Genomic DNA, 57,671 nt, shown 5'->3' with positions numbered 1-57,671 from the left:
TGGTGTTGTAAGATGTGGACCTTCTGTCCAAACATTGGTAACAGGGTCGTAGACCTCTGTAGAACTCAATCCTCCATTAGATGGATCCCCAACCTTCCCACCAAACCCACCTGAGGCGAAAAGTCTTCCGTCAGGAAGTTTTACAACGTCAAACTCCTGCCTACGGTAAACCATATCAGGACCTTGAACAAATTGTTTGGAAATCGGATTGTAGTATTCAACATGGCTCAAAGTTCCATTGCCGTTAATCAAAACATCTTTTTTGGCTCGCCCACCAAATACAAAACGCCGCCCATCGTTTAATTCAATACCAACACAAGATCTTCTCGCCACATTAAGATTTGGTCCACTGCGAAATGCAAAAACATTTATGGGAACCATAACTGTGTCTTGTGAATTGGATGCTTTGTCTTTTACATTTGATAAAGAAACAGTTAGTATACCACCATTTGAATTTGGATTCCCAGCAAATAACAATCGAATATTACGGGAAGAAACAATGATATCCGAAACAACCAAACTGTTTTTAGCAGTTCCAGACAAAGTAACCTGGGAAAGTTTTCCATCCCATACAATGTCTTCGTTTGAAACGATATCTAAAAATCCAGACTGCAATTCTGATATATCAATTCCATTCCCTGTCCTTACTTCCAAAACTGGCGGATGAGAATCTATTTCAAAATCAAAGTTCTCGGGATTTACTAAAAGTGATTCGTTTAAATAATAATCTTTTAAGTTGATATTAAATTTCCCACTCGTAATAGAAGGTTTCATACGAACTTCGTATAAAAATCGACTCCTTGGAATTACTTGTGATATAGGGCTTATCCCGGCTCCGGAAACGGGTAATTGTAATCCATCCTCTTTGCTCGTAAAATCATGATTAGTTGATACGTAAATAATACCGCCAGGTTGCACTCGATTGGTGGAAAATTCCATGGTGACAACAGGATCCAAATTCAAAAGCAACAACCCTAAACTTGTTGGCGATTTTGGATCATATAAATTGTTACCCGGTGTTATTTTACACGAGATCAAACAAAAAAGTAGAATGGCAAACTTAATCTTTTCCATATAATTCTACCCTTCTATCGTTTAAGACTGAATCACCAAATATGATGACCCCTCTTGCCGTTTGTACAGCAGTATGTTCCGAACGAGCGTTCATCATCGTATCTACGACAAAATTTCTCTTTTCGGTATGATCATATAATTCTAAAATTCCAGATTTATAATAAGTATCAACCCCGCCAGTGTAAAGAACTTGAGAACCAGAATAGGGAATGATGGAACTCCCATTTTTGGTTCTAGTCGTAAAACCATGAGTTTTTGTTGTCCAACTGGTTTCATTCCAAGATTCAATACTACGAGAACCAACAACACTGGCTCCTCCAATTACCCCACCTAATACCAAACGATCCCCACCAGGGACAGGGATACTTGTTACATTAGATCTTGATGTGGGCATTACGTTCCCAATTATATCCATTACTTGTGAATCTAAATCCAAACGTCTGATCGAATTTGTATAAACCGCAAAAGGATCGATTCGATCCTTCCCTCCAAAAAATAAAATATCATTCTTCTTACCATCATACTCTGCAAAATGAAACACTGTGTTCATCGGGAGGTTAGCAGTGGAGTTTAAAATTGTTGATGTTCCTACTTGCACAGAAACAAGTTCGTGTTCATTTGTAATTGCAGTATGATCATTCCCAACCTGGAACTGACCACCTGACAGAAGCAAGTCGCCGTTTGGCAAACAAACCATCGTATGACCATATCGTCTTTTTTGTAAAACAACTGGAAGTTCTACTACCGTTTGGTCATTACTCTGGATTCGATAGATACGATTGCTAATTTGAGAATTGGCAGTCACAGAACCGGATACGGTTTTTCCACCAGATAGATACACCACTCCATTCGGATTCGTACACACTGCCATCCCCATTAAACTTTGGCTCAAAGGGGGAAGGACCGTAGAGATCCCCGTCTCTGGATTTAAAATTTCTACAGTAGCGACAGTGATTCCGGAGATAGCAACTCCTCCGGCGAGTAAAATCCTTCCATCCAATAAAAGAGCAGAGGTAATATGGCCTTTTGCTTCCGAGATAGAACCGATATAACGAGGATAAGGAAACTTAAACTCGAATTGTTTACCAGAAAATGAATAATTTCCAAATGTTTCCGGCCTTTGGATGAATAAAGAAATAGGTTCTCTCCATTCAGACCTAGAAGAAACCGAAAACAAAACACGGATTTTTGATTCACTGAGTGGGAATACATCTCTTAAAACCAAATCGTCTTTATAATTTTCTGAAATACTAAAATTGGTTTTTGTAAAATAAGAAGCGACTGGTTCACTGATATCCAAATCTAAAATTTCAGTTTTTATAAACGATGGATAATCATTCGTTTGGTATCTAGATGTAATTTGAATTTCGTTTTGAAATGCTAGTGTTGTTAATACAGCAACAGATCCACCAGTCAAAGTTTTGGGATCGAAGATATTCTTCGTTTGGTCTTGGATCGTACATTGAAAGAATAATAAAGTTATGAATAAACTAAAATTGCATCGCATAACCTAATTTCCCAATTCTATCCGTACCCATGTAACCTTGGTTTTCCCAGTGAAACTCGAGCCAAACACCCGACTTTTCCTTAGGATTGGGTCCTAATAGATAAAAATCAAACACATTTGCCGACCAAAGTACAAGAAGTGCGGTTAGAGCTTGTGATAGATTGGCTCTGGAAGTTTCCATACGTTGTCTATGAGGTTCAATCAAATAATAATTAAGAGCTACTGTTTCGGCAACACGAGAATTGGGAGGGATCCCGATTGCAGATTCATAGGTTGCTTTATCATGCATATAGGTGTTGTACTGAAAACCAGCGTATAAAACACCTAAGGCAAAAATAGACATAATCACCTTACCCTTTTCTTCTTGGCCCCGTGCATATTGTCCCCAACCAGGAAAAAGAAAGGAACGGAATGCATACGTTGGATTGTAAGGATTAAACAGAGGAGCATCGGCAAGAGAGGTCTCAGGATTGACCGCGTAAGTGAGAACGGTATCTTCGGATTTCTCCGCATATTCTTTTGTATAAGGTTTTTGTAATTTTTGATTTGTTTTGGACCAATCTCGAAGAGCAGAAACTACATAATTGGACAACTCTGAATAAGAGACCTCTCCATTGTAATTGGAATCTGCCCGACCTTCCAACCCATAAATCAAAAACTTAGTAAAGACTCCGTAACCAGACTTTGGATCTTCATAACTAGAGTACCCAACTTTAGTGGAGTAAAATACAGAAACTATTTCAGAATCTCGGAAACCAGAACCTTCTAAATACTTTCTACCCTCTTCTCCTTTTCCATCTTCTGGATTCCGACAAGCATCAATAAAGAACAGAACACGTTTCAATTTATATTTTCTTGTCATTTCGAGGAGTTGTTCTACGGCAATCCCAGTTTCGAATGGTTTTTGAGGGTTTGCATCTTCCGGAAGTAAATACACTCGATCATTATAATCCACCACACCATGCCCGGAAAAATAAAAAACGAACAAGTCTTCTGGACTAGTCTCTTCTAACAAAGCTTCCAAATGGGATAAAATATTATATTTTGTTGGAGTTGAACTTACAGAACCCTCTTGAACCAAAGTTTGGATCCTGTTGTAAGATCCGTAACTAAACAAAATCTTTGTCATCCCAAGGGCGTCACTTTTGGCTGTTTTTAGATCCCCAAGAGATAACTCTTTATATTCGCTAACCCCCACTACAAATCCAAACCGTTTTGGAGTGGGGTCTGCTCCTAAATAAACTGGCATAGTCAAAAATAAGAATATTAGGATTTTAGATTTCATTGAGAGGTTATTTTAAGAGGCTAAATCTGCTGCTTGTTTTTCCAAACTTAAAGTATTCTCACCTACTTTTCTAGCATTAATAACAACTTCTCTGTTAATTTCATCCATTTTTTGCACAACGGCAACCATCTGATTTTTATCTTGATTTAGCAGTTTTGATTCCTGGTCCAATTCCCGAGATATAGATTCAATTAAATCTAAAGACTCAAGTACTTCATTGTTAATACTTTTTTGAGAATTGATTTTGTTTGTGGCCGTTTTAATGACCGCACTCAGAAGTTCGTACTTTGACTGAAGAGCTTCTGTTTGTTTGAGAGAGGTGGACGCAAGCTCCGTCCCTTCCTGAATGAATCGATTCGAAGTTGTAATGATTTTTTTAATCTTAGTGGCGTTTTCATTCGAATTTTCAGCTAATTTTGCAACTTCTTGCGCTACAACAGCAAATCCCCTTCCATGTTCCCCAGCCCTTGCGGCTTCAATGGAAGCATTAAGTGCAAGTAAATTCGTACGGTCAGCAATCTCCGCCATAATATCATTCACTTCACTCACTTCTTTTTGAGACTCATTGACTGATCGAAGTCTTTCTTCTAGATTTTTAACTGTTTCAGAAAGGACATTACTTCTATCTTGAAAATCATCCATATTCGCATTTAATTCTTCTACAGAAGATCCAATTTCTGTAATGCTAAGTTTTAACGTGTCTGATTTATGATTCAACAAACTGATTTGGTTGTGTTGTTTTCCTATATTATTCACAGAAGTTTGGATACTTTCGGAAAATGAGGAAACAAACTCGGTTAATTCATGGATGGATTTGTCTTGGGATTCAATTTGTAAATTAAAATCCGTTGTGATGGCACGGATGGTTTTTAAAGTATTAATCAGTTCGGAACCAACCCTGACTAAATTATTATTTAAGTTGTCTGCTGTTAACTTTTCGTTCTCTGCAATTTTTTGTCTTTCTTCCGATTCATTTTTGATTTCGTTTAATAAATTGAGAACTGCAGAAGTAAGATATCCAAAACAAATCAAAAATAAAACTTTGAATACTTCATTCGAAATACCAACTGTATTCTTTTGACTTTGGAATCCCTCTACCTCTTTAAACTCAACTCCCTGTCCATAACCAATGACAGAAATCATCACCAAACAAAACGCAGAATAATAGGTACTCATGAGTAATGTTCGTTTGGAAAATAAAAATGCCGAATACACTACATAAAAATAATACAACACATAGAGTGTGGGTGACTTAATTAAGTCTGCAGCAACCCCACTGCCACCCATAAGACCAGAGGCAGTAACAGCAAAAAGAACCGTGATGTCCATAAGGATCAGAACCTTAGGAAAAAATGCACCCAACTTTTCCTTTTTGAATAAATAAGCCTGAAGACCCCCATATAAAAACATACAGGTTATCCCCACTAGATAACTCATGGTTTGTAATGTAGTGGAAGTTTTATAAGATCCGAGGGTTGCGATGATATAAAATCCCGCGAGCAGAAACCTGACTCGGTTTACATAGACCGGCCCAAGTTCCACCCAGCTTTTCTTAGTTTTTATTGGTTCTAAACTAGTGATCTTCGACATAGGATGATGATCGGTTAGTGAAAGCGAATGGGAAGTGATTTTCTTTTTTTACACTCTGAAAACAAAACTCGGTTGACAAATTATAGCTTAATATTAAACTATTCAATATGGAAACATTAAAACCCAACAGCAATTCCGTAGGAAAGAAATTCCACCCCGCATCCGAACGTGGGCATGTCAATTTCGGATGGTTGGACAGCCACCATTCCTTTAGTTTTGGTCATTGGTACCATCCCGAAAAAACCAACTTCGGTGCCCTCCGTGTGCTGAACGATGATATCGTAGAACCAAGTATGGGTTTCGGCACCCATCCTCACCAAAATATGGAAATAATTTCTATCCCACTTTTCGGTGAGTTGGCCCATAAAGATAGTACAGGTACGAATGGTATCATTCGCACGGGTGACGTACAAATTATGTCTGCGGGTTCGGGAATCCAACACTCGGAATTCAATCATAGCAGCGAAAAGAAGGTAAATTTTTTGCAAGTGTGGATCCTTCCGAAAGTAGGAGGAATCGAACCAAGATATGCACAAAAAACCTTTTCGGAAGCTGGTCGAGTGAACCGGTTTCAAACTGTTGTTTCCCCCATTGATGAAGAAGCCGTTTGGATCAACCAAGATGCTTATTTTTCTTTGGCAACCTTAGAACCAGGAAAAGAACTTTCTTATTCTGTCCATGCACAAGGCCAAGGAATCTTTACTTTCCTAATCAATGGAAAACTGAAAGTAGAAGACACTACCCTCGAACGTAGAGATGCCGTTGGGTATTGGGGCAAGGACGAATATAAGTTTCATGCAGAAGTCAAATCAGAGTTACTCGTGATTGAAGTTCCGATGAAATAAAAAAACGAGAATTTAAAAAAAGGGGAAACAATTTGTTTCTCCTTTTGAATTTACATCTAAAACGTATGACCAATATCAATATAAAACAATTGGTCCTCTCGGGAATAAGCATAGTCCAGTAGAATGACTGTAGCTTGGTCCCAAATCAGCCGCAATCCCAAACCACGCGCATGTTTGTAACCGATTGCGTTTACATCCCGAAGTTTGTCCCAAACTCGACCCACATCATAAAATGGAACAATACTCAATTGGAAAAATTGATCCCAAAGTGAAAAACTTCCCACACGGTATCGTAACTCAATATTATAAAATCCAATCACAGGTCCAAAAAACCGTTCTTGTCTATACCCACGAAGGGTGTTCTGTCCTCCGAGAGCACCAAACGGACCATCAATGGAAAAAAGATAACGATATTCAAAAAACGGGACTTCCCCTTCAATTTTAGTCAGTGCCACACGTTGGGCGATGACAAACTCTTCGAAAAGTTTTGGGAACGGTTGGTAAAAATTTTTAGCCTGTGCAAAATGTCTTATATAATTAAAATCTGATCCAATGGTTCTTTCTGCTTTATTGATATTGTATTCAATCAGCCAACCTCGATCGGGATCTGGTTCATAATCCCTTGTATCGTAAGCAATTCCTGCACGGACATAGTTTAGGTTTCCACCATTCACACCGATGATTTTTCCGGAACTGGCATCCTCCGTAAGTTTAGAACTACCTTCAGTAGCCGGAACTCTTACATTAGAGATGGGTTCTCTGCCTTCTACAGAAGTTCCATCATACCGCCTAACAGTATTTTTTGAAAACTCAACCCCAGCCCAAACCCTGAATACCTGGAAAATTGTTTTATCCGCAGCAAACTGGCTATAGGTAGTATCAAATTGGTAGTCATTATAATGTTGGTTAGAACTAAGTTCTTGCCCGGGCCCTCTGTTCCTTACGTAAGAATTTGTTTTTTCAAATTCTGAATAAGTAGCATTACGAGTGATACGGCTTCCATCCATATTTCTATCTTTAAAATAAAGAGGTTCTAAACTTTCTGTTCCCACACCAAAATACTGATTAAAAAAACTCGCATCATGGCCCACATAAGCTCTCAAACGGTAAGCGGTATCGGCAAAATAAGGGGCATCCCAAGCTAAATAATTATTTTGGGTCCCACGATTGGTTCTGTAAATTCCAACAGAAAACAAATGTTCGTAAGGAGTGTACTTAAAAGAAGAGTCTGATTTGGTTCCGTTATAAAAAATATTAGCGAGTATCCCAAGCCCCGATCCATTCACAGCATCGTTTCCAAACAAAGGAAGACCGGTTGCATACCAACCTTCTTTTTTTTTGGACAGTTCGTTCTCGTCTAATTTTTTAAATTCACCAATCCATTCTGGTACATCAGAACTTCTTTCTTCGGCATTAAGCGGAATGGAAATCCATGTTGATATCACTACCAACATAAAAATCGAATTCCGAATAAACATGAAGGTTATTTTACTTCGCGGACTTGAATGGTTTCAACTCGATCTTCACCAGCAATGATATCAGAAAGAATGACTACCTTTTCACCCATTTGGAGATAACCATTATTCACAAGAGTTTGGATCGCAAGTTTGATTGTTTTTTCTGGATCAGAAGAAAAATCCACTCGGTATGGAATGACCCCTCTTGTCAGCCAAAGCTTCCGTCTAACGGACGTCATATTGGTGAACGCATGTACAATCGGATATTTCGGGTGAAACGATGCCAAATTATTGGCAGTAATTCCCCGGCGGGTGATTGCAATGATAGCATGTGCTTGCATGGAATCGGCTAAATTGGCAGCAGAACGAGCCATCTCTTCTTTTTGGTCTTTCGGTTTTCTTTGTGCTGCAAGGCCTAGGTTGATCGACATCTCCATACGGCGGGCAATTTTATCCAACATCTCCACACATCTTACAGGAAATTTTCCCATTGCAGTTTCACCGGATAACATAATGGCATCTGCTTCTTCATACACGGCATTGGCAACGTCAGTCACCTCTGCCCTAGTAGGAGATGCATTTTGAATCATAGATTCTAATAAGTGAGTCGCAACAATCACACGTTTGCCTTCTTCTTGGCAACGTTTGATGATCCTTCTTTGGACAATGGGAAGCTCTTCGATTTCGATCTCAACACCCAAATCGCCGCGTGCGACCATAATCCCATCAGACTCGCGAATGATGGCGTCTAAGTTTTTTAAACCTTCTTGGTCTTCTATCTTTGCAATGATTTGTGCATGATGATTTTTTTCATCAATGATTCCACGTAATTGGATCACGTCTTCCGGTGTACGAACAAAGGATAACGCCACAAAATCAATATCCTCTTCCAAACCAAAAAGAATGTCTTTTAAGTCTTTAGGTGTGATCGAAGGTAAGTTGACTCGAATCCCGGGTAAGTTGATGTGTTTTCTAGACCCGAGTTTCCCACCATCTAACACAGTACAAACGAGTTCATTCTCACGAATTTCCTGTACGGCCAAGTTAATGAGTCCATTGTCAACAGTAACTTTGTCACCAACCTTTAGGTCTTTTACAATATCTCGATAGTTTACAAAAACACTTTGGGCTTCCGCTTCCATCCCTGGAATGATATGAAAAGTAAATGTTTCGCCCACTTTTAAATGGAGATCGTTTTGAACATCCCCAGTTCGAATTTCCGGCCCTTGTGTATCAAGAAGGATAGAAATCGGTTGTTTGTGTAATTCATCTTTGTTGAGTGATTTGATGATACGAATGATCTTTCGATGAAATTCATGATCTCCATGACTCATATTGATCCGAGCAATGTTCATTCCAGCCAAAGCCAGACTTCGGATCATTTCTTTGGAAGCAGTCGCAGGACCTATGGTGCAAACGATTTTTGTTTTTCGAGCTCTTAGTTGTTCAATAGCAGGCATAATTTTAAGGTTTTAACCGGGGTAAGATTCTATTCAGAAAGTCTAATTGCGATTCTGCAATGTCGAATTTCTCTTGGTTTGGAAATTTTTCGCTTCGTTGGCGGTCACTCTCAGCTTTCACTTTATCAAAAAGTTTTTTGCCATGTCGTTTTAGATACCCTGTAGAAACAAGGATCGGCCAAGGGAATTTTTCTCTTTGGTTTCGGATAGGAAAACTATAGATTTCTTTTCCGCCAAATTTCTTTAAGAAAAATATCAAATTCTCTTCTGTAAACTTTCCGTTCAATTTAGAAAGTACATACTCACGATCAGGATACACTCCAAATTCCCAAGCTTCATCCAAAATACGAATGATAGATTCAATGGATTCTTTCCATTTTTTCTCTTCTTCAGGACTCCCTTGTTTGACTGGTTCTGAATCCTCTTCGCCACCATTAAATCCGGCAGTAGATGCCTCCGCCTGGTGTGACTGTTTGGATTTTTTTTCTGCGTCTTTTTCGGCCTCTTCCCGTTCTTTCAAACGTGCCTTTACAAGTCGGTCTTTTTCTTGAGAGATCTTTTTAACTTTTTGACTCGCCAAATCTCTGTTTAGTTGCTGTTGCAATCTTGCTTTGATCGGAGGGATTTCAAACTTATGAACCACCATACTGCCCATAATCATTCGCCAAATTCTTGTAAAAAACGGAAGGAACTGGAAAAGGCTTTGTGCTTCGATTTCTTCCAATAAACGTTTTGGACTTTCGTCATTCAAATGAAGAGTCACATTCATTTGGTTTAGAACACGAATTTCTAAATCAGAATGTTTGATCTGAAAAGTTCTTTTGGCAGATTCAATGGCCTGCGGGATACAAGATTTATGAAGGATAAATTCATTATAAATTTTATTATCAGCATACTCAGTATACAAAAGTTCTGGTTGCGATAAAAGAGAAGCACGGAACTCATCAGTCAAAGGTTCCCCACTCACACGAAGTAAGTTTACTTCAACAATACGGCCTGCTTCAGCCAAAAATGCCATCAAATCATCGATTTGTTGTTTGCGTTTTTGTTTTTCTTCTCTTTCTTTATCTTTTTCAATAATCTCATTGAGAACCAAACACTCTTCAATCAGAGTTTTTTGATCTCCATAAGAATCATTCATATATCCTTTAATTTCTGTCAAAAGATTACGAGGAGAACTCCAAGAGTCTTCGGTGACTTCGCCCATCACTCCTAAATTTTTTAGGGCGGGATAAATTGTGTTTTTTGTATAATCAATATAACCATCATAACGATCTGCAATTTCCGATGGCCGGTTGTATAAAAAAACACTTTTGTTTGCAGGTCTTGAGGCAGAGTCATTGCGAAAGAAAAACAAAATCTTATCATCTACCAATTGTTTTAAAATTGGTTTCAAATGGATGATGATAGTTGCATCCTTTTGTACTTTTGTTTTGTCATAAGGGCATTGGAACAGGTTCCCAATTTCCGTAGACGCATAAGTATCAAACAACCTGTTAGAATCCACAGCCGCTTTGATTACTTTGCGCATTTTTTCTTTACCAACATACTTTCTTTTTTCGTTAAACCATCCTTTGATGGCCGAAGTAGAAAGTTCATTCAAGCCCAACGCATAACGAAAAGCGGTTCCCCCATCAGAGGTTGTGGGTCTTGCAAATACGGTATTGTGTTTGATAAAGGTTTTTGGATTTTCAGGATCCCCGGGTTCATTCGGGTGAAATTCCAACACGTTCATTTTTCTAATAATGGCCGGATTTTGTTTATAACTCAGATCGATGACATAACTTTCCGTACGATCACGATCAATCGAACTATCACGTTCAATTTGTTCTACGTTGGGCAAAACTTTGTTTTGTAAAAACTTATCTGTCCACTCAAAGATTACTAATAAAACTTTATAGATCCCTTTATAGGAAAAATCCCCCCGTGAATCCATAGCCTGTACCTTTTGGAGACAGGCGGTGTAATCCATTACTTTTAATTCAGGGAGGTTGGGATCTAACATTTACCGAGTAAGTTCCTTAGTTAAAAAATCCTTTTTTGTACAATAACTCTGCATTCAAAATCGCAGCACCGGCCGCACCTCGAATGGTGTTATGCGAAAGCACTACCCATTTCCAATCCAAAATTGGATCTTCCCGAAGTCTTCCGACTACAGTAGTCATTCCTCTTCCCGTCTCTAAATCCAGACGTGGTTGGGGCCTATCATTTTCTTCGCGGTAGAGAATAGCTTGGTTTGGTGCAAACGGCAATCCCAATTTCTGCGGTTCCCCTTGAAAATCGGCCCAAACCTTAAGAATCTCTTCTTTTTTTGGTTTTTTATCAAAGGAAACAGAAACACAAACCGTATGTCCGTCAAAAACAGGAACACGATTGCAATGAGCAGAAATTTTAAAACCCGCTGGTTTGATGATTCCAGCCTCAACCGTTCCCAAACATTTTTGTGGTTCCACTTCTGCTTTGTCTTCTTCACCACCAATATAAGGAACCACATTCCCAAGGATGTCCATGGTTGGAACCCCTGGGTATCCTGCTCCCGAAATGGCCTGCATAGAAAATAACATAACAGACTTTAAACCAAAGGCATCCATTAAGGGTTTTAATGAAATGGTAACACCCATAATCGTACAATTGGAATTGGTAATGATTTTACCTTTGGTTTTCTGTGCTTGTAAAACATCCAAATGATGTGCATTCACTTCGGCAGAAAGAATGGGAACATTGGGAACCATTCTATGATTCTTTGAATTAGAAAGGACCATCACTCCTGCTTCTGCATATGCAGTTTCCACTTCTCCAGCAATCGATGCATCAAGACCGCTGAACACGAGTTGCACGCCCTTGGTCACTTCGGGATTTGGTAAAGTAATGATAATGTCTTTCGCGTAAGCAGGGATATCGGATGAAATCTTCCAACGAGATTTCATAACCTCACCATAAGTTTGGCCGGCACTTTTTTCAGAAGCTGCCAAATGAGTCACCGTGAAATAAGGGTGATTCTCCAAAAGTTGAATGAATCTTTGACCGACGGAACCTGTTGCTCCCAGGACTCCAACTTTAATTTTTTCCATAAAATTCCTTATCTAATGTAAGGATTGAAAAACATCCTATTTCGGAAAGAGATTTCCAATTCTTTTAGCATAAATCGGATTCATTTGTTCCATTCCGAGATAAGTGAAATGGTGGAAGTCCGAAAAACCCTGCATCGGCAAACTTCGGTGTATGTCCCAATAATATGCGGACCCACCCGCCAAAGATTCCAGATAGGCCAAGTGATCCTTATACCACGGAGAGTCTTCATACCAATCCAGTGAGATAGGACTTTCTGGATTGTTGATGAGTAAAAAACGAACATTTCTCTCTCGAAAATGATCTGCAATTTTTTTGAGATACCGAAAGTGAAAATAAGGTCGAAAGTTTTCCTCACGAATTCTTTCTTTTGCCAATTTTAAGGCAACGAGGTAACCTATTCCAGGTCGTTTCTCAAGTCCCTCAAGCAATCGGTAATGGAAATACTTACGATATTCTTCATCTTTCATTCCTGAATACCGAAAGTCCTCGGTTCTCGGTTCCCTTTCGTATTGGATTCCGGACTTCGCTTTTTCGAGTCCAAAAGTTTGTTCCAACCGAACACCCATAGGATCAAAATGATAATCCAAATAGGAACCGGTTGCCTGATAGGCATACCAAACCCGCTCTAGTTTTGCTGTGATTAACTTTTTATCTTGGAAGAATTTTGGATCCAAGTGGAGTTTGACCCAACCTTCACGGGTGAGGAAAATTTCTTGGCGAGTGATTCCATTGGAAATTTCCATCCGACATGGTTTTCCACCTAGAAGGAACTGAGTTACCTCAACCCAAAATCCTTTGTTTTTCAATTTTTCTGTTGGGAAAAAACTAAATTTTTGACCTGTCCAACCGAGGCCACTAATTCCCTCAGGAATGTCGACTCCTGCATAAGCATGATAGCTGGTATTTCGTCCAAACCGATGTTGGATTAAATTTTGCAAATTTTGTAGATAAATATCTTTGTAACGATAGAAGGAAAATCCAGAAGAAACTACATAACGAGACCAGGTATCCCAATCCATCGAAGAACCAACTTCTTTTAAGGTCTCCCAAGGGAATACCCACAAAGACTGGGGTGCTTCTCCAAAGGTAAGGGCGTCTCTAACAACTACCGACTCGTCTACAGAATCATTCCTCCCCTCAGGAAATATAACGTAAGTTCGGTGAAGGCGATAATCAATAAAATTGACAGGGTACACAACAAGATCCGGCTCTAATGGATCCAACCAGCTTAGCAACAAATACACATAAAGTGGGCTATTTCCGGCATAAGCTAAATAAAAAACATCCACATCCAAATCATAATCTTTCTGCAAAGACTCCCTTAATTTACGAGAGTCAATCGAATAGTAAGCAACAGAACTTCCGACAATGATGATTCTTTTTTTTGTTTTGGGAAGGTTTCGAATCCTTTCATATTCATATAAAAAATTAAAGAAATGATTGGTATTCCAAGGAGATTCGTTCGGCAACAAAAACTGAAGTTTTTTAAAAATCAAAAAGTCTAGGGCAAATAAGGAAATAAGAAAGAAACATATAAATAATATCCTTTGTTTCATATTATCTCCTTAAAAAACAAAATACACAAAAGGTTTGCTATCGGCCGAAAACAAAACAATCAAAACAAGGGAAATCGAAGTCAAAACGGCAAAAATTGCCGTTTTTCCTAAGGAATTTTCTAGTTTTTTAAACTCACCTAACAACTGCTTATTGTCATTAAAATACAAATTCCCCAATACATGACCTATCAAAATAAAAAACAAACAGTAAACAAAAGTCATTTCAAAAGTATAAGGAAGAGAAAAACCCTCTTTTTTGGTGAAAAGACCCTGTAGGTAGGACAGAGAACTTGTAAAATCACTACTTCTAAAGAAAATCCAAAGAAAACTTACTAAGAGGAATGTAATCAGGATACGAACGGGCCTCATCCAAGCTACGTTCCAAACTCTAGACCCAACAAGTGCCCATCTTTCCAAAATGAGCAAAAAACCGTGGCTTGCCCCCCAGACAAAAAAATTCCAAGAGGCCCCATGCCAAAATCCACCGATTGCCATCACAAGAAATAAATTTCGATAAGTGAAAAGCTGACTCACACGATTCCCACCAAGGCTGATGTAGACATATTTTTTAAGCCACTGGGAAAGAGAAATATGCCAACGAGTCCAGAACTCTGAAAACCCACTGGATAGATAAGGCATCTTAAAATTCTCAGGCAAACGGAACCCAAATAGAAGTGCCGCGCCTTGGGCAATATCAGTATAACCTGAAAAGTCACAATAGATCTGAAAGGAATAGGAAAACATACCAATCCAAAGTGCTTTCGTGGATATGTCTGCGGTGTGAGTAAATGCAAAGTCTGAAGTTTCGGCCAAATGGTCCGCAATTACCATTTTTTTAAACAACCCTAACAATATGAGAAATACAGCGAAAAGAACAGGAGTTTTCAGGAAGGGGAGAGGCCTACGAATTTGGGGCAAAAAAGACTTGGCCGTGACGATTGGGCCCGCAACCAACTGTGGGAAAAACGAAAGAAAGAGCAAATAGGATGAAAACTTCCTCTCAGGCTCCAATTCTTTCCGGTAAACATCCACCAGATAGGAAATCGACTGGAATGTGTAAAAAGAAATCCCCACAGGGAGAAGCCAATGACTCCAAAATTCTACATCCAATGAAGAGCCACCAAAAACATTTGCCCAATTTTCGGCGATAAAGTGCCCATATTTAAAGAAAAGAAGGATTCCTAGGCTATTTAGCAGCGAAATTGCCAAAATAAGTTGGCGAAAGAGAGGAGTATCAATCCTTCCTAAGGCTAGAGCTAGCCAAAAATCTACAAAAGCAATCCAAACTAACAGGAGCAGATAAGCTGGATTCCAAAAACAATAAAATATAGAGCTAACGCTAATCAGATAAATGACTAATATTAATCTTTTTTGTGAGTAATTTCCTGCGAACCACGAACTTTTTTTGGGCAACCTATTGCATAAGAGCAGCCAAACAGACAAGGACCCGATAAAAAAAAGAGCAAACGTTGCCGAATTAAAGAGCATATTATTGACTATTTTTAATCAATTAAACATTGTACTTGCATTTTACGCCACAATTGGGGCAGGTGCAAGTGACTTCCGCCTTAACTCTTCTTCCCTGCGCCCCTTCCACCTTACCTACAGCCACAAAATCAAAGACTATCCCCTCTGGAACAAAGTGCCCAGACCCGTATTTGGCCGTTCCTTCAATCAAATTGGAACAAGCGTGACATTTTACCCTAAGCCGTATCGTTTCCGCCATATAAAAAAGAACGGTGGGTCGGATACTCCTGCCTGGCAACCAATATTCAATTCCCTGCCATTTTTACATACATATGCAATTTCGATACACATGACTTTTTGGCAGCTTTTATACTAGTTTTTGGACAATTAATCGCTATTGCTTGAAGCCTCTTTGTCCTCTTGTTTTGCAGCCAAAGATTTGGTAGTTTGAGGGATAAATGCCCTAATTTGGCCACTCCTTTCTTTGTTTTTCTTAAATCTTAGGGTAAACAGCCTTACAAATTCCCCCTGTGCCTCCTACGGGCCGAAATTTGGTTTTGGACGGTTTTTCCCCTTCCTACTGAATTGGTCCCGAAAACAAAGGCCAATTGCTGCGGTTTCTGAGTGCTTCCGAACTGCCCATCCCCAGGCATCCGACTGCACCCAGTACAAGATGAATTCTTTTATATGGATTTTGCTCCGCTAGTTCAGGTCTTGCTTGAGACTCTGAGGGGCAGCCAAAGAAATAGACGAAATTCGGGCAGCAAGTGAATTGCCCTCTTCTTGGCTGCCAATCGGCTGGCATGACCATGTTTGGTCGCCCATACAGGAACAGTAGGTGCCCAGATGCGAACGGCCAAAGAAAATGAAACACTTGTTAGGTGTCCCATGGTGGACAGTTATCCCGATATTTGATCCTGGTTGGTAAATGCCTAAATTTTGGCAGTTTCGTCAAGATTCTGGAGCCGATTTACTTAGAATGAGCAAAAGCGATAGAGGAAGAGCAATAAGTGCTTAAAAATGGTCAATTTCGATAAATCTGATGGTATGTCCCCTAGGGATGGAAAAACGAGAATTCACCCTGTGCTGCGCACAGGGTGGTTTTCTTTAGAGAAGAATTTAGCTATTTCAGGACTTTTTAGAAGTGGATTTGGGGGAAGATTTCCCCTTCTTTACAGGACTTGAGGATTTAGAGGTACTGTGCTTGGATTTGGACTGAACTGCCGACTGCTTCTTTGCAGACTTGGGAGAGCGGTCACCACCAGTTCTGTCTTCATCCCCTCCGGAGAGGGAGAGAAGGTCATTAGGAACCCTTCCATTGCGTTTGACCATGTAGATGAAGTGTCGGACATACTGTGTGTATGGTTCCGGAATGGTCTTTGGATCGAAGTTTTTAGCATCCTGGAGGAGCTGGTTGACATGAGCCAAAGGGAGGTCATCCTTACTGGTTGCCATAAGAATTTCCAATCGTTTGCAGATCTCTGAGTCATTGACTTCAGTAGAGAGTTTTCGCATGGCATTGAGAAATTTTTGGAAGGCAACTCGCTTCGGCTGAGACATATCCCCAGAAAACCAAAAAGTCCTAGGCTGGCAATCGATTTTACCTCGGAATGCCGAAGAGCATTCTCAAAAAGAGAAGCACCTTCACAGAGTCCAAAATTTCTGATTTGGGAAACTGGTTTGGAATCATGGCTAAAATCTTTCACGTTTTCAGCGATGGCCAAAGTGGCTGCCGATTTTGTTTTGGAAAAACTAGAGAGATGGAAAGAATCTTCCACCTGCGATTCGGAAGAAGAATTTTCATGGAGTGCAAATTCACTTTCTTCAGAAACCACTACTTCAAAAACCAATCCATCACGGAGTTCTATGGGAGTGAGAAGTTCGTCATTAGGAATGATGACCGGTAGATCCGCTTCCTCTGCCAAAAGACCAGAAGCAGGAAAAATAAAAAAAACAGTGAGCAAAGCCAAAAGGGTCACCTTTTGCAACTTTTGTGCCAGTTTTTTTATTTTTTTAGGAAAAACCATAGGATTATCCTCAGTTTTCACCGAAATCAGGGAAAAATAAAGCTTTTTTTAGGCGATTTTGGTTATTTTTTTAAGATCCGAGAACGAACTCGAAGTTTCCATTCCCAGAGAACAATTTCGTGCTCCAGGTCTTGGGCGGTCTCTTGTTCCTTAGCAAGGAGTGCATAGATCATATTTGAGATTTCTTTTGAGAAACCTGAGTCCAATTCTTTCTCAAAGTCTTCCACTTTGAATTCTAAAATCAGAACGGCTAGTCGGAAAGCTTCCGTCATCGCAATGAGCTGTGGTTTTACCACATCCAATTCTGGTTTTTTTAATTCGTTTTTGATCATCACATCCAAGAAGGTTCGGATGAACATAACATCATCAGAAGAAAGATGGAAGTCGAGAAGGAGTTGTTTTACCTTATCCAACTCCATAGCTCGGAGATGGATCCTTGCTAAAAATACGGGGTTTTCGCTGTAAGTATTTAGGTTCTGGTTTTTGGCAACATCGGTGGCGCGAACCTTGTCGTAATCGACTACACCCTTGTCTTTGGATTCATCCGTTTTTGGTGACTGTGATTCCGCAGAAGTATTGATCCTTTTTTTGATCACAAGGATGTTCATACTGGGATATCTGATTTTGAAGGAAACCATGTCCGATCGAGGAATTTCTTCATCGACCACTAAAAACTGAGCATGTTCCCCTCGCTCCCAGGCTGCCATCAACTCTTCTTTATTTTTATAATGATAAATGACCACAGGCAGGACATCACTCAGACTTCCCGTCCCCAAATAGATGGTTTTGATTTCGTTAGAAAATCCATGTTGGTAGGGGATCACGAGTTTTCCCGCTTTGACATTGACAAAGGAAAGTTCTCCCAAATGGAAATGGGAGACATCGAAATCATCTCCAAAAAACCCAACCCGAGGGACGTTGACAACTATGGAATTGTTTCTGGCGCCTTTGGGAACTTCTGGGCCGGATTCGGCGAAAACGACGTAGGTCAGCTTGGAGAGTCGAACCTTGACAAGAAAACCGGCAGGGGTTTTCCTTTCTTCGTAAACAGTATCATCCATCTTTACATTAAACCAAGCTGTTTCATTTTATACTGAAGGGATCCCCTTGAAATACCTAAGGCCTTTGCCATCCGGATTTGGTTGCCCGAAAAGATCCGCATAGCCAGAAGAATCTTCTGCCTTTCTAAGGCCTCTGTTCCACGCCGCAAGTCTAAATCTTCGGCATCGGGAATCTCCAAATCCATTCTGGATTTTCCTGGTTCTAAATCTGCAGGTTCTACCTGATTTGTACGGCAGGTCAAAATCCCAGTGAGAATGGCATTTCGGAGGTCTGTGAAATTTTCCGCATACGCTCTGGAAACCAATTCTTGCAAACTTTGATCCCCCAATTGCAATCCGGACCGATTCTGAGAACTACACAATTCTTCGAATATGGCCTGAACTAAATCTAACAATTTTGCTTTCGGAAGGAACCTAAGCGATGGTAGTACCAACGAATTTTTTCGCAAAAATCTTTCAAACTCTGGCAATAATTCTTGGCTCGTTTCTTCAGAACCAAGTAGAAAAAGTGATCCGGAATATCCTGACTTGGACCACCAATCGGACAAAATCTGCTGTTGCCCCAAATTGAGGGATTGGATTCCCGTAAGTACCAGACTCCCCTGTTTGGATTCACTCCCCCAATTTGAGAGGGCTTTTTCCAATTTTCCAAAATGGTCTGGTAGTGATTCTACAACTAGAAAAGGAGCTCCCGGGAGATGGGATTGGTGGATCCATTTTGCCAAAGTTTTTTTACCCGATCCCGCGGGGCCAAGGATGGTAAGGATTTTTTGGTTGGCAAATTCCCTTTGGGCCAATTCCAAATTAGGGATTTCTTTGTGGTATAAAGAGTGCGAATTTCCTTCTCGAATCGATTCCCGAATTCCAAGATTAGGTTTTGTTTTTCCCCACTCGTTCCCGATCTTGTCTGCAAAAAGACTTAAGAAAATTCCGAAAGGAAGAGTGTTTGCCTCCTCCAATTCCGCTAATAAAAATCCGATCTCAAATTTTTGAGATGAGATTCGAATGGCAAAAGCATTTGTTTTTTTTCCGAAAAGTTCGAACTCAGTTCCAGAAAAAAAGACAGGTTCTGGGGAGTGCATCAGTTCCTCCCAATGTTCGGAACCACGGTTCAGGAACGAATAATAAAACCCATCTTCTCCATATCCGAAACTGGCAGATTCATAAAAAGAATCTTCTTCCTCTGCTTTCAAAACAACGACACCTGCAGAGAATCCAAGTTCCGTACATAGCCCTTCCCACAAAATTGGGAGGACAGAATCCATCCAATCCTTGCCCGTTTTTTCAGAGGCAAGCAGGGGAATCGCTTGAGAAGACATGTTATGAAACTGTTTAAATTTAATCACTTTGTCAAGTACGTACCTATTTGAATGTCGGATGTCCGACGCAAACAGAGGAGATAGTTTTTGCTAATTTTCAGTATGTCGGATGTCCGACAATGGAGAGAGAAGAGACCAAAAAACCCTTTTTTTGCTCCATTCTAAAAATACAATTGATCCCAAATTTTCGACAAGAAAGCATACCATTTGGGAAGGGAAAAAGAGACAGATGATTACGATTGCAGTTGCAAACCAAAAAGGCGGAGAAGGAAAAACCACTACTTCTTTGAATCTTGCCATGGGTCTCGCCCGTCGGAATCATAAGACCTTACTCATTGATATGGACCCCCAGGCAAATTCTACAGGAATTTTTCTGAACCCAGAAACTGTCGAGAAGGACCTAGCCCACCTTTTCCAAAATGCCACTAGCCTGAAAGACATCATTGCCCCTGCATATAACAAATATTTGTGGGTCGCCCCATCTAGCATGCGTTTGGCGGAAATGGAAACAGTTTCTGTGAACTCAGTAGAGGCTCCCTATATCCTAAGAGACTCCCTTTCTGGAGTGAAAGATTTTGATTTTGTTATCATCGATTGCCCCCCTTCCCTTTCTATTTTTACGGTGAACAGTTTGGTGGCGGCGAACTACGTTCTCATCCCTCTGCAAGCAGAGAAATTCTCGATGGATGGAATCATGGGTTTACAACAAACCATTTCCTCGATCAAAAAAAGGATCAACCCTGACCTGGAAATTTTGGGGGCTCTCATCACCCAACTCAAACCCCAGACCTTACTCACAAAAACCATCCTTCCCGTTTTGACAAAATACTTCCGTATCTTTGAACACACGATTTCGGACGGAGTGGCCATTGGCGAAAGTCATCTCGCAAAAAAATCTGTCTATGATTACAACCGGACTTCCAGACAGTCCCAAGAGTATGAAGGATTTATTGAGGAGGTTTTAAATGAGCTTAAAAAGTAAACGCCTCGGAACTCTCGCTGACATCTACCAAGCTGAAAATTTGGATGGGACAATTCGCACCATTCGGATGGACAAAATCCAACCTTCCGAACACCAACCAAGACAGGAAAGAAAAAAGGGAATTGAAGAACTTGCCCAGACCCTAAAGGCCGATGGACTTTTACAACCCATCATTGTTTCCAAAGGGGAAAGAGAAGGCAGCTACAAAATCATCGCCGGAGAAAGGCGCTACCATGCCGCCAAATCATTGGGTTGGTCCGAAATCGAATGTAAGATCTTAAACCGACCCGATAAAGAAATTTATAAACTAGCTGTCATCGAAAACCTACAAAGGGAAAACCTCTCTCCCTATGAAGAAGTGGATGCCCTCCTCTTTCTTAAAAATTCCCATAACTACACGGACCAAGAATTGGGTGACCTTTTTGGGAAAAGTCGGAGTTATATGACGGAGGTGCTCTCCATCACTTCGATGTCCAAAGAGGACCTCGATAAATGCAAAAAAAACGAAATCTACAATAAGAACCTTTTGGTTCAGGCAGCCCAGGCAGCAAAAAAAGGAAGTTTGGATGAGTTCTTAACCCTCTTCCACAAAGGGGCTCTCAAAACCGTCAGGGACGCCAAAGATTTCAATAAACAAACCAAATCGGGTGAGTCGAATTCTTCAAAAAACCAAACCTTGTCCGGGTATAAAATTCGGAGAACAGGGACAGGAATCCAAATCTTGTCGGATGATGAAATTCTGTTAGGTGATATCTATAAATTCATCCGCAAAGAATTGGTAAAAAAATATGGGGACTCGGCATAACCCAGACAAGTACTAAGCAGTCAAGTACTTAGGAAAAAAATTTTAGCACTTGCGGTGAAAATTGCTGTACGAACTTGACATCTGCCGGAATCCGACAATAATGTGACATAATTAAAGTGATTTGAGTTTGAGCAAACGTTTCTTGAGACCCAAGAGACGTGGGATCTGTAGTATCCCAACCCGAAATATAAAAAAATTCCCCTGGTGTTCCAGGGGGTCGGGGTTTCCCGAAGGAATGTTGTTGGATGAGACATAATTAACATTATGTCAGATAATGTCAACTCCTTCGTAAAATTTGCTTAAATTTGGTTTAATTTTTGCAGAAAAGCGGAGGAGCTTTTGTGAGCGACCAGCGGCATCCCTATATCCGACTGATGACCGACATCATAGATTCAGGTGTTTGGGCAGAGCTATCTCATGCCGCCAAAACACTCTACCCTGTTCTATTGAAATTCAGTGACTACAACTTCAAACCCGTTTGGCCCAGTACAGAAACATTGATGAGGCTAACAGGATTCAAAACAAAAAAGTCGATTGTTTCGGCCAAAAAAGAACTTACCCAGGCAGGCCTACTCTACCAAGTTCCAGGCAGTGGAAGAACCTCGACAAGATACCATTTCTCCTTCCACTATGAGGGTTCCAGAATTACCCCTCTGGGGGATACAAACCCACTCCTCAGGGATCTCGAAATGAGCGCCTCTGAGGGTTCGAAACCCAGTAGCAAGGGGGGTGCGGATGGAACCCCTAACCATATTAATATAACTATATCCAATACAAACAATGTACCGGCCACTTCGGAAATGGGCAAGGAAAGGGAGGAGAAAAAAGCATTCGAAACTTTAGTCGAACTCTTTGGGCCGGAGATTGCGCTAGAAGCTTATAAAAAGGCTGTTTCTTTACATATGGAATCGAATGCATCTTATGTACAATCAATCTGCCGAGAACTTGTCTCCTCTCAACGGCAAGAAATGCTTAAAACTGAGCAGAAATCTCCGATGGAAGAATTGGTTTCTCATCCGGCTTCTTGGGCGGGTTTTTTATCCTGGGCCAGTAAAGAGCTGACTCAATCTTCCTGGAACCAATTGGAACGAATGCAAGTGCAGACAGATGGGAATGTGATCATCGTGACCTCCCCTCTCCAGGGACATCTCCGCCAAATTGTGCAGATGTATTTTACGGAAAAGGTCAAACCAGCAGTCCTTGTCGTATTTTCAGAAAAAGAAGAAGGGTCACGCCTCAGCGAAATTCGATAGACTGGATAGAAAAACGGTAATTTTTGGAAGGAATCAGCATACAAAGCGCAATGAAAGATCATTTAATCCGCACAAGCCACCCCTATTCTCTGCCTATCAAATCAGTTTCCACCTCAGGAACTTACGAAGTCAAAAACGACGAATTTTTATCCTTTTTTGAAGAAAAGGATCAGTCTTCCCTTTCTTCTATTATCTTCAAATTTGACGATGTTGTTTATTTTAACGGAATCGAACTTTTACCGGGCAAAGATGGTTTAGATTTTTTTCCTGATTCGTTTCGGTTTGAATTGTCTCATGACGGAAAGTATTGGGAGCCAATTTTACAGGAATCATCCTTTCGGAAGTCATTTAAAACTTCAGCCAAATGGCTTTTTTCGCTTACTAGCGCTCGTTATGTGAAGTTTGTATCTAAAATTTCCAGAAAAGCAAGTAACGGTAAAAACAGGATTAGTTTTGGTCAGTTAAAAATTCTCATCACAGGGATCCAATCCATCCAAGCAAGTTCGGAATTGGACCGCTTGTATGTAAAAGAAAATCTTTTTGATACAAGGCCAGATTATGGTTGGTCCTCGAAAAAGAAGGAAGAACCAGAAGACGAATATTTGATTTTGGATATGGGTTCTGTGAACCGCATCGAAGAGATGCGAATGCTCACAAAAAATGATCCTAATACCAATTTTCCAGAACGGTTTGTTACTTATTATAGTGAAGACGATATCACCTGGCATCAGTTACATGAAGAGAATTTCTTTTTATCGGAGCCTGGTACTTGGTACAAATGGAGATTTTCTGCGGTAAACTTACGATATTTGAAATTGGTTTTTTTCCAAGAAAAACAACCCAATAAAAAAGATTATATTACCGAAGTTATAGAACTCGAACTGTATTCTAGTCCTGACAAAAAAGATTATGGTGGGCCAACAAGGGAACCCCTTCCCTACGCTTCCGTTCTTCGTTCGGGAATCATTCGTTTGGCGGTTGATGGTGAAGTGAAAGAAGGTGTTGTTGTGCAGGCAAATGACAGACGCCTTCGTGATGCCACTACCGAATATCGTGGAATTGTGGAATTAGCATCGGACGGGGAAGAAAAACCAGGTGTTGCGGTTCAAGGAAATGATAAACGCCTAAAAATCGCCACTGAACTCACACATGGTCTGGTCAGGTTGTCAAGAAGTGGAGAGGCAAGGCCTGGGCTTGTGGTGCAATCAGACGATGAACGTTTACGAACTGCCTCTACTGATCATCCTGGAATCGTTGAGCTTGCGTTAGACGGCGAAACTCGTCCTGGAGTTGTAATCCAAGGGAATGACTCTCGTTTGAGAGTTGCTACTAAAAAATCCATAGGTCTTGTGCAACTTGCTGATTCTGGTGAAGTTGCCGTTGATAAAGTTGTTACTGGTGATGATCCAAGACTTAGAGATGCCACAAACACTTCCAAAGGGATTGTACAACTGGCACCCAATGGTGGGGAAGAACCAAACACTGTTGTGCAGGCAAATGACAAACGCCTAAAACATGCAAATACCGAATTACACGGAATCGTACAACTTGCTCACTCAGGCGAAACCAAACCAGGTGCCGTTGTCCAAGGAAATGACAAACGATTGGCAAAAGCCGGATTTGAGGATGCCGGGATTGTGTTACTTGCAAACCATGGAGAGTCTATCCCTGGTAAGGTGGTGTTATCAGATGATCCAAGGTTATCTGATAAAAGAGATCCGAAACCACATACACACCCTTATGCAGAAAAAGAACATGATTTTAATTCTCATACAGGGCTTTTGAAAATTACCGGAGAGGCAGAAGGTTCTTCAAAAGGATTTGTGCCTCCACAAAGTAAAGATGCTGTCATTTATGGAAAAAATACAAAACTAGGAACTGGAGTTTCTGGAGTGTCTTCAGGGATTGGAGTGTCTGGATTTGGCGATTCTGTTGGTGTATACGGGATTTCTAAAGGAAAAGATTCGAAACAATCCGCAGGAATCCTAGGTGCCGGAACTACGGCGCCAGGGGGACGATTTTTATCTCAGTCCGATTTTGCACTTGTTGTAGATGGAAAAGGAATTCCTGAATTGGAACTTTCTGGATCAGGGAAAGCAATTTATGCCAATGGAGAGTCCTTGTTCGAAGGAAATCTTCGTATCACAAAAGAAGGTGGTGAGGAATGTATTGCTCGTTACTTTCGATTGGATGGGAAAGATGTTGTGACTGCGGGTGACCTTCTTGTGGCAACAGAAGAACCAGGTGTTCTTGGAAGATCGAAACACCCCTACTCTACAAATGTGATTGGAGTTTGTGTAACAAACGCTCATGTTGTGTTTGGAAAACAGGAAAAGGCTGTGGAGTATGTGCTCGTGGCTTTACTTGGAATCACAAAAATCCATGTGGATGCAACACAGGTTCCTATTTATCCAGGGGATCTTTTGGTATCAGGGCTTTCTTCTGGTCATGCAGTAAAGGCAGATCCTACAAAACTGAAACCTGGGATGCTTGTAGCAAAAGCGATTGAAGCTTGTAAACGAGACAAAGGAAATATCCTTTGTATGTTAACTTTCTCCTAAAAATAACGGAAGTGAGGTGGGTTTTGAAATGAAACCTGCCTCAACCGCACGTTTGAGAAGATACTCTACTGCACCGTGACCTTCATCCCCTAAAGTTTTTGTAAAATCATTTACATACAAATCGATATGGGATTTGATTACCGCATCTTCCTTGTTTTGCGAATTGGTTCGGATATAATCCATCATTTCTTTTGGTTCTGAATATGCTGCCTTCAAACTGTCTCTAAGATTGGATTGGAACTTTAAGGCTTCGTCACGGGGGATGTCGCGGCGGATTGCTATGGCACCTAAGGGAATGGGATATCCCGTGGAACTTTCCCACCATTCTCCAAGATCCACAACCTTTTCCATTCCTCTTGCTTCGTAGGTAAATCGTTCTTCGTGAATGATGACACCAAGACTATTTTCTTCACTAAGTACTTTTGGTATGATCTCATCATAACGAAGTGGAGTTGGTTTTTGTTTTCCGTCCATATGGAGAGAAAGAAGAAGATTCGCTGTGGTCAAAAGACCTGGAACGTATAAATTTTTATAATTACTAAGGTCTGTTTTTGTATTTTTTTTTCTGACAACGATCGGGCCACAACCTCTTCCTAATGCAGAACCAGTTTCTAATAGAATGTATTTTTCTATAATATGGAAATAGGCAGCAAACGAAAGTTTTGTGACCGGAAACTTGCCTTGGAAAGCAAACTCGTTTAAGTTTTCTACATCATAAAGTTCTTCTTTTACCGGGTAATTGGTATTTCGAATCAAATGGTAAAAAAGAAAGGTGTCGTTGGGGCATGGTGAATAAGCGAGAGATATCATAGACTTAAGAAATACTCCTTTGTGGGTGTGATCCAGAGGATTCGAACGATAAAAAATACAAATAAGGTTATGGATATTCCAAGGAATAAACGAAGAAAAGGTCTTTTTAAGGCGTCGTTTAGAAGTAAGGAAAAAGGCAGAATGAGTGTGAACATTCGGCTGAGGTTGTCAAAGGATCTCCAATACCCTTGCTCGGCAATGAGTATGACAAACAAACTCCCCAAAATGGGGAACAGTAAATAGATATCAGTAGAAAATGATTTTTTTAGAGATTGGATGCTGGTTATCGATAGAGTTAGGAATGAGATAAAAAATAATATTTTTGGAAATTCTTTTAGTTTGAACTGAAAAGACTCTCCTTCTTGGAAACTTTTAAAAAATCCAAATAAAGGAAGGTCTGTCATATCTCTGAATCCAAGAGGGTTGGTTCCCAAATGGTTAGGAGGATGGATCCATCCATACCCCACCAAACAAAGAAATGCGAATCCTGGAATTGAATAAAGAATCATCTTTTCCCATTTTTTTTCGCTAAGGTTTTTTAAAACAATCGGTAAAAGAAATAATACTCCGAGTTCACGGGTGAGAACCATTAGGAGAAAGAAAAAAACTGCCAAGTAGTCTTTTTTGTTTTTAAAAAAGTAAAATGCGATGATTCCAAAGCTGACAAATAAAGAATCAGCAACTAAGAGTAAATTTGCGTTTAATGAAAATGGTGAGAATAAATAAAAAATAACATACCATTTTGATTTTTCTGGGAGTAGAGAGTACAAACAAAATACAGAAACAAAAAATAGCAAAAATAGAAAACTAAGAGTGATCGCTGGATAGTAAGAGAATCCAATGAAATGTGAAATAAAACCGGAAAAAAGGGAAAGTCCGATGCGATGGAATCGAAAGTGGTAAGAATCTACGATAAGACCCCAGTCACCAGAATCAAACAGGTCTTTTGCGAGAAAATAGAAAAACTGTCCATCATATCCACCTGATTTGTAGATTACAAAATTTGAATCGACTAAGTTTGGGTTGATTTCGTAAAATCCTTCCCAAATCCCGATGAGAGCAGACAAGGAATGTTGATAGGGCGCCGTTTTGAAGTAAATGAGCCCCCCTACTCCTAAAACGAACAAAAAAATCAGAACCCAAAGATGGCGTAGCTTCACACTTCCATTTTGCAAAATTTAACAGATTCGGAAAGGAATTTCTCTGGAATTTTACGAAGATTCTGACAGTTTGTATCCAAAGTTGGGGCAAATGAAAGAAGTTCTCGTTACAATCCAAAGTGTTTACCAATACCTAGAAAAACTTGGCCCCAAAAAGTCCTTTCAGATTTTGAAGAATCTTGGTTATGAAAAGTTACTTTCACTGACGGGGAAGGTTCCGAAAGAAAGACTGATTGTCCTCACGCATAAATTAAGTGAAGATACGGTTGTAGAACTCGTAAAACAAATCCCCGAAAAGATTCTTGTGGAGATGATTGGAGAGAATGAAGACGATGATTTGGTCTATTTTATCCATTCACTTCCTATGTCTGATTTGGCTCTTGTTTCTCGAAGTATTCCTCCTCGTGATGTTGGTTTACTCGCAAAAACTTTAGGAAGAGAAACCAGTGTCGAAATTTTAAAAACATTGGGGATAGAAAAATCCATCGCCCTACTCAAAGAAATACCGATGAAAGACTTTTTATGGTTGGTTGAGGAGATTGAAGTGGGGCCTGTGATTCAACTTGTTAGCGAACTTTCAGTTGTTGATTGCAAAAAATGGATCAAACAACGCGGTTTAGAAGAACTTCCGATCCTTATCAAATTTTTTGGTGTCACCAATGCATTAGCGATTTTTAGAAAACTTGGTATGAATCAAGCATTAGAAATGATGCATCTACTTGGAACAAGGGAGATGTTGGAATTATCTCTTCTTTTATCAAAAATGTCATTAGAGGAAAAAAATATACCAACACTTAGTTTGTTAAAACCAAATGATTTGCCTTCTAAAAACAAATCGAAACCGGCACCTAAGAAAAAACAAATCGCAAAGAAGAAAAAAACTTCTAAACGTTGACGTTTACCTTCGGGAAGTAGATGGTAAATTTACTTCCCATCCCCATCGTACTTTCGACAAAGATTTCTCCGGACATTTTGTCCACTAGAGATTTCACGATTGATAACCCAAGCCCTGTTCCACCAATTTTTTTATTATCAGAAGATGGGATTCGAAAAAAACGATCGAAGATTTGATTTTTATAATTCGGATCGATACCAAGTCCTGTGTCTTCCACTGTAATTTCTATTTTGCCGTTGGTTTCCAAAATGGAGATTCCGATTTTCCCTTTGGCTGTGTATTTTAGGGCATTTACATAGAGGTTGGTAATGATCTGTGAAAATTCGAATTTGATCCCTCGTAAGAAAAAACCTTTTTTGAGTGAAAGATTCCATTCGATTGGTTTCCCTTTTGCAAGATGTGAGTTCATATGAATCACATCTTCGATAACAGGAACTGGATCGAAAATTTCTATCACTTCAGCTTCTTTGTCTTTTTCCCTGGATGTTGTTAATTTTAATAGGTTTTCAATCAAAAAGCTAAGCCTTTTTGCATTTTTATCGATTACCTCTAACATATTTTTATGTTCGGTGTTAAATGGTAATGATGTGTCGGATTTAAAAAATTCCAAATACCCTCTGATATTTGTCATTGGGCTTCGAAGTTCGTGACTCACATTGGAAATGAATTCATGTTGTAATCGTTCTTGTTCTTTTCTTTCGGAGTTTGGACGAAATTGGACTTGGTATCTTTTTTTCGGGGAAAGAAGGATGGAGGTGAAACTAATATCGACTTCTAGTTTGCTTCCATCTTTGACAAGGATTTCCACATCAGGAAGAGATAACATTGTATCGGAAGAAAGATCGGAACCAAATCGGAGTTGGTTTGAAACTTGATTTCCCAAAATGATATCTTCTATATTTAATTTTGTGATATCCCCTCTCGTATAACTGGTGAGAGAGCGAAACTGGTTGTTTGCTTCGAGAATACTTCCTGTGTCGGCATCTACTAGGGCGATGGCCTCTCGGGAAAATTCGAATAGGTATCTATATTTTTCTTCAGAATATTGTAAATCCACGGCGGATCTGTCTAGTTTGATCTCTAAAATTGAGATTAGATTTTCAAGTTCAGTAATTTCCTCCCTTTGGAGTTCCATTTTGGCGGTAAAAGAATCTAACATGGAGTTGACGAGAACTTTGACTCGATTGTCTAACTGTAATGTTTCATCTGAGTTGATTCTAGAGTTGTAGTTCCCTTGCAAAATATCCAAAACAACTGAGTTTACATCCACAATTAGATGTCTGACAGCATTGAGTTTTCTGTAATTGATTTGCGATGGGGCATGGAGTTTTGATTCTGCCGGTTCTTGGAAACTACTCAGTTTTCTAACATCAAAAACTTTTTTTGGTTCTAAGGCAGAAAGGATTTCATCAAAGTCGAGAGCAGACTTTACAGCTTCTGGTTGAATCACTCTTCTGATCAATCGGAAGTAAACATCTTTTAAGAGTGGGAAAAGTGTAGTGGCATCTCCTTGGTAAGAAAAAACGCCTTTTTGAATGAGAGGATGTGCGTTTAAAAGATTTTTGGTTTCTCCAACCCGTAAGTGCGGGTAAAAATGAGATAACTGTAAATCTTCCCAAATGTTTCCAGTGTTTTGACCATTTGTATTTTGTAAAAAATCTATGGCTTTTTTGACAGCGAGAAGTACTCCGGAAACCTCTCTTCCTGTTTTTAATATGGCATCGCCACTGAACGCAAGTAAGGTGGACGGATAAAAAGATTTTGCTTCTAGAATGGGTAACTTGAGTGTGTTTGCAAAATCTTGGAAGTTTCTAAGAAAGGGACTGGAAAATGGATCGGACACTAATCCCAAACAAGAAGGTTTTAAAAATTCCTTTTCCTCCAAAAATCCTGGAGTGTCAATGTAACGAACTTTAACAGGATTTTTTGGTGCGTATTCTTCTAAAAATTTTTCTGCAAAGAGTCTCTCGACTGAGTATTGGTGCGGAACAGGAAGTATGTATGCTTTGTTTCTTGTGAGATCTTCTGGTTTGAATTGAAATCTGGAATAAAAAGAAAGTGGTGAATGGTAGAGGTAAATTCCTTTATAAATTCGTTTTAGTTTTGATTTTTTTAGGAAACTATCTTGTAAGTAAGCGATAGTGGGAACTTCGCCGGCTTCCACTCGACCCGCGTCTAGTAATGGCATAATTGCCTTATGGTGGGTATTGACGTGGAGGGTAACCTTCACACCAAATTCTTCAAAGTATCCTTTTTTATAGGCTACTACAACCGGTAAGGAGCTAAGTCGACTTGTTATACAAATCTGGATCACAGAGCAACAATCCCAAAAACAGGGATCGTTGCCAAATCTTTCTAGATGGTTTTGCCTTTAAGTAGAAAAAATCTCTTGGAGGAATTCCGTTGTCCTTTTGGTATACTCCGAAACATCTTTTTCATCCATCACTTTCGCAGAAAGTAAGGAAAGGTCATAAATGGCTCGTGCCAATTTTTTTCCTTTTTCTGGATTAACACCTTCGAACGCCTGTAATGCGGATTTGACCAGAGGTGATTTGGAATTAACCATAAGGGTGTGTGATTTTAGAATGTTCTTTGTGTCTTCTCGGTTTAACATCGAGTTCATCTCTGACATTCTTCGCATGAATTCTGGCAAAAGGATGACTCCCGGAACCTCAAGAGATTTTAGGGCTTCTACTTTTACCTCTACCCCTTCAGTTGGTAAAGAAGCTAAAAATAAAGATTGGATTCTGTCTGATTCTGTTTTGTTTTCTTCGTTGACTAAGTTGTCTTGGACTTCTTTATCAAGAACTTGGTCCGCAATCTCTGAATCCACTCTCTGAAATTTCCAATCTGGATTTTTCATTTCTAAGTGTTGGATGAGGTGGGAATCAATTTTGGAATCAACTAGGATCGCTTCTAATCCTTGCGATTTTAATAACTCCATATAAACGGAACCCATTTCGGTTTCATTTGCATAAAAGATTTTGTTTTGGTTTTTTTCCTTATTTTTTTCCCAATATTCAGAAGTTGTGGAGTATCCACCTTCCGAGTTTTTGAAAATCAAATGATCTTTCATGGCATCGTAAAATTTTTCGTCTGTTAATACTCCGTATTTTACAAATAATGAAATATCAGTCCAATTTTCCTCATATTTACTTCTTTCTTTTTTGAAATCATCAATCAGACGATCAGCAACTTTTTTGATGATATGGTTTGATATTTTTTTTACAAGAGGATCATTTTGTAAATAGGATCTTGAAACGTTTAGAGGGAGGTCTGGAATATCAATAGTTCCTTTTAATATAGTTAAGAACTGTGGAATGAGTTCGCTTGCATTGTCGCTAACAAAAACATGGTTACAAAAAAGTTTAATTCCATTCTTTGAAGCTTCCAATTCATGTGTGAGTTTTGGAAAATACAAGATCCCTTGCAAACGGAATGGGTAGTCTACATTCAAATGGATATGAAAGAGAGATTCGCCAGAGAACGGAAACAAATAGGAATGAAAGTCTTTATACTCTTCTTCTTTGATTTTTGCCGGTTCTTCTGACCATAGTGGTTTTTCTCGGTTTGCTTTTTCGCCTTGGACATAAATCCCTACAGGTAGAAAATCACAATATTTTTTGATTAGTTCTTTCAGTTTCCATTTGTCTAGGTATTCACCAGACTCACTATCCAGATAAAGAGAAATTTTTGTTCCTCTGAATTCCTTTTCAATAGGTGAGATGGTAAAGTCTGTTCCTGATTCACTTGACCACATAACAGCCGTTTGTCCTTTCTTGTAGGATTTTGTTTCTATTGTTACTTTTTTAGAAACCATAAAAGAGGAATAAAAACCTAAACCAAAATGGCCAATGATTTCGGCTTTGTTCTCTGCATTTTGATATTGTTTAGCAAAATCTGTGGCACCAGAAAATGCAATTTGATTGATGTATTTTTTGACCTCATCAGTGGTCATCCCAACTCCATTGTCTTCAATGGTTAGAATCCTTGCGTCTACATCAAAATTTAAATCGATTTTATAATCATTGCCACCTTCAAATTCTTCTGATAGTGATATCTTTTTTAACTTAGTGATGGCATCGCTGGCATTGGACACGAGTTCCCTTAAAAAAATATCTTTTTCGGAGTACAACCATTTTTTAATGATGGGAAAGATATTTTCCGTTTCTACACTGATTTTCCCTGTTTCTTCAGCTGACATATGTTAATCCTTTGGTTTTATTGTTTTAGTTAATTGTATGAGTTTGTGTTTTTCTTTTTTAGTTAGGTTTTGGAATGCGACTTTAAGGGTTTCTTTGTCCCCATTTTCTAAAAGATTTACAAGGAAATTGATGTCTTCTTCAGGCAATTTTAGTTTAGCCAAGTGGTCTGCAAGAAATGAATTTCTTTTTTTACCCAAGTGAACAACCATTTCTGTTAATTCCTGCAACTGTTTTTGATGTTGGTATCTTTTAAATCCTAAATAGGTAAAAATTCCAAGAATTGTTAGAAATACTAAAACAAAAATGGGCGGTCCACTAGATAGGTTTGGTTTTCCAGAAAGGGATTTTTCTTCAAGTTTTCTTTCTGGTAGTATAGGAATTTCAGGAAAATCAATCGATATTGTTTTGTATTGTTTTTCCTTTAAAGAGAAAAAGCTGAATGTATAAGGTTCTAATTGTAACTTATTATTCCTAGATGTTTGGTAAGCATATTGAAATCGAACGATAGAATAAAATCCATAATCTCCTGAATCTAACTTGCGGAAAGTTTTTGTTTTATTTTGTGAAATGAGTTGGGTCTTTTTTTCCGATGTTTTATTGGGATTGATCCCCTCGTAACCACCATCACCTTCTACGGTAATTTCAAAGTAGGCAGTTTCTCCTTCGTGAATTTCTTTTGGGAACTGAGTCAGAGAGAGTTTGAAGTTTCCTATCGCTCCAGTAAAATTACTAAGTTTGGTTGGCGGAAGATCCAGAACAGTCACGGTGGCTTGCGTTGTGTTTACGGTTTCTTGTAACGAATTGAATCGTAAACTATCTCCCGAGATGAATTTAGTTTTTCCAATTTGAAATCTTCCTGATTTAATTGGTGTCAAACCATAGATTTCTTTATCGTATACTAAAGTTTTTTTTAAAACATTGTTCCTTTGTATTTCGGGTTCAATTTGTACGGATACTTGCCGTAATGTTTCTGATAAAAAATATGGAAAGGATATGGATTCGTTCGGATCTCTTTCTAAAAAAGGTTGTCTGTAGCCGTTATAGTAGAGAACAAAATATCCCACAACTGGTTCACCCTTATAAAAAACTGATTTGTTTGTATGAAAGGCTACTTCTGGTGATCCTTCTGTGGGAGAGTCATTGCTTTCTATTTGAAATGGATTAAAAAATTGGTTTTGAGGATGTGCACTTTTTTTGCTTACTTTAAACGGAATTGCAGGTGAAGTGTATGCTTTTTGGTCATATTCTACAGAAATTTCTGGAAGTTTGAATGTTCCTTCCGATTCGGTATCAACATAGTAGTTTAATATTTGGGAACGAGACACTTTGAAGTTGATAATTTGTGTTTCGGTGCCGCTACCAGAGAATCGAACACGGACACCATTTTTTTTGATATTTGTTTGTAATGCACGGAAGGGTTTGTCTCCATGCACTTTCACTTCTAGTTTAGCATGTTCTCCAAGTGAAAATTCATCGGGAAATAAATGAAACTCAACATCGGCTGAACTAATATGATTGAAAGGAAGGAATCCAAAAAGAAAAAATAGAATCGTGAGTTTACCAGAATTTTTCATTATCCGAAAAACCTCCTTTTTTATTTTTTAAAATAGAGTCTTGCGAGAAAGGATCTAAAATTCTTTCTGCATCTGACTTTTCTTCTTTTTGATTCTCTTTTCGATCATTCTGTGGTTTGTTTTCGTTTGATTCGTTGTTTTTTGGTGATTGGTTTTGGTTAGATTCTTGTTTTTTTGTTAGGTGTTCGATGTTTTTTTTGGCGGATAAATGATTCGGATCAAGTTCTAAGGTTTTCGAGTAAGCATTCAGTGCTTTCTTTTTCTCACCTAATTTTGAATAAATGTTTCCTAACGAAAAGTTTGTTTTTGCTTTTAAGTCATTGTCTGTTTTTGGGTGAGAGAGGATTTTTTCAGCGATCCCTATGGCATCTTTGTATTGACCTGATTGGTAGGCATTGGTTGATTCATTGTATAACAGTCGTGGATCATCGGGGATGTATTCTTTTGCTTTTTCGAATTCTTTCTGGCTTTCCGTATATTTTTTTTGATGATAGGACTTTGCACCTCGTTCCATTGCATTCCCACCCGGATCTAATTCCCATGCTTCCAAGCCGCTGACTCTGAAGAGTAATAACAAAAGTAGAATTGTGTAAATTGTTTTGGGAAGTTTCTGCAGGAAAAGATTTATGATTCGTTCTAAAAATAGAAAGAAAACCGATGCAATTAGAAACGGATGAGCTCCATCCTCGTTTTTGAATCGTTCGATGGTTTGTATTTTTTTCTTTTTAACGGATTGAATGGTGTCTAACAGTGCGTAGGCTCCGTCTGCTAAGAATGAAACATCATAATAAGTTCCATTATTCTGGCTCGCGATTGACTTTAGTTTTTCCGTATTCATTTTTGAAACCACTAAGTTAGGTGCCGAAGGAGAATCGGAAATTCCTGCATCTGTAGTGACAAATCCACCTCGCCCTGTTCCTGGGTCACGATATTCGATAAGCCCACCTTCTTCCGTTCCAATTCCCCAAACAATCACCTCACCTTCAATCTTTGGTAAGGTTTGGTTTTCGTGATCTTCTCCATCCGAAACGAGAACAGTAATTTGAGAAGTGATAGGGTTATTTTTTTTTCTGATCTTATGAACTCTTTCTAGTGCCAAAGAAAGGTCTGTTCCTTTGGAACCAACCATTTCCACTCCAAGTGCCTGTATATAGTCTGAAACCGACGATATATCTGTTGTTAATGGGCAAAAGGAAAATGATTGTCCTGCAAAAACAATGATTCCTATTCGATTCCCTTTGATTTCTGGAAGGATTCTTAATGCTAAATCTTGAAATCGTTTTAGGCGGTTTGGACTTACATCAATGGCATTCATTGATAAACTAACATCGACAACAAAAAGTATATCTGCAGACTCAAATTCTTTAATGGATTCTACTTCCGTAGATTTGATTTTAAATAAGGAATAAAGTGCTAAAAACATGGAAATTAAAAAACAGAAAATTCGCATTAAATAAACTTTTGTATTAGCAGTATAGATTCTGTTTATTAGATTTGGATTTTGGTTCCGAAATGAATTTGCTTTAATATTTAAATATAGTTTTCCAAAAAATACAATCATCCATATGCTTATAGAAATGATTGCTATTGTTGCTGCTAAACTTGAATCAATCATAACTTTTCAGTGAATGGGTATACCATAAGTAACCCCAAAACTCCTAGGATCATAAAAAAAACAAACAATGCTTTTGGGAAATGTGTTTCGTGAATTTCCAAAGGTTTTGAAGGTAGTTCGACTGTTTCTAAACTGTTAATTTCGTTTAACACTTCCTGTAATACTTCCGGAGATTCTGCACGAAAAAATTTCCCTGTCGTACTTTCTGAAATTTTCTCCAGAGATTCGTAATTCACTTCATATTGGCTTTGTTCTTTCCCAATTCCTATACTATAGACTTTGATTCCATAGGCTTTCGCAGCATAAGAAGCTGTTTCTGGATCTAATTTTCCTGTATTGGAGACTCCATCCGTGAGCAAAATTATAATTTTTGATTTTGCCTTGGAGTCCTTTAGACGGTACGTAGAAAGAACCAAAGCATCACCGACAGCTGTTCCTTGTTCGCTAATATCTTCATCGGAGGTTTCGGAAATAAGTTCGTCTAACGCATATCTGTCGTTTGATAGGGGTGATTGTAAATAAGCTGCTCCTGCGAATAAGACAATTCCGATTCTGTCGTAGAGCCTTTTTTGTATAAATTCTCTTAGTAAATCTTTTGAGACAGTCAGTCGGTTTTTAGGTAAAAAATCGTATGAATTGGTCATGGAACCTGAGATGTCTAGGGCGATCATGATATCGATCCCATTAGTAACCTCCGGTGTTAAACTGAATTTTTTTCCGGGACCGGCAGCCGCGATGATCAAAAAAATTCCTGCTATATAAATTGAGAATTCTGATAGTTTTAAACCTAAGGATCTTAGGTTTATTAAAAATTTTGTTTTTTGTTTTTGAAATCTATCGGACTGGATGAGTAGAACAGAACCTAAAGGTTTTTTTCGCCACTGGTACAATCCTAGCAATAAAAAAGGTAAAATTAAGAATAAAAGATAAGGTCTCTGGAACTGATCCATATTTATAATTCAAAATCCTTTTTGATTTTTTCCCAAATTACACGAGCAGATTCTTTGTTGAGGTTCGTGTTATTTTCATTATATTTAATATTTCTAAAATGAATCCGTAATTCTCTTAAAGCAGAATTCTCGATATGTGTTCTATTGGAGAGGTCGACAAAAAATTCAGAATCGGTTTTTCCTAATAAGTTTTCGTCTAGTCGTTTGGAATAAACTTCCTTCAAGTATTCACTAATTTTAAACATAAGTTCTTTTTCATGGATTGAATCAGATTCTAAATATTTTTCTACAATATGCAGTCGTTTGGTGGTTTCGTCAAGGGTGGGTTGTTTTTCCCAAAAAGCATCCATCACTTTTGGTTTTTTGCGCCAATATAAATATAAGGCATACACTAGATACAGATTAATAGCTGTAATTAAGAGAACGATAAACAAACGAAAAAAGTAAGGGCCAGAAAATACAATTGGAGGTTCAATGTCTTCGATATCAGTCTCTGAGCCTAGTAGTTGAGATTTGACTTTGATAGATAAGGAAGATCGAAAATTCGTGCCGTTTTGGTCCCATGAAACCGGTAAAATATAAGTGCCTGGTTTGTAGAAGATGATGGAGGCTTCTAATTTAGAAGGTTTTTTGTTTACATTAAAAATTTTATAAGAAGGCATCGTATCATCTTCGTAAATTTCTCCTTCTTCAATGCTTAATTCACTATCATTTGTATCGAATAATTCTATTTGGTAATGGACAGTGTCCCCTACATAAATATCAGATTCTAAAACAATCTCTTTCGGTGCGGCAAAAATTGATCCCGAACATAATAGAAATATAGCGATATACTTATCCATTTCGTTTGATTTTGAATAGTGGTAGGATTTGTTGTGAAAGTTTTGTATTCGGATTGATTTGTACAAACTGAACACCAAAGAACGATTTTGTTGCTTTTAAATCTTTGGTGTATGTAGTTTCATTGTTCCGAAAACTTATATTTTCTGCGGATATTTTTTGAAACATACGAAGCCAAAATGGAAATTTTAGTGTATCTAATTCATCTTGGATCCAAATCCCAATCGGTTCCCAAATTTTTGGAACTTTGTTAGTTTCTAAGTAGTATGAAAAATGATTAAAATCGGAGATCCAGTAACTAATTGCATATTTAGGGTAGAGTTTAAATGCAAATTGGTAAGCCTCTGAATAGTTTGTGGTTTCACCTTGTGGTTGTTTTGTGATATTACTGAAGGCGGAAAAAACTTCAGTTTCTGTTCTAAGCCATTTTCCGGATTTTGAGGGGCTATCTGAAAATGGGATGAGTAAAATTCTATTTCCCATTTTTATATGGAATAAAGATAAAAAAAGTGCAATTTGGAAAGCTGTGTTCTTTTGAGAACCATTTAGAGATACGCTTGTATCATAAAATACAATAATGGAAGTATCTCGTTCTTCATAATATTCCTTTGTATAAAGTTCTCCAGTTCGAGAGGTTACATTCCAGTCGATATAACGCATATCATCGCCGTACTGGTAGTTTCTTACTTCTTTGAAATCGAGCCCCCTCCCCCGTTCCGACATGGTGAGAAGGCCTTGTTTAGTGGAAGAAAATTTCTTTTTTGTTTCCCATTGTAAAACTTGCAGCAGGCGTTTTAGTTCTGGAGATAACATCTAGGGAACTTCCGTGACAGTTAAGATTCGTTTGATAATAGAATCTGTGCTGATATCCTCGCTAATTGCATCGATTGTTAGGTGAAGGCGATGTTTTACAATTTCTGAGAAAAAACGTTGGATATCTTCCGGGATGACAAAATCTCTTCCTTCTAAAAGTGCATTGATTCTGCTTACTTTTAACATAGCAAGGCTTGCTCTGGGGCTTACACCATGTTGGATGAAAATTTTTAAGTCACTATCAGTTGTTGTTTCAGGTCTTGTGTTTCTTGTAAGATTTACAATATAGTTTTGGAGTTTTGGTTCCACAAAAACCTTATTTGAAATTTCAGAAATCTTGTGAATTTCCTTTGGTTTCATTACCTTCTTAGATTTTTTTTTGGTAAAATCTAAATTCCCATGTTGGTGTAAGATGGCGACCTCATCTTCGAAGGAAGGATAGGTGACAATGACTTTGAACAGAAATCGATCGAGTTGGGCTTCTGGGAGCGGATAAGTTCCTTCTTGGTCGATAGGGTTTTGTGTAGCGATCACAAAAAATGGTGGTTCCAAGTCGAATGTTTCATCAGCAATGGAAACTTGTCTTTCTTCCATACACTGTAACAAAGCGGATTGAACTTTTGCAGGCGCTCTGTTGATTTCATCAGCTAACAAAACATTCGTGAAAATTGGGCCTTTTCTGATTTCAAACGATGAAGTTTTAGGATTGAAAATATTGGTTCCCGTTAAGTCTGCTGGCAATAAGTCGGGTGTGAATTGAACTCGAGAAAATTTAGCATCGATGATGGACGCTAAGTTTTTTGCTACAAGGGTTTTTGCGAGACCAGGCATCCCTTCGAGTAACACGTGTCCGTTGGCTACTAGCCCGACGAATAAAGATTGGATGACGTTATCCATTCCTGAGATGGATTCGGATAGTTCCGACCGAAGTAGTTTTACTTGGTCGGAGATTTCTGTAATTTGTTCTTTATTTATTTGCATTGCGATGGAGTCATTTTTGGCATTGGTTTATCAATCATATAGTATTCTGTTTTGCCTCCAATGGTCCAACATCCCATTTTTCGTCCTTGAGGTTCTACAGATCCTTTTCCTAATTCTCTTCCATCTTCTGCATATTCAGTGGCATCTTCGGTGGATCGAATCACCATCCTTTTTTTCCCAGAAGGATAAAAGTAAGTATAAGGAATGCTAGGTTTATAATTTAGTTTTAAGTCTTGTGATTCTTCATCAATTTTTACAAGTGAGAAGAATAATTTTCCTTCACCAAGAATTTTTCCAGTATTGTCATAAACTTTAGCAGATTCTAACATACTTTCGTTAGCCATATTCCCTTGGTAACCGATCTGTCCGTTTTTGTAATAGAACTTCCATTCGCCGGTTCTTGTATGTTTTCTTGTCCCCGTCCCGAATAATTTACCGTCAGCATAATATTCTTTCCAAGTTCCAGTTCTTTCATACTTAATGTCTAAGTTTTCTGAATTTTCTTTCTTAGAATAATTTCCTTCTGCAAGAATATTTCCCTTAGATCCAAACATTTTCCATAATCCACTACGAATGTCGGATGAATAAGAACCTTGTGATTCCACTGCACCGTCTTTATAGTAATTGATTTCTTGTCCGTTTTTTAATCCGTTGCTGTAAGAAACTTTGGTTTTGATTCCATTTCCATCGGCACCAACAAAATAGTAGGTCCATTCCCCGTCTTCTTCGTTATCTTTGAAAGAACCTTTTTCTACCCACTCACCTTTGTTATTCTTTCGGTAATAAGGTCCATTTTTTTTATCATCTGCATAATTTGTTTCAGAAGTTACGATACCTTGTTTGTCAAAGGTTTTGGCCAGACCTTCTTTTTTCCCGTCAACCCAAGGAGTTTCTGCAATGTATTTTTGTGGATTCTCAGGATCAGGTTTTTTCCAGATTCCAATTTTTTTGCCGTCACTGTAGTCCCCAACTTGATCAAGAGTGGATTTGTATTTTGGATTTTCAGCTGTAGACCCAGGTTGTTCGAATTGGATGTATTCTTCCCAAGAACCGTGTTTTGGTAATGATTTAATTTTAGGCGCAGCAAATTTAGATACTTGGTCCTCTGTACATTTTGCTCCGCCGCATTCTGCTTTTACTTCTCCCACTGCCCGGATTCCGCCAGAGTTTTTGAAACGTTCTGTTCGAATCCATTTGCCTTTAGAAAATTTCAATTCAAATTCTTGGTCGCCTGACCCATCTTTTATGGAAGCCCCCGAACAATGTAGAGTGAGTGTGATGATGATTAAGTAGAGAAGTTTGGTTTTCATGTTTCTATCCTATCAAAGAGATGTGCGCGTTTCAATTTATTTACTGATAGCAATTCGTTCGCAATCGCTATTTTTCCTCCGGTTAGTTTATCCGAGAAAAAACGAGGAGGCAAAATATGGAATGCCCCCTCACCTTTCACATATAAAATTTCGCCGTCGAGAGATGTTAGTTCACATTCTAATAGAACTTTACGTTTTGCCTTTTTGATGGGCCAAGCACGAACGAGTAGTTCCTTCTCAACGGGAGTGGCTTTGTGAAATTTGAAACTCATAGTATCTGTCATAACTATATAACCTAAGTGAAAACATAACCCGCCCATTGCTTCATCCAAAACGGTGGAAAGAATTCCGCCGTGTACGAAACCAGGGGCTCCGTTATACATTTTTTTGAAACTATAGGTAAAGTTTACTTCTCCAGTTTCATCATGGAAGGTAAAATCTGCGACAAGGCCTAATGGATTTTCTTTCCCACATCCAAAACAAGTGTCATGATGGATTTCGTAACCATGTATAGAAGGATTTTCTATAGGTTGTTTCATTCTATTTCCTTAATATTTAATTTTCTAAAAATTCTAAAATGGCAGAGGATACTTCTTTCGGTGAATCCATATGTAAATGGTGCCCTCCAGGCAAAATTACTTCCTTTAGGTTTTTAACTGCGTCTTTTCTATTGTTATATTTTTCAGCAATCGGAAATCCTGATCTATCACCTAATATAAGTAATGTTGGGCATTCGATCCGACTACAAAAGGATTCTATTTGTTCCTCCGTATATCGAAAAAATGAATTATAATGAAGTCTTAAGTCCCTTCTTGGTTTTAATCCTTTGGGAGTTTTTTCAATTCCCCTTTCCATAAGGATTTCTGCAGATTCTAACTTCATATCACCTGCTCGCATCCGAACACCAACGGCAGATTCCATATCAGGGAAAAATGTTTCCTTTTTTCCTCTTGGATGAAGGATTTGTTTGATGGCTTCCGTAAGTATGTCTGGAGCTGATTCGGAAAGATTGGTAAGTGGGCCTAACGATTCAATCAACACAAGCTTGTTTATTTTTAGAAGGTTGGTTCCGGCAACTAACGTAGATACTGCGGCTCCCATGGAATGCGCCATTAATATAAAATTTTCTAATCCTAGAGCTTGGGCAATCGACACAACTTCTAAAGTATATTCTGCAAAATAATAAACTGTATTTTCTGGTTTGTGGCTGGATTTCCCGTGACCAGGGAAGTCAATGGATATGAATCTATATTCGGGAAAATACTTAGCAAGAGGTGCAAAACTATTGGCGTTATCCAGCCAACCATGAAAGGCAAGGATTGGTGTTCCTGTTGGATTCCCCCACTCTACTCCCTCGATAGAGTGGAATTTTGTGCGAATAGAAATCGGTAACATATACCTAAGCCTTTGTGATTCCTTCTCATTGTAAACATTTATCTTCTTGATTTAGGCTTGATTCTTTTTTGCTTTTTTTTTGTAATTTGTCCATGAAACATTTTCTTTTGATTGTTTTGTTGACTCTCTACGGAGTTTCCCTTTTCTCAGAATCCAACCTAAAAGCTCTGTGTGAAAATTTGGATGACTGTGAAAAAAAAGCTGATTTGACAGAGATCCATCGAAAAAAAATCACCTTATTAACCTTTGGTATTACTGAATATGGAAAAGGCGCTTCCATACAAAGTTTGTGCCCTCTACTTTTAAAACGAATCAAATCTATAATTTTGGAAGCTAATGGTGATACGGGATACAAAGGGGAAATAATTCTAAAAGTGAATCACAAAGCCGAATACAAACAATCACAGTTACTAAAGGCAGAAGAAGATATACAATTTTTGGATGCAAACCAGAGTTCAATTTCGAAAGATAATTATTCCGAACTTTTGAAATTGAAAACTTTGCTCGACCAATCTAGATGAAAAAACTTTTTTTGATTCTACTGTTACTCACCATTCATTGCGCACAACTTTCTCGTGAAGAACAATTCAGAGAAGAGTGTAAAAAAATTAGAACCAGAAGTTATCTTTTTATGTTACCGATTTTACAAAGACATACAACAACTGGTAACACAGAGTATAACTCGACGATTTGGGTTGGAAACACCGAGTTAGCTTATAAAAAATGTATTTCTGAATCTGAGAAAAATCGTTACAATCTAAGATCGAACTGAAAGTTCATCCATCTCTTCTTGGATAAGTCTTGATCCAGCTCGAAATGTTAAATAACTCCATACCCAACTGAGTAAGGTACTTACTTTATTTTTAAATCCAACTTGGTAGACAAGATGAACAAAAAGCCAACCGAGCCATCCTAAAATTCCTTTTAACCGTATTTTTCCAAATTCTGCAACTGCATCAGTTCGCCCGATGGTGGCCATATTGCCTTTGTCAAAATAATGAAATGGTGATAGCGGTTTGTTTTTTTCAAGGGATTCTATGATTTTGGCAACATACCTGCCTTGTTGCATAGCAACAGGGGAGACTCCAGGAAGAGGTCTGACCAAACCTTTGCTGTAGTTTGCAGCGTCTCCAATAACAAATACTTCTGGATATTCGATTGTTCTGCAAAATTCATCAACGATGATTCTATTCGCCTTATCCTTGTTAAGCTGCATATTTTTTGCTAACTCAGACCCTTCAACTCCTGCAGCCCAAATCACCGTTTTTGATTCTATAGTTCTATCCTTCAAAACAACACCAGTGTCTGTGATATCTAAAACCGGGGAATTGGTAAGGACCTCAACTCCCCTACTCTCTAGTTTTTCTTTGGTAAAAGAACTGGATTTTTCGCTAAATGCGGTGAGTAAACGGGGACCCGCTTCGATTAGTGTTACTTTTGTCATTCCGGAATCAATATTTCGAAAATCTTTTCTGATGATGTTATGGGAAAGTTCGGCAATAGACCCTGCGAGTTCTACTCCTGTTGGTCCTCCGCCTATGATAACATAATGCATAAAACTTTTTGCTTTTTCATTATTACCAATGAGTTCTGCTTGTTCAAAGGAAAGTAGAATCCTCCTTCGAATAGCCAATGCATCTTTTAGATTTTTTAAACCTAAAGTTTTTTCTTTCCAAGAATGATTTCCGAAAAAACTAGTTCTTGCTCCCGTTGCGAGAATTAAATAATCGTAAGTTTCTGTGTTATTCTGAAATTTAACTTGGCGATTTTTGAAATCAATTTCGGTTACATCACCAAGTAATATTTTTACGTTTTTGTATTTAGTTGTGATGGATCGAGAGGGAATCGCAATATCCGCTGGTGACAATACGGCAGTTGCCACTTGGTATAAAAGAGGTTGGAACAGATGATGGTTTTTTTTATCAACAACAGTTATGTCAAAGGATTTGTGATTCGCGAGAGTTTTGATTACCTGTAATCCGCCAAAACCCGCCCCCACAATTAATACTTTTTTCTTTATTTGTGACATTTGTCTTATACTCCTAAAAAATTCAGAAAACCAGCGGAACAATCTTCCACAAGATCCTGAACCCTATCAAATGCAATTTCGCTTTTGTAATATGGATCGGGGACAATTGGTTCTCCTTTATCACTTCTAAATTGACCAAAGAGAAATATTTTTTCCTGAATTTTTTTATCATTACTTAGACTGATTACATCAGCAAAGTTGTTCTCATCCATAACCAATAAATAATCGAAATACTTCAGATCATTTAAGGTTAGTTTTCTAGATTTATGGGTTAGATGGATTCCTCTTTTTTCTGCGGCTTTCCTTGTTCTAAGATCGGGTAAATCACCGTCATGGTAACCAGACGTACCACAAGAATCGATTTCAAACGATTGGTTTAATTTTTTTTGATTTACCAAGTTTTCCAATGCACCCTGGGCTGCAGGAGAACGGCAAATGTTTCCTAAACAGATAAATAGAACTTTTGTTTTTTCTTTCATTTAATTAAGGTAGTAGATATATTTTTTCCCAACTTCTTTTAACCATTTCTCTGCTAGTTTGTATTTGGGATTATGTGACTCAACAATTTTCCAAAATCTAGCTGAATGGTTGTGTTCAATTGTATGAGCAATTTCATGTAAAACTATGTATTCTATAATAGAGTCTGGACAGTGGACTAAACTTAAGTTTAAGGAAATTTGATTTTTGGAATTACAACTGCCCCAGAGTGAACGCATTGGTTTGATAGATAATTTTGTAACTTTTGTGTTGAGTGCAGAGGAAGTTGATTCTATTAATGGGATTATTTTTTCAAAAAGTATTTCCTTTAAAACCAGTTTCCCTTTTCGAATTCTAGTTTCTTCCGTTTTTGTTTTGGGGATTTGAATGTATTCAGAGGTAAGGTTTGACCTTTTATTGGAACTCAACTGTATCGTTACTTGAGTCCCGAAGATATGGATTTTTTCTCCCTCCTCAAATTTTAATTTTTTAGGAATGTCTTTGGGGAGTCCTTCGAGTTTGGACAAAATCCATTCTCTTTTTTCGGCTAAGAATTCTTCTAATTGTTTTTTGGGTATCCTGGCAGGATGTTTTAGAACCACTTTGCCATTTTGGTAAACTACGAGGGAAATATTTCTTCCTTTGGTAGTTTTTCTTTCGATTTCGAAATCTGCCATTATGTATTAGATAGTTTTATTCCTCTGTATTAGGTACTACTTTTTCTGTATTTGTTGAACTTCCAGGTGACCAATCTAATTTGTTTAAGGCTCCTATTTCGATCGAATAATCTTTTATATTTATATGTGATTTGAAGCCACCGACTAAATTAGAAGCTAGGTCATCTCTGGTTAATCCGCCCTGTGAAGTAAATCTACCTTCGGAAAAAAATCTTCTGTGGTTAATGCGTATATAACTAAGCCAGGTTGGCCCTATTTTATAACCAACTTCTGCTTTGGAAGCCCAGCCAAGTCCATAGTTTTCAGAGAAGAAGTTGATAGACCTCTGTACATGAAAATCTCTCGTTTTGATTCTTCCTATCGATGGCATAAAACTAAAGTCCGCGTAGAAGTCCCCGGATGAATATCGGTATCCACCGCCGGTAAAGAATTCCCATAAATCGTTTGAAAACGTGAGTCCCATTCCAATCGGACCATAAAAGACGGGAGTAGATTCCACGTATTGATTCACATCATAGAAAATGTATTTAAAGTAAGAATATCTTGCGCCCATAGAAAGAAAAAACCCAGAACCATCAGCCCAGTAATTTGGATTAGCTGTTTGGAAATAATACCTCCCATAGAGTTCTGCTCGGCTTTCAAATACTGTTGATTTACCTTTCCCATCGGCAAAGTTACGACTACCGGAATAGATAGTCGCTGAATCTCGGTAACTCCATTCACGTGTTGCGATGTTTGTGGTGTTTTCGGTGGATACTGCTCCAAGAAAAAAATCTTCATCTCGAGCTTCTCCCGATTTTTGATATCGACCTGTGGTTTTAAGGGCACCGCTAATTTCTAGTCGGTCTTTTGTAAAAATTCCTTGGATCCCGAATAGCGAAAATGTCCTAGGAAAAGAGATCCTCGAGCCGCCTCGAATTCCCGATAGGTTTGGATATTTATTACCAGTTTCAAATATATATTCACCACCAGACTTTTCGATGGTTGGCCCCCAGATTATTTCTGCAGACAGTGAATTTAAACTGAGAATTAAAAATAAAAATGGAATCTTGGGAATTTTAGGCACCAGCGTAGGTTCTACTTTACCTCTAAGTTGTAAATTCCTAAATTTATTTTTGAGGGATGGTATAATGATGTTTCTTTCTCGATTTCAACTAGATTCGTTCTTCTTAGGGGTGAAATGATTTCACCCCTAAGAGACATAATTAAATTGACAGTCTGGGCGGATTTATGCATCCTTTGGGAAGGTTATGGGCAAAGCAGAAACTATTTTTACTGAAGAAGAAGCAGCGAAATTTGTTGGTCTGAAAGCAGGTGAGTTTGCTGCGAAGGCCACTAGTTTGAAGATTCCAGGATGGAAAACTGGCGAGTTCAAACAATCTGTGTTGATTAAATATTTTGAGCCAACTGAACAAGATGGTTTGGATAGCCATGTAATTGCTGTTTCAAACCAAAAAGGAGGGGAGGGGAAAACAACAATTAGCCTTTATCTTGCTGAAGCCCTTTCTGAAAACCACAAAGTATTGTTAATCGACTGGGACCCGCAAGCAAATGCAACACAACTGTTTCTCAAAGAAGATGTTCCCTCTATAATGGATTATTTAGGTTATCGCGGTAAAAAACCCAGAGATATTGATCCTGCAATTAGAACGATCGGTGAAAATTTTGATTTACTTCCTTCCACATTGGAACTTGCTAATTTGACAACTCCATACGAAAGAGATGATTTTGAATTGCTGAATGAAGCGATTCTTCCTCTTCGTTCGAGATATGAATATATAATTATAGATTGCCCTCCTTCATTAGGACTAATATTAGAAAATGCACTTATCTGTGCTGATTACATCTTGGTTCCTATCCAAACGAGGGCCTTTAGCTTACAAGGAATTCGTGATTTGTATGAAACTTTTCAAAAGATCCAAAAGAAAGCCAACCAAAGGTTGAAATTACTAGGTGCAGTATTAAACCAATATGAAGGACAAAAAGCACTCGCTGGTTTAGCAGAAGGAGTCAAAAGATATTTTCCGGTATTTGATACCGTCATCCAAAGACGTGAGGCAATTCCGCAAGCCCAAGCGAAGATGTCGTTTTTGGCAAAAATAGACTTAACTACAATGAAAAATTTTAGAGATCTTGCTGCAGAGGTTAAACAAAAAATCGATGTCCAAAAAAACTGAATTTCAAGCTTTAGATTTAATTTCTGCATACTCTGAAAAGAAAAAGAACCCTTCTCATTTAGAGCTCAGTCAAATATTCCCTAATCCTACTCAACCTCGTCTGATTGGACGTGAGGATACAACAGACCTATTACCTTCTATGGAAAGGTTGGGACTAATCGAACCAATCCTCGTTAGGAAAGAAAAAGGTAAATATCTGATTGTGGCAGGCGAACGTAGATATCGTGCCGCTATTAAATTAGGATGGAAAGAAATACCCGCAATTGTAACGGATGCCAATGAAGATGTTTGTTATGAAATGTCTCTTGCTGAAAACGAAAAGAGGAAGAATTTAAATCCTTGGGAAGTAGGTAAAGCCATCCAATTCCTTAGAAAAGAAAAAAGAAAAACAGCGGAAGAAGTTTCTGAATTGTTGGGTTACAGCGGAAGGTATGTAAAACAACTTAGCAGTATCGCCAGGTTGGATCAAAAATCGGTAATGGAACTTTTGATCAGTGGAAAACCTCTTTCGGTAAAAAACCTTGAGGAACTACTAAAACGAAAAGAGAATAGGGGGGGTGAAACCATTTCACCCCGTATTGGGTCTGGGGCTAGCCGTATTAGTATTAATTTTGGTAAACTTAGTGGAAAGGTTAGAGATAACTTTTTAAAAGAATTAGGTTTGCTTAAAAAGAAATACGGAATCAACGAATAGAGGAAAAATGAAGTCAACTTTAAAACTTAAAACGATAGAGGATATCGAAAGAGAGTTATCGATTATTATAGCGTGTGAGAAAAAACAGAAAGCTGATGTTACTTTAACTCAAGTTTATGATTTTTTGGCAGAATCCATTGAGTTGTCCATTCAAAGGATCGGCTCCACTAATAAACGGAATACAATCAATAAATTATTGGGTAAATATAAGTTTGCAAAACTTATATCCACAGGAAATTATACAAAAGCGAACCAAATTCCAGGGTTCCCTCCAAAGGATTTAGGAGACTCTGACTCTGCACTTCTTCGTTTAAAAACATCCTTAACTGCCTTTAAATTGCATTCCGGACCTTTCGCCGAACATTCAGTATTTGGTGAACTTGATAAAAAACAATGGGAAAGAATTCACGGGATTCTCTCCATGTTTTTGTTTGGATACATCCAACTATATGGTGATGAAAAGTTAAGATTTGTAAAAGAAAGGGAGCAGAAAAAAGAAAAAGCTTTTGCAGAGAAAAAACACCATCATCATCCGCAGAAGAAAAAAGAAGATCATGATTCAAAACCTAGTGGCCATAACAATAGGAAATGGAAAAATAAAAAGAAAACTCACCATAAAGGAAACAAAAATCAAGGTGGTGGACCTAGATGAAAATTTGTTTGGTTGCAGGTAGTCACAGAAAAAATTCCCAGTCTCTGAAAGTTGCAAAATTTTTAGCAAAAATATTAGAAACAAAAGGTATCGAAGTTATATTATTTGATTTGGGTGGAAATCCTCTGCCACTTTGGGAACCAACAATGTGGGAGAAAGATTCTGAAATTAAAAAGTTTTGGTTAGAATATAGCGCGGGATTTGCTAGTGCAGATGGTTATATTTTTCTTTCTCCAGAGTATGCTGGGATGGCAAGTCCTGCGTTAAAGAATTTTTTTCTTTATTTAACAGGTGGAGATATTTCTCATAAACCCGGACTGATTATTACTGTTTCCAGTGGGATGGGCGGAAGTTACCCAAATGCAGAACTCCGCATGTCCAGTTACAAAAATACTAGAATTGTGTATCTTCCTGATCATGTGATTGTTCGCCATGTAGAATCAGTTTTAAATTCAGAAACACCCGAAGGTAAGGATGACGAATACATTCGGGCTAGATTAGGTTATGTAATTAATGTTTTAGTTGAATATGCAAAGGCTCTTACTGGTGTTCGCCAAAGCGGTGTGATTGATATAAAAACTTACCCTTTTGGATTATAATTGCGACACCAATTGGTAGACCTACATTCAAAATTAAAGTCACAATATATCCTAATATCGGACCTCCGAATAGATATGGGTCAAAACTATGCATCATATGGATCACAAAAGGATGTAGAAGGAAAATGAATAGACTATTATTTCCAACAAAACTGATCCATTCAGATACTTTGTGATTCAATTTAGGAAGAATTTCCCAAACGGCGAATAAGAAAAAAATGGGATAAACTAAGTGGTGGTTTTTGAAATCGATAAAATAACCTCCGCTGAACAAAATGATCAGAAATAGAAAAATGAAAGAGAAAATCCCGAGAGCTAACTTTACATCTGCATTTTGTTGTTTTTTTTCTTCTTCTTTTGAAAGACCAATTTGAATACCTAACTGAAAGAAAAAAATATAATTCAGAATTGAAATTGCATGGTATCCTTTGGGAAGAATGGAATCAAAAATTCCTAAGTTTGATGCCAAATTGATTAAGAATGCGACAAGAAGTAAATATTTTGAAATTTTTTCATTTAGAAGAACTTTATCAAATAGATAAAAGATAATATAAAACTGAATTAATAGTGGGACAAAGTAAAAAGGTGCAAATACCTTTCCTAAAAAGTAAAATTGGAAAAATTCTAATAAGGAATAATCGTTATATTTTATGAAATATCCAACGATTGATGCCAAACTATAAGGAAGAATGAGGTTTTTTAATTTGGTAATCCAATACCCTTCTTTTTTTCTTAAGAAAATCGCAGAAGTTAGTATAAATAACGGAACAGAAAACCTAGATAAATTAGAAAGAAATAAGGTAGTTCGAATCACAGAATGGTCTGCGGGGTGGAAGAATTGAAAGTATGAGTGAATGTGAATGAGAACTATCCCAATCATGGCAAATCCACGAAGTATATCGAACCTATTTTCCCTTCCTTTGTTTGTGACTCGAGGGTGTGGAAGAGAGTAGGGGATTTTAAATGCCCAAAGATACAAACCTCCAAGGCCTGCTAGTATGATCCCTAGTAATTCCCATTCCATAATTCTCTTCTCCTTTAAGGCATTTTCTTTTCAGATTTCCTGGGGGAAAGGAAAATGAATTCAGATTTTAGGCGAAATAGCCAAAAATAGATACAGGAGCCACGAATCAATGAGCAAACTCAACATTCCGCCAAATCAGAGGATCTTCAAAGAAGGGGAACTGAATAATGCGATGTACATCATCCTCCAAGGGAACGTTGAGATTTTTTTCACTGTGAATAATAGTCAAACGCGACTAGCACTGATGAAACCTGGAGATTTTTTTGGTGAGATGGCTTTGTTCAGTTCTAATCCAAGAAGTGCGACAGCAAGAACGATAACAAATTGTGAAGTGGCTGTGATTGAAAGTAAACAACAGTTAGAAAACTTTCTTGTTAAGAATCCGAAGTTTGCTGCTAAGATGGTTTCAATTATGGCAGATAGGTTAGCTCGTACTAACGAACTGCTTATTAGTAGTATGGAAAAATCTGTGGCGAAGAAAATCGAATTTAGTAATGACGTTGGAAAAGAACACCAAATTGGAATCAGTGATGTTCAGGATGTGGAATGATTAGCCGTAAATAGTCGGTAAGTTTTTTTTGATTAATGTAATTTCTAAGATGGGCGCATAACTTAATAGATTTTTGATGTTTACGGTTTGTCCTTCTGCTATCAAAAACTCTTTTAAGATTTCTAGAGTTTCTTCTGGAGGAAGTGAAGAGATACTTGGATATTCAGGATGCCCAACCAAATCAAATTCGTCTGCGAGTTTTGGATCTTCTAGTTGTTTGTCTTCTAGGTTAAGTAAGTCTTTCCAGTTCATAGTTAAATTAAGAGATTTTGGTATTCTTCTCTATGTTCCTCAAATTTGAGTTTAAACCTGTCTTGCATATCGCGAAATTCTTTTTCTGATTTGATTTCAAAATATTCCAACACTTCAGGCTCTACGGTAAAATAATTTCCTTTCCCACGACCAATATTGGCCAAAATGTCAGCCAAATAGATGATCTGACAGAGGATATTGTTTCTTGTTTTGCATTGCCAAGGTTTGTGGTGGTAACGGATCACATCTAAAATTTCTTCAGGGAATTTCCACTTTTCTGACATCAAATATCCGATTTCAGAATGAGTGGTTCCAAGTGTGTATTCTTCTACCCATTCTGAAATTTCGTTACTATCATCACTTCGAAGAACTCTAATCTGATTGATTTGGCTTAGGTCAAGCGAAAGAAGAACCATTCTTCCTAAATCATGAAGTAATCCGCAAATGATTGCAGGTTCTAATAGTTTTAAATGTTTTTTACTATCTTCAATGAGAAACCGAGCATACATCGATGTTTTGAATGAGTGTGTCCAGACTAACACTTGTTTTGCGTATCGAACATTAAGGATTTTTTTGGATCCTAATGTTAAAAAAATGGATTCGAGGTTTTTGAGTCCTATCCTCTTTAAACCTTCCAAAACTAAGATAATAGGTGTGTGTGCTCCAAATAGAGGTGAGTTTGCAATTTTAAGAATTTCTGCTGTAATTGCTGGATCTTTTTCCACATGAGCAGAGATCTCATGCCAATCGACGTCCTTTTTGTTTGCGATGGTGATTAACTTTTGAATTTGAGGGGGAAGAGGGGGAAGACTATTGACTTCGCGGATCAATAGATTTTTGATATTGATTTGGTTTTCTTTTGGAATGAGTTGTTTGGGAATTCTGATAATGACTTCAGTGTATTCCTCTGTGGTTAAAAGTTGAAAGAACTGGTTGGAAATTCCAGAATTTCGAAGTAGGATATGAATGAGTACGATCCCTAGTCCAGAGCTTTCTTCGTTATCGATTGATTCTCGATAAGCATCGTTTATGTTTTTATACTTTGCAGATGCTTGTACTCTTTTTAGAATTCTATTTTTTTCTTCAGGGAGAATTTTGGCGTTATTTCTAACTCTAAATTCTATATATTCTTCTTTGAAAATTGTGCTTAAAGTAATTTTATATGGGGAGTCATCAAGGGCCAAAAAAACCCGTTTGCGGTTGTGACCAAATTCGTCCTTATACCGAGGAATTCCTTTTACATAGTCCTTTTCGTCCCAGAGATTCAATCCTTGTTCTTGGAAGAAAACCCGTTTGCCATTAGCCTTACATCCGTTTACCAGTAATTCGCTGAGAATGGTGAAAAGAATTTCATGGAGAAATTCTAAGGAAATGCTACGAACCACTCTTCCAATCCATACGTCCAGTTCCGGGCAGTCGATTTCCGAAAAGTGGACATATTCTTTAGAAATTAGTTTTCCGGAAAGAAAGTCCTCCTGGAAGGTGATGAGTGGCGGAATCGACATGATAAACCTGTTTTGAACCTTGTTTCTCTTTTTGAAAACCGAAAATTTTATTTTGAAATTTCTGTTTGGATTCCGATAATGAAGACTATGGAACTCTTAAAAAAATCCCTACCTATTACCTTGGTGTTATTTGTAGCAGTAGTATCTATTTCTGCCCAGGACACCAAACCACAAGTTACCTCTACCGATGTGAACCAAGAGAATCACGATGCAAAAGAGGGACAGGATAAAGAGTTATTCGAATACTATTATAAAACTCGCCCAGAAAATTTACCACCTAATAAAGCAAAACTAGAATATAACTTGATTAAGACGCTGAAAAAAGAAATCATTAGCCGCGATTATTCTAAAGAGTCTGCTGAAGCGATCAAAAAAATTGATGCAACTAACATTCAATACGAAAGAGTTTATAGAGAAAGTAAGTGGCTTCGTGGTTTTATGACACAAAACACTCATCTAAACTATTTAGAATTTATGTACATTGTAAAACACGATAAATATATGTGTTTTGTAAGTTTTGATGTTAATCCTGAGTTTTATTTGCAACAATCTCGTCAGTCACAGTTGGTTTTTGCTGCGAAGGATAAATTCGAGATAATAATTCCAAAACCCTAATTAGTAAGGTAACAGCGACAAGTACGAGTAAATAGATAAATCCATATAAAAAATACCTTTCTAAGTTTTCCAAAAGGGGGAGTGGTTCTGCATTCCCCCTAATTTGCGAAATAGCCGTTTGTTTTCCAAAAATCTTTACTTCTTTTTTATAAACCTCAATGGTGTCACCTAACCGAAGTCTTTTGTATATGGAATAAGGAATTCGTTCCGTAACTTCGTATAAGGATCCATTGCTGAGTCCAAAACTATAATGACATTGATAAGCAATCGGGAATTGGTTTTTGACACGAGAGAGTTCTTGAACAATCGCAAAACTCCTGTTTCTTTCTCCAATTAAGGTAGTAGTTTCTGATTTTAAATAACTATTTTGAAAATGAACAAGGGAATAGAATAAGGAAATAACGATAAAGGATAAAAAAACCGAATTGGCTATCCAAACCGAAATTCGTGGAGACATCTAGGACTTAGATGGCTCCTCAAACGATTTTAACGCTTCTTCACGATCGCTATAAAATTGGAAAGCATTGGAAAGACCTAACAAATGAAATACTTGGAGAATCGAACTAGTCACTCCGACAAGAGCCATTTCTTTATTTCTTTTTTGTAAGTTCATTTTTACATCCAAAATCATTCGGATTCCTAAACTAGATATGTATCGGAGTTCTGAAAAATCCAAAATGAGATGTTTTCTATCGGTTCCGACCATTTCATCTAAGATCGTTTGTGTGATTCGATCCAGTGGACCCGATTCCATACGACCTTTGATTTGGACGATTACGGTTCCATTAATGCGTTTCTGCTCTATTTCGTATGGTAAGTCTTGCATGGATTCCCCTCTCTTTAGCGGAACAATTACAAATAATTTCTCAGGCGATAACCGAATTGTCGCCTTGGCGTAAGGTGGAAAAGGATAATGTCTCTCTGTAAGAGAATCAACTGCCAATCCACCATTCATTTCAGAAATAACTTCCACTTGATCCAAAGCCCTGAAATCTGCCAAGGAAAACTCTGTTTCTCGGGACTTCACTCGAATTTCTCGAGAATAAACATGGAAAAACGGCTCATGTTTTGAAAAAGGTGGGAATTTTTTAGGAAAACAGGAAGTAATCCATCCTGTGGAACCAGCCCCTGTGTAAACGAGGAGACCTGAACATTTTTGTTCTTCTTTTTTCCCTTGGTAAGAAATCCAAAACCGAGAGGTAAGGTCTGGGCTACTGTTTCGGACAGAAAGTTCGCAAATGGCAGGAACTGTTTTGAGTTTGGTTCCGTTGGGATATTGAATTTCTGTATCAAGTAGAGACCACGATTCCAAACGAGTTTGTTCAAAGTTATTTCCCACTGCTTTTTTTAATTCTTCTGCAGTAAAGCCAAGTAAGGCTCCTACAGAAGAATCAGGATCGGAATTACATCCAATTAAGTGAGTGTCCCCCGCCATATGGGCTACATAAGTGAAATGGTTATCGCCACCATGAGCCACAATCAAATCGTATTTGTTCCCACCTTCGGGATCAAAATTTTCTCGAAATACAAAGTCTGCTTCAGGAAATACCTGTGATTTTAGAAATTCTCGAGATTGTAATTGCCTTTCATGTGATTCAAAAGTCCTTTCGAAGACTTCTGGATTTTGACGTGCGACTTCTTTGTAGGCTTGTATGGAGCCATAAGTTTCCAAATCCAATTCGTATTTGGTACGTTTGAAGACCACTACGACCTTTTTATACTTGGTTGAAGGCATGAGTTTTGGAAGAAATTCCCATTTTCCTTAGGGAAATAAAGGTTTTTTTACAAAAACTTCGTTTTTCTTAGGAAATTTGCAGAAAAATTGTATCCAAAATCAATTTAGTCTTGTACCAAATCATGTAGTTTTATAAATAATGTGTAACCGTTAAATGGTTTAGAGGAAAATCAAAGTATGGCAACAACTCCTACCCCAATGAAGAAGTCCGAAATGCTCAGCGAACTCGCTGAAATAACTGGTATGACCAAAAAGAACGTAGCTGCGTTCTTGGACTCCTTTGTTGATCTCGCTTACAAAGAAACTAAGAAAAACGGAGCATTCGTAATTCCAGGTTTAGGAAAACTTGTTAAACGCAATCGTCCAAAACGTAAAGGAAGAAACCCTGCAACTGGTGAAGCGATTGTCATTCCTGCTAAAACTGTTGTTAAGTTTACACTTTCTAAAACATGTAAAGATGCAGTTGTGCCTCCAAAAAAATAATTTAGTTTGTGAACCCAGGAGGATGTCCCCCTGGGCATTTTATGGATAAAAAACCTTATCCTTTTTTGCCATTTGAAGATTCTCTCGTAGGAGAGAAAATTCTCCTAGTTTGGCAAGAAAGTCATCATTCAGAAAAAAATCTCAAAGATCATCTACTAAAAGCACTGGATCTTACTGAAGACCAAATCATCTTCACTCCTAATGCCATGAAACAAAAGTTAATGGTATCCTATCCTACTGAAATTCGTTCTTTCATAGAAAAAGGAGAACCCGGCAGTATCACCAACCTCTTGTTAGATATTGCAAAAGGTAAGTCAGAGTTAAATCCAACACCGGCATTAGATATTACCTTCGAACTAATGGAATGGATTCTAACGGGATTTGATTTGGATGATGTATTAGTAGAAACCTTATCCGCATTATTTGGAACCAATCTAACAACTGACTTTGTGGACCAAGTGAGAGCCGAATACATTAAAGAATTCCGCGGCTAAAGAATTTTCGTAGGCTCTGGATATTTTGGTTGTCAAATATTGAACTTGGTTCAAATTTTGGAACAAATAAGGACTTTTGGATACCAATATGCAAACTCGAAATATTTATAAATGGGGATCTCCCGACGTAGAAGAAAAACTACCGGAACATACGTTAAAATTTTTAGAAGCCCAGTTCCCTGTAGATAAAGAGTTTAAAACTTCATTTCCAAAGGGAGAACTTCCTCTTGCCGCTTTAAAAAAATCAAAGATTACTCCAACCACTCTCACTAAACTAAAACAAATTGTTGGTAAAGACAATGTTTCGTTAGACGATGTTTCTCGTGCGAAACATTCGATAGGGAAATTTTATACAGAAATATACAAAGCTAGATTTGGTGAAGTCACAGATGTCGTTGATGTTGTTGTATCACCAAAGTCCGAACAGGAAGTAATTGAAATCATTTCTCTTGCCAATGCGGCAAAAATTCCTGTAATTCCTTTTGGTGCCGGTTCTACAGTCACCAAGGCTTTACAAGCTCCCAAAGGTGGGATATCTTTGGATTTATCTCGTTTGAATCGAATCATAGAATTCAATGCAATTGACTCTACTGTTACAGTGGAAGCAGGGGTGTATGGTCCGGTTTTAGAAAAACATTTGAATGAACGTGGTTATACTTGTGGCCACTTCCCACAGTCGTTTGAATTTTCTACCGTAGGTGGTTGGATTGCTGCCAAAGGTGCAGGTCAAGCTTCCACTGGGTATGGGAAAATGGAAGATATACTCCTTAGTTTAACAGCGATTACTCCCTCTGGAAAATTTGAATCAAAGGCTTATCCTGCAGCATCCATTGGTCCTGATTTATTCCGTTTGTTTTTAGGAACAGAAGGGAGTTTTGGCGTCATTACCAAAGCAACTTTAAAAATTCGTAAATTCCATCCTGAAAATTCTGCCAAAGGTTCCTTTATATTTAAGAACTTTGAAAAGGCTGTAGAAACGATGAGAGAGGTGATGCAAGCCGGATTTGGAAAACCACATTTCTTTCGTATCCAAGATCCAGAAGAAACAGATATCTCTTTCCATATGAGTGGTCTTCATGGTGGAAAAGAGGATTTGTTCTTAAGATTTATTGGTTACAAACCAATGGAAAGATCACTTATGCATATCATTGTGGATGGCGATCCGGATTATGCAAAATCAGTTTTGAAAAAGATCAAAAAAATCGCAAAACAGAATGGTGGATTTTCAACAGGGGAATCACCAGTGAACAAGTGGTTACACCAACGGTATTCCAGTGCTTACTTAAGAGATTATCTTATGGACGAAGGAATCCGAATTGATACCCTTGAGACAGCCGTTAGTTGGTCTAATTTACATACATTGTGGGAAAAAACAAGGACATATATCAAAAGTCATGAAAATACTTCTTGTATGGTTCATATATCCCATGCTTATGAAAACGGAGCCAATTTGTATTTTATCTTCTTAAGTCCCATCAATGGAAAAAATGAAATTGCCGATTTTGTGAAATTTCATAAAGGCATTATCGATAGCATTCATAAACATGGTGGTTCTTTATCCCATCATCATGGGATTGGAAGGATGCTTGCACCTTGGATGGAAGGGGAAGTTGGAAAAGAAGGACTAAGAATTCTTTCCTCTCTCAAAAAAACTTTCGATCCTAAAGGAATTATGAACCCAGGTGGATTGTTGGGACTTAAATAATGGGTGTTTCTGAAAGGAAAAAACGTGAATTCGCACAAAGGGAAACAGACATTCTCAACTGTGCGATAGAACTTTTTAGAACCAAACATCCATCACTTGTAAAGATGGATGATATCGCAAAACAATTGGAGATA

At 38.1% G+C, this 57,671-nt stretch carries 55 protein-coding genes (2 of these 55 only partly in view); 19 read left to right on the top strand and 36 right to left on the bottom strand.

Features of this window, described 5'->3' with window-relative positions; genetic code table 11:
- The 4 genes in view from EHQ70_RS10215 to EHQ70_RS10200 are tightly spaced (at most 12 nt apart) and all read right to left on the bottom strand, a layout consistent with a single transcriptional unit that may run on beyond the window.
- Window positions 1-1,074, bottom strand: the 5' portion of a protein-coding gene (locus tag EHQ70_RS10215) for a Kelch repeat-containing protein (protein ID WP_135586058.1). The gene continues 780 nt to the left of window position 1, outside the view; only the first 1,074 of its 1,854 coding nucleotides appear in the window; its start codon is at window positions 1,072-1,074; its stop codon lies off the left edge, out of view.
- Window positions 1,061-2,581 (bottom strand): kelch repeat-containing protein, encoded by a 1,521-nt coding sequence (locus EHQ70_RS10210; protein WP_135586055.1) that lies wholly within the window; start codon window positions 2,579-2,581, stop codon window positions 1,061-1,063. The genes EHQ70_RS10215 and EHQ70_RS10210 overlap by 14 nt, the downstream gene beginning before the upstream one ends.
- Complete coding sequence (locus EHQ70_RS10205) at window positions 2,565-3,866, bottom strand: caspase family protein (RefSeq protein ID WP_135586053.1); 1,302 nt, start codon at window positions 3,864-3,866, stop codon at window positions 2,565-2,567. The genes EHQ70_RS10210 and EHQ70_RS10205 overlap by 17 nt, the downstream gene beginning before the upstream one ends.
- Window positions 3,867-3,878: 12 nt before the next feature.
- The gene (locus EHQ70_RS10200; RefSeq protein ID WP_135586052.1) at window positions 3,879-5,456 is read right to left on the bottom strand and encodes a methyl-accepting chemotaxis protein; all 1,578 of its coding nucleotides are present in this window, start codon (window positions 5,454-5,456) and stop codon (window positions 3,879-3,881) included.
- 107 nt (window positions 5,457-5,563) lie between these two features.
- On the opposite strand from EHQ70_RS10200, the gene EHQ70_RS10195 reads away from it, so the two are divergent.
- On the top strand, window positions 5,564-6,301 hold the full coding sequence (locus tag EHQ70_RS10195) for a pirin family protein (RefSeq protein ID WP_135586050.1): 738 nt from the start codon (window positions 5,564-5,566) through the stop codon (window positions 6,299-6,301).
- 56 nt (window positions 6,302-6,357) lie between these two features.
- Here the strand turns inward: EHQ70_RS10195 and omp85 are convergent, their stop codons facing one another.
- The 8 genes from omp85 to EHQ70_RS10155 all read right to left on the bottom strand — a co-directional run bounded on the left by omp85 (window position 6,358) and on the right by EHQ70_RS10155 (window position 16,873).
- A complete protein-coding gene (omp85, locus tag EHQ70_RS10190) occupies window positions 6,358-7,755 on the bottom strand; it encodes an Omp85 family outer membrane protein (RefSeq protein ID WP_208729533.1) in 1,398 nt (465 codons plus the stop codon).
- A gap of 29 nt (window positions 7,756-7,784) precedes the next feature.
- On the bottom strand, window positions 7,785-9,218 hold the full coding sequence (gene pyk, locus EHQ70_RS10185) for a pyruvate kinase (protein ID WP_135586046.1): 1,434 nt from the start codon (window positions 9,216-9,218) through the stop codon (window positions 7,785-7,787).
- Window positions 9,219-9,222: 4 nt separating this feature from the next.
- Entirely contained in the window at window positions 9,223-11,223 is a 2,001-nt protein-coding gene (locus EHQ70_RS10180; RefSeq protein ID WP_135586044.1) for a hypothetical protein, read from the bottom strand.
- 16 nt (window positions 11,224-11,239) lie between these two features.
- Window positions 11,240-12,289 carry an aspartate-semialdehyde dehydrogenase gene (gene asd, locus EHQ70_RS10175; protein ID WP_135586042.1) on the bottom strand — a complete coding sequence of 350 codons (1,050 nt, stop codon included), beginning with the start codon at window positions 12,287-12,289 and terminating at the stop codon, window positions 11,240-11,242.
- A 36-nt stretch (window positions 12,290-12,325) separates the two neighbouring features.
- Window positions 12,326-13,846 (bottom strand): hypothetical protein, encoded by a 1,521-nt coding sequence (locus EHQ70_RS10170; RefSeq protein WP_135586040.1) that lies wholly within the window; start codon window positions 13,844-13,846, stop codon window positions 12,326-12,328.
- A gap of 9 nt (window positions 13,847-13,855) precedes the next feature.
- On the bottom strand, window positions 13,856-15,334 hold the full coding sequence (locus tag EHQ70_RS10165) for an MBOAT family O-acyltransferase (RefSeq protein ID WP_135586038.1): 1,479 nt from the start codon (window positions 15,332-15,334) through the stop codon (window positions 13,856-13,858).
- A 22-nt stretch (window positions 15,335-15,356) separates the two neighbouring features.
- The gene (locus EHQ70_RS10160; protein WP_083901925.1) at window positions 15,357-15,572 is read right to left on the bottom strand and encodes a hypothetical protein; all 216 of its coding nucleotides are present in this window, start codon (window positions 15,570-15,572) and stop codon (window positions 15,357-15,359) included.
- An 869-nt stretch (window positions 15,573-16,441) separates the two neighbouring features.
- Complete coding sequence (locus tag EHQ70_RS10155; RefSeq protein ID WP_135586036.1) at window positions 16,442-16,873, bottom strand: phosphatidylinositol phospholipase; 432 nt, start codon at window positions 16,871-16,873, stop codon at window positions 16,442-16,444.
- A 120-nt stretch (window positions 16,874-16,993) separates the two neighbouring features.
- Between EHQ70_RS10155 and EHQ70_RS10150 the strand changes: the two genes are divergently transcribed.
- Window positions 16,994-17,380: a hypothetical protein gene (locus EHQ70_RS10150; RefSeq protein ID WP_135586034.1), complete on the top strand. Its 387-nt coding sequence runs from the start codon at window positions 16,994-16,996 to the stop codon at window positions 17,378-17,380.
- Between the two features lie 22 nt (window positions 17,381-17,402).
- Here the strand turns inward: EHQ70_RS10150 and EHQ70_RS10145 are convergent, their stop codons facing one another.
- Both EHQ70_RS10145 and EHQ70_RS10140 read right to left on the bottom strand, forming a co-directional pair.
- Entirely contained in the window at window positions 17,403-18,401 is a 999-nt protein-coding gene (locus EHQ70_RS10145) for a hypothetical protein (RefSeq protein WP_135586032.1), read from the bottom strand.
- Window positions 18,402-18,403: 2 nt separating this feature from the next.
- The gene (locus EHQ70_RS10140; protein WP_135586160.1) at window positions 18,404-19,720 is read right to left on the bottom strand and encodes a helix-turn-helix domain-containing protein; all 1,317 of its coding nucleotides are present in this window, start codon (window positions 19,718-19,720) and stop codon (window positions 18,404-18,406) included.
- A gap of 229 nt (window positions 19,721-19,949) precedes the next feature.
- On the opposite strand from EHQ70_RS10140, the gene EHQ70_RS10135 reads away from it, so the two are divergent.
- From EHQ70_RS10135 to EHQ70_RS10120, 4 genes are all read left to right on the top strand, one after another.
- Window positions 19,950-20,702, top strand: a complete 753-nt coding sequence (locus EHQ70_RS10135; RefSeq protein ID WP_135586030.1) for a ParA family protein — start codon at window positions 19,950-19,952, stop codon at window positions 20,700-20,702.
- A complete protein-coding gene (locus EHQ70_RS10130) occupies window positions 20,686-21,507 on the top strand; it encodes a ParB/RepB/Spo0J family partition protein (RefSeq protein ID WP_135586028.1) in 822 nt (273 codons plus the stop codon). Before EHQ70_RS10135 ends, EHQ70_RS10130 begins: the two co-directional genes overlap by 17 nt.
- Window positions 21,508-21,881: 374 nt before the next feature.
- Window positions 21,882-22,760 (top strand): helix-turn-helix domain-containing protein, encoded by an 879-nt coding sequence (locus EHQ70_RS10125; RefSeq protein WP_135586158.1) that lies wholly within the window; start codon window positions 21,882-21,884, stop codon window positions 22,758-22,760.
- 50 nt (window positions 22,761-22,810) lie between these two features.
- Window positions 22,811-25,321: a discoidin domain-containing protein gene (locus EHQ70_RS10120; RefSeq protein WP_135586026.1), complete on the top strand. Its 2,511-nt coding sequence runs from the start codon at window positions 22,811-22,813 to the stop codon at window positions 25,319-25,321.
- Here the strand turns inward: EHQ70_RS10120 and EHQ70_RS10115 are convergent.
- Both EHQ70_RS10115 and EHQ70_RS10110 read right to left on the bottom strand, forming a co-directional pair.
- A complete protein-coding gene (locus EHQ70_RS10115) occupies window positions 25,307-26,131 on the bottom strand; it encodes a 1,4-dihydroxy-6-naphtoate synthase (protein ID WP_135586024.1) in 825 nt (274 codons plus the stop codon). The genes EHQ70_RS10120 and EHQ70_RS10115 overlap by 15 nt on opposite strands.
- Window positions 26,128-27,306 carry an AZOBR_p60025 family cell surface glycopolymer formation protein gene (locus EHQ70_RS10110; protein WP_135586022.1) on the bottom strand — a complete coding sequence of 393 codons (1,179 nt, stop codon included), beginning with the start codon at window positions 27,304-27,306 and terminating at the stop codon, window positions 26,128-26,130. The genes EHQ70_RS10115 and EHQ70_RS10110 overlap by 4 nt, the downstream gene beginning before the upstream one ends.
- Window positions 27,307-27,382: 76 nt before the next feature.
- Here EHQ70_RS10110 and EHQ70_RS10105 point away from each other — a divergent pair, with 76 nt between their 5' ends.
- Entirely contained in the window at window positions 27,383-28,186 is an 804-nt protein-coding gene (locus tag EHQ70_RS10105) for a hypothetical protein (protein ID WP_244288292.1), read from the top strand.
- On the opposite strand, the gene EHQ70_RS10100 is transcribed toward EHQ70_RS10105, so the two are convergent.
- From EHQ70_RS10100 to EHQ70_RS10050, 11 genes are read right to left on the bottom strand one after another with little or no spacing between them, the layout of a single operon-like run.
- The gene (locus EHQ70_RS10100) at window positions 28,176-30,500 is read right to left on the bottom strand and encodes a sensor histidine kinase (protein ID WP_135586018.1); all 2,325 of its coding nucleotides are present in this window, start codon (window positions 30,498-30,500) and stop codon (window positions 28,176-28,178) included. The two genes, EHQ70_RS10105 and EHQ70_RS10100, sit on opposite strands and share 11 nt — an antisense overlap.
- 57 nt (window positions 30,501-30,557) lie before the next feature.
- Complete coding sequence (htpG, locus tag EHQ70_RS10095; RefSeq protein ID WP_135586016.1) at window positions 30,558-32,390, bottom strand: molecular chaperone HtpG; 1,833 nt, start codon at window positions 32,388-32,390, stop codon at window positions 30,558-30,560.
- A gap of 3 nt (window positions 32,391-32,393) precedes the next feature.
- Entirely contained in the window at window positions 32,394-33,965 is a 1,572-nt protein-coding gene (locus EHQ70_RS10090) for a BatD family protein (protein ID WP_135586014.1), read from the bottom strand.
- Entirely contained in the window at window positions 33,949-35,580 is a 1,632-nt protein-coding gene (gene batB, locus EHQ70_RS10085; protein ID WP_135586012.1) for a VWA domain-containing protein BatB, read from the bottom strand. The genes EHQ70_RS10090 and batB overlap by 17 nt, the downstream gene beginning before the upstream one ends.
- Window positions 35,577-36,530 (bottom strand): VWA domain-containing protein BatA, encoded by a 954-nt coding sequence (gene batA / locus EHQ70_RS10080; RefSeq protein ID WP_135586010.1) that lies wholly within the window; start codon window positions 36,528-36,530, stop codon window positions 35,577-35,579. The genes batB and batA overlap by 4 nt, the downstream gene beginning before the upstream one ends.
- Window positions 36,531-36,532: 2 nt before the next feature.
- A complete protein-coding gene (locus tag EHQ70_RS10075) occupies window positions 36,533-37,372 on the bottom strand; it encodes an LB_053 family protein (protein WP_135586008.1) in 840 nt (279 codons plus the stop codon).
- Complete coding sequence (locus EHQ70_RS10070; RefSeq protein WP_135586006.1) at window positions 37,365-38,183, bottom strand: DUF58 domain-containing protein; 819 nt, start codon at window positions 38,181-38,183, stop codon at window positions 37,365-37,367. Before EHQ70_RS10070 ends, EHQ70_RS10075 begins: the two co-directional genes overlap by 8 nt.
- A complete protein-coding gene (locus EHQ70_RS10065; RefSeq protein ID WP_135586004.1) occupies window positions 38,184-39,164 on the bottom strand; it encodes an AAA family ATPase in 981 nt (326 codons plus the stop codon).
- Window positions 39,155-40,474 carry an LIC20035 family adhesin gene (locus EHQ70_RS10060; protein ID WP_135586002.1) on the bottom strand — a complete coding sequence of 440 codons (1,320 nt, stop codon included), beginning with the start codon at window positions 40,472-40,474 and terminating at the stop codon, window positions 39,155-39,157. Before EHQ70_RS10060 ends, EHQ70_RS10065 begins: the two co-directional genes overlap by 10 nt.
- Entirely contained in the window at window positions 40,471-41,013 is a 543-nt protein-coding gene (locus tag EHQ70_RS10055; RefSeq protein WP_135586000.1) for a PaaI family thioesterase, read from the bottom strand. Before EHQ70_RS10055 ends, EHQ70_RS10060 begins: the two co-directional genes overlap by 4 nt.
- Window positions 41,014-41,029: 16 nt before the next feature.
- The gene (locus EHQ70_RS10050; RefSeq protein ID WP_135585998.1) at window positions 41,030-41,869 is read right to left on the bottom strand and encodes an alpha/beta fold hydrolase; all 840 of its coding nucleotides are present in this window, start codon (window positions 41,867-41,869) and stop codon (window positions 41,030-41,032) included.
- A gap of 92 nt (window positions 41,870-41,961) precedes the next feature.
- On the opposite strand from EHQ70_RS10050, the gene EHQ70_RS10045 reads away from it, so the two are divergent.
- The gene (locus EHQ70_RS10045) at window positions 41,962-42,390 is read left to right on the top strand and encodes a hypothetical protein (protein WP_135585996.1); all 429 of its coding nucleotides are present in this window, start codon (window positions 41,962-41,964) and stop codon (window positions 42,388-42,390) included.
- Window positions 42,387-42,641, top strand: a complete 255-nt coding sequence (locus tag EHQ70_RS10040; protein WP_135585994.1) for a hypothetical protein — start codon at window positions 42,387-42,389, stop codon at window positions 42,639-42,641. Before EHQ70_RS10045 ends, EHQ70_RS10040 begins: the two co-directional genes overlap by 4 nt.
- On the opposite strand, the gene EHQ70_RS10035 is transcribed toward EHQ70_RS10040, so the two are convergent.
- From EHQ70_RS10035 to EHQ70_RS10020, 4 genes are read right to left on the bottom strand one after another with little or no spacing between them, the layout of a single operon-like run.
- The gene (locus tag EHQ70_RS10035) at window positions 42,627-43,898 is read right to left on the bottom strand and encodes an NAD(P)/FAD-dependent oxidoreductase (protein WP_135585992.1); all 1,272 of its coding nucleotides are present in this window, start codon (window positions 43,896-43,898) and stop codon (window positions 42,627-42,629) included. The genes EHQ70_RS10040 and EHQ70_RS10035 overlap by 15 nt on opposite strands.
- Window positions 43,899-43,903: 5 nt before the next feature.
- Window positions 43,904-44,377 (bottom strand): low molecular weight protein-tyrosine-phosphatase, encoded by a 474-nt coding sequence (locus tag EHQ70_RS10030; RefSeq protein WP_135585990.1) that lies wholly within the window; start codon window positions 44,375-44,377, stop codon window positions 43,904-43,906.
- A complete protein-coding gene (locus EHQ70_RS10025) occupies window positions 44,378-45,052 on the bottom strand; it encodes a M48 family metallopeptidase (protein WP_135585988.1) in 675 nt (224 codons plus the stop codon).
- 16 nt (window positions 45,053-45,068) lie between these two features.
- On the bottom strand, window positions 45,069-46,121 hold the full coding sequence (locus EHQ70_RS10020) for a putative porin (RefSeq protein WP_135585986.1): 1,053 nt from the start codon (window positions 46,119-46,121) through the stop codon (window positions 45,069-45,071).
- A gap of 181 nt (window positions 46,122-46,302) precedes the next feature.
- Between EHQ70_RS10020 and EHQ70_RS10015 the strand changes: the two genes are divergently transcribed.
- Genes EHQ70_RS10015 through EHQ70_RS10000 form a run of 4 tightly spaced genes read left to right on the top strand, consistent with a single transcriptional unit; the run spans window position 46,303 to window position 49,174 of the window.
- Window positions 46,303-47,229 carry a ParA family protein gene (locus tag EHQ70_RS10015; RefSeq protein ID WP_135585984.1) on the top strand — a complete coding sequence of 309 codons (927 nt, stop codon included), beginning with the start codon at window positions 46,303-46,305 and terminating at the stop codon, window positions 47,227-47,229.
- Window positions 47,213-47,923 (top strand): ParB/RepB/Spo0J family partition protein, encoded by a 711-nt coding sequence (locus tag EHQ70_RS10010; RefSeq protein WP_135585982.1) that lies wholly within the window; start codon window positions 47,213-47,215, stop codon window positions 47,921-47,923. Before EHQ70_RS10015 ends, EHQ70_RS10010 begins: the two co-directional genes overlap by 17 nt.
- 7 nt (window positions 47,924-47,930) lie before the next feature.
- Entirely contained in the window at window positions 47,931-48,575 is a 645-nt protein-coding gene (locus EHQ70_RS10005) for a DUF1569 domain-containing protein (protein ID WP_135585980.1), read from the top strand.
- Window positions 48,572-49,174 carry an NADPH-dependent FMN reductase gene (locus EHQ70_RS10000; protein WP_135585978.1) on the top strand — a complete coding sequence of 201 codons (603 nt, stop codon included), beginning with the start codon at window positions 48,572-48,574 and terminating at the stop codon, window positions 49,172-49,174. Before EHQ70_RS10005 ends, EHQ70_RS10000 begins: the two co-directional genes overlap by 4 nt.
- Here EHQ70_RS10000 and EHQ70_RS09995 read toward each other — a convergent pair.
- The gene (locus EHQ70_RS09995) at window positions 49,116-50,198 is read right to left on the bottom strand and encodes an acyltransferase (RefSeq protein ID WP_135585976.1); all 1,083 of its coding nucleotides are present in this window, start codon (window positions 50,196-50,198) and stop codon (window positions 49,116-49,118) included. The genes EHQ70_RS10000 and EHQ70_RS09995 overlap by 59 nt on opposite strands.
- A 109-nt stretch (window positions 50,199-50,307) precedes the next feature.
- Here EHQ70_RS09995 and EHQ70_RS09990 point away from each other — a divergent pair, with 109 nt between their 5' ends.
- Window positions 50,308-50,748, top strand: a complete 441-nt coding sequence (locus EHQ70_RS09990; RefSeq protein WP_004787909.1) for a Crp/Fnr family transcriptional regulator — start codon at window positions 50,308-50,310, stop codon at window positions 50,746-50,748.
- Here the strand turns inward: EHQ70_RS09990 and EHQ70_RS09985 are convergent, their stop codons facing one another.
- Together EHQ70_RS09985 and EHQ70_RS09980 are read right to left on the bottom strand one after the other, a co-directional pair.
- Window positions 50,749-51,000, bottom strand: a complete 252-nt coding sequence (locus EHQ70_RS09985) for a hypothetical protein (protein WP_135585974.1) — start codon at window positions 50,998-51,000, stop codon at window positions 50,749-50,751. It abuts the gene before it with no gap.
- A 2-nt stretch (window positions 51,001-51,002) separates the two neighbouring features.
- On the bottom strand, window positions 51,003-52,505 hold the full coding sequence (locus EHQ70_RS09980) for an HDOD domain-containing protein (protein WP_135585972.1): 1,503 nt from the start codon (window positions 52,503-52,505) through the stop codon (window positions 51,003-51,005).
- A gap of 87 nt (window positions 52,506-52,592) precedes the next feature.
- Between EHQ70_RS09980 and EHQ70_RS09975 the strand changes: the two genes are divergently transcribed.
- Window positions 52,593-53,120: a hypothetical protein gene (locus EHQ70_RS09975; RefSeq protein ID WP_244288291.1), complete on the top strand. Its 528-nt coding sequence runs from the start codon at window positions 52,593-52,595 to the stop codon at window positions 53,118-53,120.
- On the opposite strand, the gene EHQ70_RS09970 is transcribed toward EHQ70_RS09975, so the two are convergent.
- Window positions 53,029-53,577: a hypothetical protein gene (locus EHQ70_RS09970; protein WP_135585968.1), complete on the bottom strand. Its 549-nt coding sequence runs from the start codon at window positions 53,575-53,577 to the stop codon at window positions 53,029-53,031. The genes EHQ70_RS09975 and EHQ70_RS09970 overlap by 92 nt on opposite strands.
- Window positions 53,578-54,855: an STAS domain-containing protein gene (locus EHQ70_RS09965; protein WP_135585966.1), complete on the bottom strand. Its 1,278-nt coding sequence runs from the start codon at window positions 54,853-54,855 to the stop codon at window positions 53,578-53,580.
- Window positions 54,856-55,032: 177 nt separating this feature from the next.
- Between EHQ70_RS09965 and EHQ70_RS09960 the strand changes: the two genes are divergently transcribed.
- From EHQ70_RS09960 to EHQ70_RS09945, 4 genes are all read left to right on the top strand, one after another.
- Window positions 55,033-55,338 carry an HU family DNA-binding protein gene (locus tag EHQ70_RS09960; RefSeq protein WP_135585964.1) on the top strand — a complete coding sequence of 102 codons (306 nt, stop codon included), beginning with the start codon at window positions 55,033-55,035 and terminating at the stop codon, window positions 55,336-55,338.
- A gap of 41 nt (window positions 55,339-55,379) precedes the next feature.
- The gene (locus EHQ70_RS09955) at window positions 55,380-55,832 is read left to right on the top strand and encodes a VanZ family protein (protein ID WP_135585962.1); all 453 of its coding nucleotides are present in this window, start codon (window positions 55,380-55,382) and stop codon (window positions 55,830-55,832) included.
- 88 nt (window positions 55,833-55,920) lie between these two features.
- Complete coding sequence (locus EHQ70_RS09950; RefSeq protein ID WP_135585960.1) at window positions 55,921-57,537, top strand: FAD-binding oxidoreductase; 1,617 nt, start codon at window positions 55,921-55,923, stop codon at window positions 57,535-57,537.
- Window positions 57,537-57,671, top strand: the beginning of a protein-coding gene (locus tag EHQ70_RS09945; RefSeq protein WP_135585958.1) for a TetR/AcrR family transcriptional regulator. 504 nt of this gene lie beyond the right edge of the window; 135 of the gene's 639 nt are visible here — the first part of the coding sequence; the start codon lies at window positions 57,537-57,539; its stop codon lies off the right edge, out of view. Before EHQ70_RS09950 ends, EHQ70_RS09945 begins: the two co-directional genes overlap by 1 nt.

Source organism: Leptospira congkakensis (assembly GCF_004770265.1).
In the GTDB taxonomy this organism is placed as follows: domain Bacteria; phylum Spirochaetota; class Leptospiria; order Leptospirales; family Leptospiraceae; genus Leptospira_A; species Leptospira_A congkakensis.
Note: the sequence above shows the minus strand (reverse complement) of the source record. Positions and strands in the feature narration are given on the sequence as shown.

Bases quoted from the DNA above. Each gene is read 5' to 3' on its own strand.
- EHQ70_RS10060 (WP_135586002.1), bottom strand. From the start codon at position 40,474: ATGAAAACCAAACTTCTCTACTTAATCATCATCACACTCACTCTACAT.
- batA (WP_135586010.1), bottom strand. From the start codon at position 36,530: ATGGATCAGTTCCAGAGACCTTATCTTTTATTCTTAATTTTACCTTTT.
- EHQ70_RS10160 (WP_083901925.1), bottom strand. From the start codon at position 15,572: ATGGCGGAAACGATACGGCTTAGGGTAAAATGTCACGCTTGTTCCAAT.
- EHQ70_RS09955 (WP_135585962.1), top strand. From the start codon at position 55,380: ATGGATAAAAAACCTTATCCTTTTTTGCCATTTGAAGATTCTCTCGTA.
- EHQ70_RS09995 (WP_135585976.1), bottom strand. From the start codon at position 50,198: ATGGAATGGGAATTACTAGGGATCATACTAGCAGGCCTTGGAGGTTTG.
- EHQ70_RS10165 (WP_135586038.1), bottom strand. From the start codon at position 15,334: ATGCTCTTTAATTCGGCAACGTTTGCTCTTTTTTTTATCGGGTCCTTG.
- EHQ70_RS10075 (WP_135586008.1), bottom strand. From the start codon at position 37,372: ATGGATAAGTATATCGCTATATTTCTATTATGTTCGGGATCAATTTTT.
- EHQ70_RS10025 (WP_135585988.1), bottom strand. From the start codon at position 45,052: ATGGCAGATTTCGAAATCGAAAGAAAAACTACCAAAGGAAGAAATATT.
- EHQ70_RS09960 (WP_135585964.1), top strand. From the start codon at position 55,033: ATGGCAACAACTCCTACCCCAATGAAGAAGTCCGAAATGCTCAGCGAA.
- pyk (WP_135586046.1), bottom strand. From the start codon at position 9,218: ATGCCTGCTATTGAACAACTAAGAGCTCGAAAAACAAAAATCGTTTGC.
- EHQ70_RS10105 (WP_244288292.1), top strand. From the start codon at position 27,383: ATGAAAGAAGTTCTCGTTACAATCCAAAGTGTTTACCAATACCTAGAA.
- EHQ70_RS10210 (WP_135586055.1), bottom strand. From the start codon at position 2,581: ATGCGATGCAATTTTAGTTTATTCATAACTTTATTATTCTTTCAATGT.
- EHQ70_RS10055 (WP_135586000.1), bottom strand. From the start codon at position 41,013: ATGAAACAACCTATAGAAAATCCTTCTATACATGGTTACGAAATCCAT.
- EHQ70_RS10070 (WP_135586006.1), bottom strand. From the start codon at position 38,183: ATGTTATCTCCAGAACTAAAACGCCTGCTGCAAGTTTTACAATGGGAA.
- EHQ70_RS10065 (WP_135586004.1), bottom strand. From the start codon at position 39,164: ATGCAAATAAATAAAGAACAAATTACAGAAATCTCCGACCAAGTAAAA.
- EHQ70_RS10030 (WP_135585990.1), bottom strand. From the start codon at position 44,377: ATGAAAGAAAAAACAAAAGTTCTATTTATCTGTTTAGGAAACATTTGC.
- EHQ70_RS10130 (WP_135586028.1), top strand. From the start codon at position 20,686: ATGAGCTTAAAAAGTAAACGCCTCGGAACTCTCGCTGACATCTACCAA.
- asd (WP_135586042.1), bottom strand. From the start codon at position 12,289: ATGGAAAAAATTAAAGTTGGAGTCCTGGGAGCAACAGGTTCCGTCGGT.
- EHQ70_RS10045 (WP_135585996.1), top strand. From the start codon at position 41,962: ATGAAACATTTTCTTTTGATTGTTTTGTTGACTCTCTACGGAGTTTCC.
- EHQ70_RS09985 (WP_135585974.1), bottom strand. From the start codon at position 51,000: ATGAACTGGAAAGACTTACTTAACCTAGAAGACAAACAACTAGAAGAT.
- EHQ70_RS10180 (WP_135586044.1), bottom strand. From the start codon at position 11,223: ATGTTAGATCCCAACCTCCCTGAATTAAAAGTAATGGATTACACCGCC.
- batB (WP_135586012.1), bottom strand. From the start codon at position 35,580: ATGATTGATTCAAGTTTAGCAGCAACAATAGCAATCATTTCTATAAGC.
- EHQ70_RS10125 (WP_135586158.1), top strand. From the start codon at position 21,882: ATGACCGACATCATAGATTCAGGTGTTTGGGCAGAGCTATCTCATGCC.
- EHQ70_RS09965 (WP_135585966.1), bottom strand. From the start codon at position 54,855: ATGCCTTCAACCAAGTATAAAAAGGTCGTAGTGGTCTTCAAACGTACC.
- EHQ70_RS10200 (WP_135586052.1), bottom strand. From the start codon at position 5,456: ATGTCGAAGATCACTAGTTTAGAACCAATAAAAACTAAGAAAAGCTGG.
- htpG (WP_135586016.1), bottom strand. From the start codon at position 32,390: ATGTCAGCTGAAGAAACAGGGAAAATCAGTGTAGAAACGGAAAATATC.
- EHQ70_RS10140 (WP_135586160.1), bottom strand. From the start codon at position 19,720: ATGTCTTCTCAAGCGATTCCCCTGCTTGCCTCTGAAAAAACGGGCAAG.
- EHQ70_RS10035 (WP_135585992.1), bottom strand. From the start codon at position 43,898: ATGTCACAAATAAAGAAAAAAGTATTAATTGTGGGGGCGGGTTTTGGC.
- omp85 (WP_208729533.1), bottom strand. From the start codon at position 7,755: ATGTTGGTAGTGATATCAACATGGATTTCCATTCCGCTTAATGCCGAA.
- EHQ70_RS10170 (WP_135586040.1), bottom strand. From the start codon at position 13,846: ATGAAACAAAGGATATTATTTATATGTTTCTTTCTTATTTCCTTATTT.
- EHQ70_RS10155 (WP_135586036.1), bottom strand. From the start codon at position 16,873: ATGTCTCAGCCGAAGCGAGTTGCCTTCCAAAAATTTCTCAATGCCATG.
- EHQ70_RS10015 (WP_135585984.1), top strand. From the start codon at position 46,303: ATGGGCAAAGCAGAAACTATTTTTACTGAAGAAGAAGCAGCGAAATTT.
- EHQ70_RS09970 (WP_135585968.1), bottom strand. From the start codon at position 53,577: ATGTCTCCACGAATTTCGGTTTGGATAGCCAATTCGGTTTTTTTATCC.
- EHQ70_RS10005 (WP_135585980.1), top strand. From the start codon at position 47,931: ATGAAGTCAACTTTAAAACTTAAAACGATAGAGGATATCGAAAGAGAG.
- EHQ70_RS09950 (WP_135585960.1), top strand. From the start codon at position 55,921: ATGCAAACTCGAAATATTTATAAATGGGGATCTCCCGACGTAGAAGAA.
- EHQ70_RS10010 (WP_135585982.1), top strand. From the start codon at position 47,213: ATGTCCAAAAAAACTGAATTTCAAGCTTTAGATTTAATTTCTGCATAC.
- EHQ70_RS10145 (WP_135586032.1), bottom strand. From the start codon at position 18,401: ATGGATGATACTGTTTACGAAGAAAGGAAAACCCCTGCCGGTTTTCTT.
- EHQ70_RS10000 (WP_135585978.1), top strand. From the start codon at position 48,572: ATGAAAATTTGTTTGGTTGCAGGTAGTCACAGAAAAAATTCCCAGTCT.
- EHQ70_RS10040 (WP_135585994.1), top strand. From the start codon at position 42,387: ATGAAAAAACTTTTTTTGATTCTACTGTTACTCACCATTCATTGCGCA.
- EHQ70_RS10050 (WP_135585998.1), bottom strand. From the start codon at position 41,869: ATGTTACCGATTTCTATTCGCACAAAATTCCACTCTATCGAGGGAGTA.
- EHQ70_RS10135 (WP_135586030.1), top strand. From the start codon at position 19,950: ATGATTACGATTGCAGTTGCAAACCAAAAAGGCGGAGAAGGAAAAACC.
- EHQ70_RS09990 (WP_004787909.1), top strand. From the start codon at position 50,308: ATGAGCAAACTCAACATTCCGCCAAATCAGAGGATCTTCAAAGAAGGG.
- EHQ70_RS10120 (WP_135586026.1), top strand. From the start codon at position 22,811: ATGAAAGATCATTTAATCCGCACAAGCCACCCCTATTCTCTGCCTATC.
- EHQ70_RS10115 (WP_135586024.1), bottom strand. From the start codon at position 26,131: ATGATATCTCTCGCTTATTCACCATGCCCCAACGACACCTTTCTTTTT.
- EHQ70_RS10090 (WP_135586014.1), bottom strand. From the start codon at position 33,965: ATGAAAAATTCTGGTAAACTCACGATTCTATTTTTTCTTTTTGGATTC.
- EHQ70_RS09975 (WP_244288291.1), top strand. From the start codon at position 52,593: ATGGAACTCTTAAAAAAATCCCTACCTATTACCTTGGTGTTATTTGTA.
- EHQ70_RS10195 (WP_135586050.1), top strand. From the start codon at position 5,564: ATGGAAACATTAAAACCCAACAGCAATTCCGTAGGAAAGAAATTCCAC.
- EHQ70_RS10205 (WP_135586053.1), bottom strand. From the start codon at position 3,866: ATGAAATCTAAAATCCTAATATTCTTATTTTTGACTATGCCAGTTTAT.
- EHQ70_RS09980 (WP_135585972.1), bottom strand. From the start codon at position 52,505: ATGTCGATTCCGCCACTCATCACCTTCCAGGAGGACTTTCTTTCCGGA.